At 41.9% G+C, this 57,671-nt stretch carries 42 protein-coding genes (1 of these 42 running past the window's edge); 31 read left to right on the forward strand and 11 right to left on the reverse strand.

What is annotated here, in order from left to right; all coding sequences use genetic code 11:
• From H6G05_RS11510 to H6G05_RS11555, 10 genes are all read left to right on the forward strand, one after another.
• A partial coding sequence (locus tag H6G05_RS11510; protein WP_190578317.1) for an N-6 DNA methylase occupies positions 1 to 1,032 on the forward strand: 1,032 nt, incomplete at its 5' end.
• A gap of 2 nt (positions 1,033 to 1,034) precedes the next feature.
• Positions 1,035 to 1,262 (forward strand): DUF433 domain-containing protein, encoded by a 228-nt coding sequence (locus H6G05_RS11515; protein WP_190578318.1) that lies wholly within the window; start codon positions 1,035 to 1,037, stop codon positions 1,260 to 1,262.
• Entirely contained in the window at positions 1,259 to 1,633 is a 375-nt protein-coding gene (locus tag H6G05_RS11520) for a DUF5615 family PIN-like protein (protein ID WP_190578319.1), read from the forward strand. Before H6G05_RS11515 ends, H6G05_RS11520 begins: the two co-directional genes overlap by 4 nt.
• A 5-nt stretch (positions 1,634 to 1,638) precedes the next feature.
• The gene (locus tag H6G05_RS11525) at positions 1,639 to 2,973 is read left to right on the forward strand and encodes a type ISP restriction/modification enzyme (protein WP_190578320.1); all 1,335 of its coding nucleotides are present in this window, start codon (positions 1,639 to 1,641) and stop codon (positions 2,971 to 2,973) included.
• 94 nt (positions 2,974 to 3,067) lie between these two features.
• Positions 3,068 to 3,598 (forward strand): hypothetical protein, encoded by a 531-nt coding sequence (locus H6G05_RS11530; RefSeq protein WP_242025434.1) that lies wholly within the window; start codon positions 3,068 to 3,070, stop codon positions 3,596 to 3,598.
• Between the two features lie 318 nt (positions 3,599 to 3,916).
• Entirely contained in the window at positions 3,917 to 4,840 is a 924-nt protein-coding gene (locus tag H6G05_RS11535; protein ID WP_242025436.1) for an ABC transporter substrate-binding protein, read from the forward strand.
• A 237-nt stretch (positions 4,841 to 5,077) separates the two neighbouring features.
• Entirely contained in the window at positions 5,078 to 7,210 is a 2,133-nt protein-coding gene (locus H6G05_RS11540; RefSeq protein ID WP_190578321.1) for a TonB-dependent receptor plug domain-containing protein, read from the forward strand.
• A gap of 390 nt (positions 7,211 to 7,600) precedes the next feature.
• On the forward strand, positions 7,601 to 8,257 hold the full coding sequence (locus tag H6G05_RS11545; RefSeq protein ID WP_190578322.1) for a MotA/TolQ/ExbB proton channel family protein: 657 nt from the start codon (positions 7,601 to 7,603) through the stop codon (positions 8,255 to 8,257).
• On the forward strand, positions 8,250 to 8,678 hold the full coding sequence (locus tag H6G05_RS11550) for an ExbD/TolR family protein (protein WP_190578323.1): 429 nt from the start codon (positions 8,250 to 8,252) through the stop codon (positions 8,676 to 8,678). The genes H6G05_RS11545 and H6G05_RS11550 overlap by 8 nt, the downstream gene beginning before the upstream one ends.
• A gap of 29 nt (positions 8,679 to 8,707) precedes the next feature.
• A complete protein-coding gene (locus H6G05_RS11555) occupies positions 8,708 to 9,931 on the forward strand; it encodes an energy transducer TonB family protein (protein WP_190578324.1) in 1,224 nt (407 codons plus the stop codon).
• Between the two features lie 140 nt (positions 9,932 to 10,071).
• Here H6G05_RS11555 and H6G05_RS11560 read toward each other — a convergent pair whose 3' ends face one another.
• Positions 10,072 to 12,132, reverse strand: a complete 2,061-nt coding sequence (locus H6G05_RS11560) for a M48 family metalloprotease (RefSeq protein ID WP_190578325.1) — start codon at positions 12,130 to 12,132, stop codon at positions 10,072 to 10,074.
• A 360-nt stretch (positions 12,133 to 12,492) separates the two neighbouring features.
• Between H6G05_RS11560 and H6G05_RS11565 the strand changes: the two genes are divergently transcribed.
• Positions 12,493 to 12,699 (forward strand): hypothetical protein, encoded by a 207-nt coding sequence (locus H6G05_RS11565; RefSeq protein WP_190578326.1) that lies wholly within the window; start codon positions 12,493 to 12,495, stop codon positions 12,697 to 12,699.
• A 36-nt stretch (positions 12,700 to 12,735) separates the two neighbouring features.
• On the opposite strand, the gene H6G05_RS11570 is transcribed toward H6G05_RS11565, so the two are convergent.
• A complete protein-coding gene (locus H6G05_RS11570; protein WP_242025438.1) occupies positions 12,736 to 14,493 on the reverse strand; it encodes a SulP family inorganic anion transporter in 1,758 nt (585 codons plus the stop codon).
• Positions 14,494 to 14,674: 181 nt separating this feature from the next.
• Between H6G05_RS11570 and H6G05_RS11575 the strand changes: the two genes are divergently transcribed.
• Together H6G05_RS11575 and H6G05_RS11580 are read left to right on the forward strand one after the other, a co-directional pair.
• Positions 14,675 to 15,799, forward strand: coding sequence for a phosphotransferase enzyme family protein (locus H6G05_RS11575; RefSeq protein ID WP_190578327.1), 1,125 nt, complete (start codon positions 14,675 to 14,677; stop codon positions 15,797 to 15,799).
• 39 nt (positions 15,800 to 15,838) lie between these two features.
• Positions 15,839 to 16,468: a DUF7003 family protein gene (locus H6G05_RS11580; protein WP_190578328.1), complete on the forward strand. Its 630-nt coding sequence runs from the start codon at positions 15,839 to 15,841 to the stop codon at positions 16,466 to 16,468.
• Between the two features lie 37 nt (positions 16,469 to 16,505).
• Here the strand turns inward: H6G05_RS11580 and H6G05_RS11585 are convergent, their stop codons facing one another.
• Positions 16,506 to 18,197, reverse strand: coding sequence for an ABC1 kinase family protein (locus H6G05_RS11585; protein ID WP_190578329.1), 1,692 nt, complete (start codon positions 18,195 to 18,197; stop codon positions 16,506 to 16,508).
• A gap of 330 nt (positions 18,198 to 18,527) precedes the next feature.
• On the opposite strand from H6G05_RS11585, the gene H6G05_RS11590 reads away from it, so the two are divergent.
• The 5 genes from H6G05_RS11590 (at position 18,528) to ychF (ending at position 27,045) form a co-directional block, all read left to right on the forward strand.
• The gene (locus H6G05_RS11590) at positions 18,528 to 19,211 is read left to right on the forward strand and encodes a hypothetical protein (RefSeq protein ID WP_242025441.1); all 684 of its coding nucleotides are present in this window, start codon (positions 18,528 to 18,530) and stop codon (positions 19,209 to 19,211) included.
• 352 nt (positions 19,212 to 19,563) lie between these two features.
• Positions 19,564 to 22,449, forward strand: a complete 2,886-nt coding sequence (locus H6G05_RS11595; protein ID WP_190578330.1) for a BON domain-containing protein — start codon at positions 19,564 to 19,566, stop codon at positions 22,447 to 22,449.
• A complete protein-coding gene (locus tag H6G05_RS11600) occupies positions 22,450 to 23,007 on the forward strand; it encodes a Rab family GTPase (RefSeq protein WP_190578331.1) in 558 nt (185 codons plus the stop codon).
• Between the two features lie 98 nt (positions 23,008 to 23,105).
• Positions 23,106 to 25,637, forward strand: a complete 2,532-nt coding sequence (locus H6G05_RS11605) for a PAS domain-containing hybrid sensor histidine kinase/response regulator (protein ID WP_190578332.1) — start codon at positions 23,106 to 23,108, stop codon at positions 25,635 to 25,637.
• A gap of 316 nt (positions 25,638 to 25,953) precedes the next feature.
• Positions 25,954 to 27,045, forward strand: a complete 1,092-nt coding sequence (gene ychF, locus H6G05_RS11610; RefSeq protein WP_190578333.1) for a redox-regulated ATPase YchF — start codon at positions 25,954 to 25,956, stop codon at positions 27,043 to 27,045.
• A 466-nt stretch (positions 27,046 to 27,511) separates the two neighbouring features.
• Here ychF and H6G05_RS11615 read toward each other — a convergent pair whose 3' ends face one another.
• The 5 genes from H6G05_RS11615 to H6G05_RS11635 all read right to left on the reverse strand — a co-directional run bounded on the left by H6G05_RS11615 (position 27,512) and on the right by H6G05_RS11635 (position 31,999).
• Positions 27,512 to 30,115, reverse strand: coding sequence for a chloride channel protein (locus H6G05_RS11615; protein ID WP_190578334.1), 2,604 nt, complete (start codon positions 30,113 to 30,115; stop codon positions 27,512 to 27,514).
• Positions 30,116 to 30,396: 281 nt separating this feature from the next.
• Positions 30,397 to 30,738 (reverse strand): GNAT family N-acetyltransferase, encoded by a 342-nt coding sequence (locus H6G05_RS11620; RefSeq protein ID WP_190578335.1) that lies wholly within the window; start codon positions 30,736 to 30,738, stop codon positions 30,397 to 30,399.
• A 104-nt stretch (positions 30,739 to 30,842) separates the two neighbouring features.
• Positions 30,843 to 30,992, reverse strand: a complete 150-nt coding sequence (locus H6G05_RS11625) for a hypothetical protein (RefSeq protein ID WP_190578336.1) — start codon at positions 30,990 to 30,992, stop codon at positions 30,843 to 30,845.
• A 28-nt stretch (positions 30,993 to 31,020) separates the two neighbouring features.
• Positions 31,021 to 31,443, reverse strand: coding sequence for a hypothetical protein (locus H6G05_RS11630; protein ID WP_190578337.1), 423 nt, complete (start codon positions 31,441 to 31,443; stop codon positions 31,021 to 31,023).
• A 145-nt stretch (positions 31,444 to 31,588) separates the two neighbouring features.
• Positions 31,589 to 31,999, reverse strand: coding sequence for a DUF4259 domain-containing protein (locus H6G05_RS11635; RefSeq protein ID WP_190578338.1), 411 nt, complete (start codon positions 31,997 to 31,999; stop codon positions 31,589 to 31,591).
• Between the two features lie 505 nt (positions 32,000 to 32,504).
• Between H6G05_RS11635 and H6G05_RS11640 the strand changes: the two genes are divergently transcribed.
• The 12 genes from H6G05_RS11640 to H6G05_RS11695 all read left to right on the forward strand — a co-directional run bounded on the left by H6G05_RS11640 (position 32,505) and on the right by H6G05_RS11695 (position 52,112).
• Positions 32,505 to 33,809 carry a serpin family protein gene (locus H6G05_RS11640; RefSeq protein WP_190578339.1) on the forward strand — a complete coding sequence of 435 codons (1,305 nt, stop codon included), beginning with the start codon at positions 32,505 to 32,507 and terminating at the stop codon, positions 33,807 to 33,809.
• Between the two features lie 87 nt (positions 33,810 to 33,896).
• Positions 33,897 to 36,005 (forward strand): NAD-dependent DNA ligase LigA, encoded by a 2,109-nt coding sequence (gene ligA / locus H6G05_RS11645; RefSeq protein WP_190578340.1) that lies wholly within the window; start codon positions 33,897 to 33,899, stop codon positions 36,003 to 36,005.
• A 147-nt stretch (positions 36,006 to 36,152) separates the two neighbouring features.
• Complete coding sequence (gene gorA / locus H6G05_RS11650; protein WP_190578341.1) at positions 36,153 to 37,523, forward strand: glutathione-disulfide reductase; 1,371 nt, start codon at positions 36,153 to 36,155, stop codon at positions 37,521 to 37,523.
• Positions 37,524 to 38,346: 823 nt separating this feature from the next.
• Positions 38,347 to 38,610 carry a hypothetical protein gene (locus H6G05_RS25170; protein WP_190578342.1) on the forward strand — a complete coding sequence of 88 codons (264 nt, stop codon included), beginning with the start codon at positions 38,347 to 38,349 and terminating at the stop codon, positions 38,608 to 38,610.
• 337 nt (positions 38,611 to 38,947) lie between these two features.
• On the forward strand, positions 38,948 to 40,312 hold the full coding sequence (gene accC / locus H6G05_RS11660) for an acetyl-CoA carboxylase biotin carboxylase subunit (protein ID WP_094528436.1): 1,365 nt from the start codon (positions 38,948 to 38,950) through the stop codon (positions 40,310 to 40,312).
• 527 nt (positions 40,313 to 40,839) lie between these two features.
• Positions 40,840 to 43,377, forward strand: coding sequence for an ATP-binding protein (locus H6G05_RS11665; RefSeq protein WP_190578343.1), 2,538 nt, complete (start codon positions 40,840 to 40,842; stop codon positions 43,375 to 43,377).
• Positions 43,378 to 43,388: 11 nt separating this feature from the next.
• The gene (locus H6G05_RS11670) at positions 43,389 to 43,868 is read left to right on the forward strand and encodes a response regulator (RefSeq protein ID WP_190578344.1); all 480 of its coding nucleotides are present in this window, start codon (positions 43,389 to 43,391) and stop codon (positions 43,866 to 43,868) included.
• Between the two features lie 279 nt (positions 43,869 to 44,147).
• On the forward strand, positions 44,148 to 45,590 hold the full coding sequence (locus tag H6G05_RS11675) for a trypsin-like peptidase domain-containing protein (RefSeq protein ID WP_190578345.1): 1,443 nt from the start codon (positions 44,148 to 44,150) through the stop codon (positions 45,588 to 45,590).
• Between the two features lie 282 nt (positions 45,591 to 45,872).
• Positions 45,873 to 48,542: a DUF3536 domain-containing protein gene (locus H6G05_RS11680; RefSeq protein ID WP_190578346.1), complete on the forward strand. Its 2,670-nt coding sequence runs from the start codon at positions 45,873 to 45,875 to the stop codon at positions 48,540 to 48,542.
• A gap of 108 nt (positions 48,543 to 48,650) precedes the next feature.
• Positions 48,651 to 49,505: a carboxylating nicotinate-nucleotide diphosphorylase gene (nadC, locus tag H6G05_RS11685; protein ID WP_190578347.1), complete on the forward strand. Its 855-nt coding sequence runs from the start codon at positions 48,651 to 48,653 to the stop codon at positions 49,503 to 49,505.
• A gap of 68 nt (positions 49,506 to 49,573) precedes the next feature.
• Positions 49,574 to 50,446 carry a bile acid:sodium symporter family protein gene (locus tag H6G05_RS11690; RefSeq protein ID WP_190578348.1) on the forward strand — a complete coding sequence of 291 codons (873 nt, stop codon included), beginning with the start codon at positions 49,574 to 49,576 and terminating at the stop codon, positions 50,444 to 50,446.
• A gap of 64 nt (positions 50,447 to 50,510) precedes the next feature.
• A complete protein-coding gene (locus H6G05_RS11695; protein WP_190578349.1) occupies positions 50,511 to 52,112 on the forward strand; it encodes an Hsp70 family protein in 1,602 nt (533 codons plus the stop codon).
• 57 nt (positions 52,113 to 52,169) lie between these two features.
• Here H6G05_RS11695 and H6G05_RS11700 read toward each other — a convergent pair whose 3' ends face one another.
• From H6G05_RS11700 to mnmE, 3 genes are all read right to left on the reverse strand, one after another.
• The gene (locus tag H6G05_RS11700) at positions 52,170 to 52,655 is read right to left on the reverse strand and encodes an MEKHLA domain-containing protein (protein ID WP_190578350.1); all 486 of its coding nucleotides are present in this window, start codon (positions 52,653 to 52,655) and stop codon (positions 52,170 to 52,172) included.
• A 154-nt stretch (positions 52,656 to 52,809) separates the two neighbouring features.
• Entirely contained in the window at positions 52,810 to 54,015 is a 1,206-nt protein-coding gene (gene trhO, locus H6G05_RS11705) for an oxygen-dependent tRNA uridine(34) hydroxylase TrhO (RefSeq protein ID WP_190578351.1), read from the reverse strand.
• A gap of 151 nt (positions 54,016 to 54,166) precedes the next feature.
• Positions 54,167 to 55,597, reverse strand: a complete 1,431-nt coding sequence (gene mnmE / locus H6G05_RS11710; protein WP_190578352.1) for a tRNA uridine-5-carboxymethylaminomethyl(34) synthesis GTPase MnmE — start codon at positions 55,595 to 55,597, stop codon at positions 54,167 to 54,169.
• A 566-nt stretch (positions 55,598 to 56,163) separates the two neighbouring features.
• Between mnmE and H6G05_RS11715 the strand changes: the two genes are divergently transcribed.
• On the forward strand, positions 56,164 to 57,671 hold the 5' end (the start) of the coding sequence (locus H6G05_RS11715; RefSeq protein WP_190578353.1) for a PAS domain S-box protein. 1,993 nt of this gene lie beyond the right edge of the window; only the first 1,508 of its 3,501 coding nucleotides appear in the window; it begins with the start codon at positions 56,164 to 56,166; its stop codon lies off the right edge, out of view.

Below are 57,671 nucleotides of genomic sequence, written 5' to 3' on the forward strand. Positions count from 1 at the left end.
ATTGAGAAGGTGATCAATGCGTTGACTTCTAAGCATTTCAGCCGCGCTCATTTTTTGAGTAGTTTGGATCGGTTTTATGGGGCGATCGAGGAGACGGCGGCAACGATTGATGATTTTTCGCAAAAGCAGAATTTTTTGAATACGGTCTATGAGAAGTTCTTTCAGGGCTTTTCGACGAAGGTGGCGGATACGCATGGGATTGTGTATACACCGCAGCCGATTGTAAATTTCATGGTGAAGAGTGTGGAGGAGATTTTGCAACGGGAGTTTGGGAAGTCTCTGGTGGATAAGGGTGTGCATATTCTCGATCCGTTTGTGGGTACGGGAAATTTCATCATGCGGGTGATGCGTGAGATTGCGGAAATCCAGAAGTCGGCTTTGCCTCACAAGTATGAGCATGAGTTGCATTGCAATGAGGTGATGTTGTTGCCCTATTACATTGCGTCGATGAATATTGAGCATGAGTATTTTGAACAGACTGGGAAGTATGAGGCGTTTGAGGGGATTTGTTTAGTTGATACGTTTGAACTTGCTGAAGCAAAGCAACTAAGTTTGGCGCTTTTCTCTACAGAAAATACGAAGCGTGTTGAGAGACAAAAGCAATCACCGATTTTTGTGATTATTGGGAATCCTCCCTACAATGCCTATCAATCAGAAGATTTGAATAATCGCAATCGCAAATATCCGACAATGGATAAGCGCGTGAGTGAGACTTACAGCAAGGATTCTAAAGCAACAAACAAAAATGCTCTTTCTGATCCTTACGTTAAAGCAATTCGATGGGCTTCTGATAGGATAGGAGATAAAGAAGGCATAGTTGCTTTTGTGACCAACAATAGCTTAATCAATGATCTTGCTTTTGATGGAGTTAGAAAAAATCTAGAAAATGATTTCGATCAGGTCTACATTTTTGATCTAGGAGGCAATGTAAGAAAAAACCCAAAATTATCTGGGACAAAGAATAATGTGTTTGGTATTCAGGTTGGTGTCAGTGTCAATATTTTTGTTAAACATCGTAAGGAGAATAATTAGCAATGAGATTTACAAGAATTACGGTCAATCCCAAGAAAATGGGTGGTGTACCTTGTATTCGAGAGCTTCGCATTCCAGTTGCTACTGTGGTTGGGATGTTTGCTGAAGGTATGCGGGATAACGAAATTTTAGAGGCATTACCTGATTTACAAACTGATGACATCCGTGAGGCTCTGCACTATGCTGCTCAAGCTATGCGTGAAAGAGAATTACCTTTATTAAGTGCATGAAATTTCTAATCGACAACCCTTTATCCCCAGCGATCGCATTTGGCTTGAGGCAGGCTGGTTTTGATGCTAGTCATGTCCGAGACTATGGTATGCAAGCATCTGAAGACATCGAGATTTTTGAATATGCAGCTAGAGAAGGACGCACGGTTATTTCCGCAGATACCGATTTTGGTACTTTGCTGGCTTTGAAGCAGGAATCTAAACCCTCAGTTATCTTGTTTCGCCGCAATAGCGATCGCCGACCTGAAACACAATTACAAATCTTGTTGGCAAATCTTCCTAGCCTTGAAGAAAGTATTGATGCAGGTAGCATTATCATTTTTGATCGCGATCGCATCCGTATTCGCTCTTTACCAATTAATGGAGATTAAGATTAATGGGAAAGGCAAAGATTTATTATGCAAGAGTTGATGAGTTCTGGACAAAAGAACAAAAACTACAACATTTAGAGTCGATTGATAGTTTCAAACATATTAAATGGGAATCTATTGAGCCTGACGCAAAGTATAACTGGCTTTTGGAAGGTTTACATTCTGAGTATGAAGATTTTATTCCGCTTGGAACAAAAGAAGCAAAATCGACTGATGGGATAGCGGCTTATGCAATTTTTAAGCTTTATAGTCGAGGGGCTGAAACTGCTAGAGATGAATGGGCTTACAATTTCAACATTCAAGAACTATCCAAAAACATACAGTCATTTATAAATTTCTATAACGAACAGGTTTACAAATGGGAAAATGAAAGAAAAGAAGGTGATAGCGTTGATTCTTTTGTTTCATACGACGAAACAAAAATTAAATGGAGTAGCCGATTAAAAGAATGTTTAGAATCTGGAGTAAAAGTAGATTTCAGCACAGGAAAAATTAGACAATCTATTTATCGTCCATTTACTCGCCAGAATTTATATTTTGACAATGTTTTAACTCATAGAAGAGGTCAATTCCACTTAATATTTCCAAACAAAAAGAGCGAAGAAGAAAATCAAGTTGTTTGTATCGTTACTGAAGCTCAAGTTCCATTTTCTGCTCAAATAGCAAATTGTATTCCTTGTCTTCATTATGGTGGTAGGCAAACTCAATGTTTTTCTTTTTATACTTATAGCGAAGATGGAACTAATCGCCAAGAAAACGTTACTGATTGGGCGTTAGAACAATTCCAAACCCATTATCAAGATCCCAAAATTACAAAATGGGACATCTTCCATTACACCTACGCCCTACTTCATCATCCCCACTATCGCCAACGCTACGCCGCCAACCTCAAACGCGAACTACCACGCATCCCCTTCACACCAGAGTTTCATCCTTTTGCCACAGCAGGAAAACGCCTCACCGAAATCCATATCAACTACGAACAACAACCCGAATATCGCCTCAAACATATTGAAAACAAAGACCTCCCAATTGATTGGCGAGTCGAAAAAATGCGCCTCAGCAAAGACAAAACCCAAATCAAATATAACGACTTCCTAACGCTTATAGGTATTCCCCCAGAAACCTTTGAATACAAACTAGGCAACCGTTCCGCTCTAGACTGGATCATCGATCAATACCAAGTCAGCACCGACAAACGAAGCGGTATCACCAACGATCCTAATCGCCTTGATGACGAGGAATACATCGTGAGATTGATTAAGCAAGTCATCACCGTTAGTTTGGAAACCGTTAAAATTGTCAAAGGACTACCAGATTTAGGATTACCAAACGATTAGGGATGATAAATATGCGACATCTACAGACCGATAAAATTACGAACGCATGGCGCGACAGAGATATATAAATTTTTAAATTTTGGAGCAATTAAAAATGAGTATTCAATTTCGACACATTACGCTGATGAACAATGAGAAGCCCATGACCTTTGAAGAAGCGATCGCCTATACAGAGAAACTTCTATCGCGCACCGATCTTGATGAGGCTCAACTGCAATCCGAAATTACCAACCTTGTCAAAACTTCCAATGGAGCCAGAGGCTTTTTCGTGTGCTTTTTGACAGGAGAATGGGAACTCTCCGACAATCCTAGCCCTGCGATCGTTCAAGCTTTACAAGCTGAACCTAATGCGATCGCGGAATTGCTAGTGAAAAATCTCGCTATGTCCACCGCTATGGCGATCGCCCATCGGCGCAATGGCAATGAGGAACAAGCACAAGGTTCCGATCGCGTGGCAAAACGCACGGCTCGGCTAATTGAGCAAGTCGATCTACTTGAAGTTCGTACCATTGCTAACCAAATGCAGGATTCAGCCACTACGAATAGTGGCGAGTATGCAGCGTTTCTTGAAAAATGGGGCTATGACGCTGAGCAGAAACAGGCGATCGCTAATGTTTTAAGTTAACTAAGAGATCCCCCTCAATCCCCCTTGTAAAGGGGGAAGAAGAAAATTATCCCCCCTACGGTGTACACACAAGTCTCTCTGTCTACGTTTTGATTTATCTAAGCCCCCTAAATCCCCCAATTCTGGGGGACTTTGAAAGAATTTTATTTTCTTGTTCCCCCAGAATTGGGGGCTAGGGGGCGATTAATTGTTGACTTGACTGGGTTTTATGACTTGTGTGTACACGGTAGCCTTTACAAGGGGGGATCTCCTTTACCCATAGACAATAATTTATAAATGGTTTTTCAAATACCTCAAAATTATCAATAGCTTATAATTATGATTTATCGAGTATTTCAATTTATGCGATCGCTAAGAAATTGGGTAATTATTTCCCTAATCACCATATTTACCATAGCTTGCAATCCCGCTATCCCTTCCCAATCTACGACTCCAACAACACCCGCACAATCCCCAACCGCAGAGGTTAAACCCGTTGGTGCTTCTAAAGTGGTTGCTTTAACTTCGCTTTCCGCCGATATTGTGCATCGCTTAGACAAAACGAAACTAGTCGGTATTCCTGGAAGTCGCTTGTTGAGAGAGAATGCTGAAATCTCCAAAATCACCCAAGTTAGCGAAGGACAAACCCCTCCAAATTTAGAGAAAATCATCGCTCTCAAGCCTGACTTAGTAATTGGCGCAACAGGGTTTCATGATCAGGTTCTTGCTAAATTGAAGGAGCTAGGGATCAAGACCATGACCTCTAGCATCACTAGTTGGCAGTCATTAGAAGAATTAACCAAGGCGATCGCCACCGAAATTCAAGCCGATCCCACAGCCCTAATTCAGTCCTATCAATCACTAATTTCTGCAAAGGCGACTACTCCCAAATCAACCCTCGTTCTCGTCAGTTCGCAACCCATTCTCGCACCCAATAAAAATAGTTGGGCAGGGGATTTACTAACCCAGTTCCAAATTAATAACGCGGCTGCCGAGTTACAAGGTCAAAGCCCTGTGCGTGGCTACATCACACTTTCGGCGGAGAAAGTTTTAGAAGCAAATCCTCAGGTTCTTATTCTCGTTGATGTGGGTGATGGCACAATTAATAAATTAAAGGAAACTCCCTTTTGGAATAAGCTTGATGCTGTGACCAGCGATAGCGTTTACACCTTCGACTACTTTGGACTAGTCAATCCTGGAAGTATTGACGCAATTTCTGAGGCTTGCAATAAGTTACAGGAGATCGTTAAAGGTAAGGCATAAGTCTTAGAGCTAGACGCAAATAAGTACCTATGCGAAATATTACTAAAGCCCGTAAAGTTACGCCCTATAGAGTGCAACTTTACGGGCTTTGCTTTGAAATTAATTCTTAGATCCTTATGTTTATTTGACACTCTGTCTTTTGACATTGGCTATGAAAAAGTCAAACAATATGCCTTTTACACTGCTGTCTAGTATTTCTAAGCCTAACGGCTAAACTTGTGAGGAGTTGAGATTAATATGAAGTCTGTAAGGTTACTACTTTTAGCACCTTGTTTCGCGATGCCCGTTTTTAGCTTTGTAGAAATTGCAAAGGCAAATCCAATTACAGAAAGTGGTGATTCTCATAAGATCTTGACCGTTGACGAATTGCGATCGCAAAGTTCCCGTAGTAGTTCAGATTTGTTGCCAGAAATAAGTAGAGAATATTCTCAGGATCAAAAGAATCAAAATGGACAAGCGATCGCTCAATCTCAAGAGCAATCTGACTTAAATGATGATCAAGAGGAAGAGGAGATAACGGTCACAGGGAAGTCTCCCAGCTTTGCTCCTTCATCTGCACCCACTTACATCGTACCCAAGTCAGAAATTGAGAAGCAAAATCCCAGCACCGCCTCTGAATTGTTACGGAGTTTGCCAGGATTTGCGATCAATGACTACGGCTTTGGGGCAGATATTCATACTGGTACTTTTTTGCGTGGATTTTCCATTAACCAATCAACATTCCAAATTAATGGTCGCTCCTTTGGGAGTAACGTTAGCACCTATCACGGTGCTACTGACCTCAATAGTATTCCCGTAGATGCGATCGAGCGTGTGGAATTAACAAGTGGAACTAGTGCCACACTTTATGGTTCTGAAGCCTTTGGTGGTGTGATTAATCTTATCACCAAAAAAGCGCCTCAACCACTCAAAGCTACTGCTGGGATTGAATTAGGTTCCTATGGTTATCAACGCTATCGTGTTGGATATGGAGGAACCTTGGATGGTGTTAATTTTCGTTTAGGTTATGAGCGCTTTTCAACAGATAATAATTATCCTGTACCTGTAGGAGCAGCTAACCGTAATCCTGTTGACGGTAAGCTCTTTAATGGAGATTCGCGGATTGACAATTTTTATGGAAATGTTGAAATCCCTCTAGATTTTCGCAATTCCTTGAGTGTTGATGCATATAAGACAGCAAGTCGGCGTGGGCTGCTTTACTTTGGGTTTCCGCTGCAACGCGATCGCCTCGATCATGATTTGTTGAATATTGGCGCAACCTTAACTAGTAAATTGAGTGAGGGCGATAATTCGATCTTAAAAACAACAATCGCTTTTAATCAAGATTTCTTTAATACCTATGGCCCAACAGGAGTAAGTGCTTTTCGTAGTGGTGCTTTAGACTCTCGCACTTTGAGTGGTCGCGTTGAACACCAGTGGCAACTAGCAACCAACAACAAGCTCACATGGGGATTTGATATTAAGTCTGACTCTATTCGTGGTGATGTACTTAGCTCTCTTCCTGCACTGGTTAGATTCAATGGCACTGTTAATCGCGATCGCTCTCTAGTTGCCCTCTTTGCTTTAAATGCTTGGAAAATTACCAATGATTTTCAATTGGAACTAGGTTTGCGTCAGAATTTCACTAGTGATTATGGAAGTTATCTCAATCCTACGGTCGGCACAAGGTGGAATATTACGCCCGAACTGGCTTTCCGTAATAGTTTTGCCGTACTTCAGCGAAATCCTGGACTAGATCAGCTTTTTGTATTTGATACTGTGCATAATTGGCTGTCAAATCCCAATCTCGTACCTGAACGTGGTGTAGCCTATACTGCTGGCTTAGACTTGAGTGTGACTGATTCAGTGCTGGCTCAGTTAACCTATTTCGGTAGCAATTTAAGCGATCGCCTTGGTATAGTCGCAGGACGTTGGGAAAATGTAGGACAAGTGAGTACCAATGGTATCGAGGCTGGACTGAAGTGGAAGCTCTCTCCAGAGTTTTCGACATTTATCAACTACACCTATACTGATGCCAAGATTAATAGTAGTAAAATCGCTTCTGAAGTGGGATTGCAACTGGCTACAGTTCCCTATTCTGTTGGCAAGCTGGGCGTTAGCTATGATTCTAATGGCTGGCAAGCAAATCTATTCTTTAACTATTCCAGTGGCTCGCGCCGCGCCGTTTTTGCCCAAGGGGTAGCAGGACAGTCAGCGACTGACTTTTCTCCTGCTTATCTCAGTCTAGATTTTAATGCAAGGGTTCCATTATATAAAAATGTATCCTTGACTTTAAATCTAGAAAACTTGACTGGTAATAGTTACGAAAAAACAAATCGCATCTATCAACCAGAGTTAACCTATCGAGTTGGTCTGCAAGCTAGTTTTTAGGTTTTCTAATTTCCTATAGTGTTTATCTGTGTGGTGAAGTATGGGTTTGTTTCCCCGCCTTCGGCGGGGAAACAAACCTTTGTACCTCGCTTGCTTGAAAAGCTGAGATGGGGGCTTGGAGACCAAGCCCCTACTTTTACAAATATGTAGGGATTTGGTCTCCAAATCCTTTTTTAAGATGATATAGAAACATGATGACAATCTTTGCTCTACGTAACATCACTCATTATAGAAAATATACAGCTTATTGATATATAATCTCAATAAGCTGTATGCTAATTCAGGAAGCACAACTAAACTTTCCTGAATTAAAAACTAAACCCAGTAAGGGTTTCAACAACCTGTGTTTTGGCATTACTAGAGTTTATCTAATCCAACCTTACATTTGCTATGTCTAAACTATTCGATACTCTTGTTGCAGGTGGGATTACGATTATCCCTCTCATGGTTTGTTCATTTTTAGTGATTGCCTTAGCAATTGAGCGCTCCATTTTTTGGTCGCAGGACAGAAAAAACCAGAAGCGAGTCGTGAGAACAGCACTACAAATTTATCAAGAAGATCCTGCTCAATCTGAAGAGTTTCTGCAACAGCATGGAGACCTAGCGATCGCCCGCATTTATTTAGAAGCTCTATCGATACCTAACGCTACACCCAATGAATTTGCCCTTGCCCTTGACGCAAGGACACAATCGGAATTACCTAATCTCAGGCGTTTCAATATTGTTTTTGAAGTCATTGTGGGGCTAGCTCCCTTACTAGGTTTACTTGGTACGGTAACTGGACTCATCACCTCATTTGGTTCGCTCACTTTAGGTGACATCGGTGGCTCTAAGTCTCTCAATGTCACTGGTGGCATTAGTGAAGCGCTTATTTCTACTGCGGTAGGATTGATTGTGGCGGTAATGGCTTTGATTGCTGCAACTATTTTTCGATCTCTTTATGCTCAACAGATTGCTTATTTTGATGAATGCTGCACTCAATTGGAATTACAACATTTGCGATCGCATCGTCAACAGGCTCATCAACAGGTAAATACCCATGTCTAGAAGACTACGCCGCCGCTATGAGGCTGAAATGGCAAATCAGCCTCTAGAAATCAAGAACCTTTTGCCGCTGATGGACGTAATTTTTGCACTGTTGACATTTTTTGTACTTTCTTCATTATTTCTCAATCGTACCGAAGGCTTACCCGTAGACTTACCCAAAGCTCAGTCTGGCGCAATGCAAAAAACACCCGCTCGCGCTACGATCAGTGTCAATGAGAAGACAGAGGTATTTCTTAATAAACAAAAAATCGGAATTGCCGAAGTCAGCGATCGCGTCAAACAATTGCTAGAACCAAACCAAGATCTAATTGTCGTCCTCAATGCTGATCGCACTGTCCAGCATGGCGATGTGGTTCAAATTATGGATCAACTGCGCCAAATTCCCCGCGTCAAAATGGCGATCGCTACAAAAAACAATTAATGATTACAGACTAACTAGGAGATCAATCTATGCATGAACCTAAACTTGTTGACGCTCTAGCGAAAAAAGAAAACAAAGCTTTAACATCCTTACTATTTATAGGCTTAGTCGGATCTACCTGTGTTCATGCAGCAGTTATGATTGTTCCAGTACCTACTCTATGGAAAACAACTAACAAAGAGCCAGATGACACTATCGAAATAGTGGTTGAGGCAAGCCAATCCACTGAAGAAAAAATCCCCGAAATTGCCACAGAACCAGAACCAATCACACCTGTAAATGAAGAAATCCCCCAGATTGAAACTGCTCCTATAGCGATCGCCCTTGCGCCCGAAACGATCACACCCATAAAAGAAGGTAAAGATGCTGCGGCTCCAGATGACTTGAAACCTTTGCTAACGAATGGAGCTAGCAACACAACAATCCAGCAGGGCGGGGGGACTATCATTGTTAAAAATGGGATTGGATCTGGTTTTGGTAACAACAAAATTCCGACAGGCTTTATTTTAGGTGGCAAAAAGAATGGTAATCCCGATGGCAAGAAGAATGGTGTCATTGGTGGAATTACGAATGGTAAACCAGATAGTAAAGGTACTCAAACTAATGCTTTACCGCCCGTTCCACCTGTAGAAACTAGAGCCGTAAAACTGGAATGCCTCAGTTGTCCTAAACCTCAATATCGTGGTAGAGAAGGAACTCCCAGAGTTACCTATGACATTACCCCAGATGGTCGAGTGACAAATGTGCGACTGCGTCAGTCTAGCGGCGATGAGCAGACTGATCGCGAAACGCTAGAAGCAATGAGTAGATGGCAATTTAATCCCCAAACTGTGCCTGAGGGTGGTCGAGTTAATGTAAAAGTGAGGGTCACCTTTGAAGAAGAAGGTTCTAAATTTCAACGCCAAAACGAGGAGCGTCGTCGTCAGGAGGCTGAGCAGCTAGCCGCTCAAGAGGTTGAACAAAGAAGATTAGCAGAAGATCGTCGTCAAAGGGAATTAGAAACTCCTAAACCTACGGCTGTGACTATTCCCGTGAATTCACAACCTGTGCGATCGCCAGAGCCACAGATAAATTCACCTGAACCAGTTACAACTCCAGTTCAGCCAATTGTTAATTCGCCAGCCCCAACTGTTACCGAACCAGTCGTACAACCCCTTACCGAACCAGTTGTGGATAATCCCCCTCCCATTACACCCTCACCTCCTTCTATTGAGGCTCCAATTACTCCAGAAAAATCTCCATCAGATCCATAGTGAGCGACTCATACCAAAACACAAGAATTGAGTGGCGGCGCTTCGCGCCGCCACTCAATTCTTGTGTTTTATGTCCTAAGCAAAGCTTACTTTGCTATAAGCATTCAAATTTACTAACAATTCCGCTAAATTAGAATAAGTTAGAACAATCTAGAAGTTAGGAGTAAAAGCGATAAACCTAGCAGAACTAGAATCGAACTACCGATATTGTTCCAGAATTGGTGATAGCTGGTGAGAGAAGCGCGTTGCTTGGGGCGATCCTCCATAATGGGTTGTAACGTCGATAGATCGATGATTGGAAACTTACCGCGCCGAAACCAGCCTGTCGCAATTACCGAGCGATCGCATAGCATTTCTAGATTTTTGATGGTATTAGAAGGATCGATAATCCATTGACGGAAGTTGGGAATATAGTTGATGAAGGCTAAGCCACCTTGATCTTCTAGGCGTAGCATATAACCAATATAGAACTCATCAGTACCATAGCCGAGCAACTCCCCAGGGATTTGAACAGGAGAGCCTTGGACATAACTGGCATAGGGATCGATCATTAGACTTACTAGATCAGTATCAGCCACTTTGCGAAAATCGGGATAGCGCAAACTGCCTTGCAGCATAAATCCTAAGCCTAAACCAATCATCGACAAACTCAATAATAACCATCGGTTATATAGTTGCGATAACAGCATGGCAGCAGTTACAGCGATCGCAACACCAACAACAGGCGAAATTTGGATTAACAAATCGCGCCAAAAGTTTTGATATAAAGCTTTTTTATTGAGCTTTTTCTCTTCCTTTAATAGTTCCGCAAAGTCATATTCTGTTAACAGACCCAATTGTTTGGAATATCCTGAAAGAAACTTCAAACGTTTCCCAACTAGGGGATGGGTGGAATGGATTTCTAGCCAACGCCGCCAAGGATTGAATAGTTCCCAGAGGAAAACTCGATAGGGATCTTGATCGGTTTGTCCGACATGGGCGATTTCCATTGCTAGCCCGATCGCTGTCATGGTTTGGCGATCGCATATTCCTAATGCTCTCGTAGACTCTAAAAGACGATTAGTGGGCATGGCAGGCTGATTAAAAGGCAGCATTTGCCTCGCCATTTTGGGTAGCGCACGAGCCAGAGCATTAGGATTGCCTGTTACTTCTGAAGCAAAGCGATCGCTGACAATCGTACTGACATGGGAGATCCAAACCAACAAATAATTACTGAGAGAATAGAGAACATTGGCAAAGGTTGCTGTGATTTGCCAGATTTGTTTAGCACTTTTAGCGCGATAACTTTGACGGCTCAATAACACATAAATATAATAAAGAACTTGAACGGGAGCGGAAACAAAGGTCAAAACTGCAAAGCTTTTGTTCCGAATCCTTCCAAGTTGATAGGCATAAACCGCAGCAATTTCATCATCATCTAGACAAGCGAATAACCCGCGACTAACGACAATTCGCGTTGAGTTGGAGATTACTCCATAGGTAAAAGCCACAGGTGCATCGTCTTCAATCCATCCCAATCGCGGCACAAATATATTGTACTTTTCACAAAAATTCTCAATGATTTCAACTGCTTCAGGACTCTTTTCATCCAAATCCGCCAAGGTAATCCATTGAATGCGGTGATATTGTTTTTGAGTGATGTCGATAATCCAAGGTGACATAAAAAACAGCAAAACGCTGAATACCACTGACACGATCGCCGTTGTGGTTACCCAAGCTTCTGAAAAGTAATCGGTAAAAATTCGCGAAATTCCATAGCTGATTAAAAATTGTACGCCGATGATCGCCACGATTGTTAGCACGATCGCCGCAATCAGGAAATATGTATAGCGAGAGGAAAGCGATAGGGTAACGTCTTTTTTGCGATAGCGACGAGGATCGGACTTGATTACCGAAGCGACATCTTCATTCCGCCTGATGCGATCATCAGTTGGCGCATCAAGGGCAGCACGAAGGGTAATTAAGGATTTTTGCGCCCATTTTTGCAATTGTGGATCAGAAGATGTTGCTAATTGTTCACAAATAGCGATCGCTTTATCAGCTCGACCTGTTTTTTTGTACGCCGAAACTAGCCAAATTTGCGCTTGCACATAGTCTTTGGAGGTCAAATCATTACTATCTTGACTATATTCAGTCAAGATAGCGATCGCCTCAGTATAGTGCTTTCGCAGCAACGCTTCTTTGCCAGCTTTTAGTGACATCGTTTCGCCTCAATCTCACAACGTTAGAACTTATTTTGACACTTACCGCACCAAATATAACCATGTTTGAGTTAGTTAAGACAAATCAAAACCCCAAAGGGAATGACAGAGCTTCTCGCTGTCATTCCCTTTGGGGTTTGAGTACAAAGTTCTAGTGATGAATAGGTTGCGCTGGTCTATTCATACCTTTAGGTATAGGTGAGTGTAAAACGCTTGCATATACACTAGTGTGATAACAATGGCTATATTAAAAGTAGCTATATTTACAGAATTTAATATTGGGATCGCCAAAATTGTCCATAACAACTGGTAGCTCATACCAATGTTGAATGTTCTGGTTAACATAACAGGAGGAGAACCATGTCTAATATCCCAACTGGCGGTCAAATGCTTTGGAAGCTTGAAGATGGTGAACGTGTCTTACATTTACGCCACAATGCAGCAGAACAATGGCGACACTATGAAGATTTCCCTGAATATGCGATGCAAGACCCCGTAGGATTTTCCAAAGGTATCGCCACTTTTGTCACATTACTAAAAAGAGATTGGGTAGCTATTAAGTCCTAATAAAAGAGAATGCGGTGCGATGCACCGCATTCTCTTTTATTCATCCCAATCATGCCATTCGACTTTATTTACTTCCAAATACATATCCACAGCCTGTCCAATGGTGGGAAAGAAGTCATCTTTGCCAATCTTGGTAAAGAGTCCGTAACGTTTGAGGCGATCTTTGGTGGGACCTTTCATCTCTGCGAAGCATAATTCGATGTGTGCTTCGCAGAGAGTTTTATCAAGTTCAGCGATCGCATCCGCAGCCGTAAGATCGATATCAGTGACAGGTTCTGCGGCTACCAATACCCACTTAGTTGTCGTTGGTGCGGTCATAACTGCCTGCCACACCTGTTCACAAAAGGTTTCAGCATTAGCAAAAAACAGCGGTGCATCCCACCGAAAGATTACTAATCCTGGAATATGTCTAGCTTCGGGATGACGCGAGACATCGTGATAGCCTTTGATACCATCAATACGACCAAGTACTGCATAGTGTGGTCGCCAAGCACTCCAAACAAAGGCTATCAACGCTAAAACGACAGCGCCAAAGATGCCTTGAATCACACCGAGGATTGCGACACCACAAAAGCAAACAATTGATAGAAAAAATTCAAATCGTCGTAACTGATATAGGCGTAAAGTTCCCCTAATCTCAAAAATGGCTATACCAGCAGAAATTACCACAGCGCTGAGAGCTGCTTGCGGTAAATCTCGTAATAACATCGGGGCAAACCATAAAACTATGGCAAGACAAATTGCTCCCACGACTCCTGTAATCTGAGTTTTTGAGCCTGCGGCTTCGGCTACAGGTGTACGCGAAGCACTACTACTAACGGAAAATCCTTGAAATAATCCTGCGGCAATATTAGCAATACCCAAGGCAATTAATTCTTGATTGCGATCAACTTTATAACCACCCCGTATGGCAAAAGTCCGTGATAACACACTCAGATCGGCATAGGATACTAAGGCGATCGCCAAAGCACTGGAAAACAGAGTATCAAATTTGATCGGTGCAATGTTGGGAACCTGAAACATGGGTAATCCCTGTGGCAAGACTCCGACTACAGATATGCCTGATCGCTGTGCAAGGTCGAATAAAGAACTAACTATCGTTGCTACAACCACTACTATCAAGACCCCTGAGATTTTGGGAGCTATTCTCTTGAGAACTAGAATCATCAGTAAACAAGATAAGCCGATCGCTAGTGCTGTCGTGTTGGTTTTGCCCTCTTGGACACCTTGCACAAATCCAATCAGGGCTTCCCAAATCGTATTGCCAGATACTGAAAATCCAAATATCTTCGGTAATTGACCAATTAAAATGGTCACAGCAATTCCATTCAGATATCCATAGCGGATTGGTTTAGAAAGTAGTTCGGTAATAAAGCCAAATCTTGCTAGCCCTGCAACAATGCAGATAATTCCCGAAAGAATTGCTAACACTCCTGCGATAGCGATCGCCTGTAGAGGATCGCCATTAGACAGTGGGAGTACTGTCGCCGAAATAAGCGGAATTAGCGCAGAGTCAGGACCTAATACCAAAATCCGACTAGGTCCAAAAATGGCATAGGCAATTAGTGGCACAATCGTGGCATATAGCCCATAGATCGCAGGTAAGCCTGCGGCTTCAGAATAGCCCATACCTGCGGGAATAAGGATTGCGGTCAGTACCAATCCTGCAACTATATCTTGGAGTAACCAAGGGAGTTGATAATTCTTTAACACAGCGATAATGGGCATCCATCGGGCTAACCCATGAGGACGCGCAGCAAGAGGAGATGGAATATTCGGTGGGGGCTTTGTCAACAAATCACCTCAATATAAGGATTCTGCAATTTAAGATTTTTGATGGCGCGGCGAAGCCACGCCACCAAAAATCTGGTTCTTTATTTTACGGCGCAGCCCTAAGTTTTTAGATAGACTTTCCAGATTACCCAAAAAATGACACTATGCTTAGCCAAAGAATTGTTGATATTACCTAAAACTTATGGCTCAAAATATCCAAATAGATAAATTTGCTAAATCGCAAATTATGGCGATCGCCCAGCAGTTCTCTCCTCAAAAACAAATTACTGACATTAAACCCTTTGGCAGTGGCAATATTAATGATACTTTTTTAGTCTCTTTGCAAGCAGCAGCAGATCAATCTTTTATCTTGCAACGTATCAATACCAAAGTATTTCATGATCCAAAGTTAGTCATGCAAAATATGCGGGGTTATACAAATCATGTACGCGATCGCCTGCAAAATCACCCACTAGAGCGACGATGGGATATCCCGAAAATATTACCAACGCAGCAAGGGCAAGACTATTGGCAGACTGAAAGTGGAGAATTTTGGCGATCGCTTAGTTTTATTGCAGGTTCTCAATCCTTTGATGTTATGGAAAATATGGAACAAGCGCGAGAAGTTGGCTATGCTTTAGGAACGTTCCATCATTTGACTAGTGATTTAGCACCAGAGAGATTAGCAGATACTTTGGAGGGTTTTCATATTACGCCGCGCTATCTTCGCCAGTATCAGGAAGTTCTTTCGAGGGCACATTTTAAGCGATCACCTGAAGTCGATTATTGTTTGAAATTTGTAAGCGATCGCCATAGTTTAGCGCATATTTTAGAAGATGTAAAAGCGGCAGGGAAATTACCTTTGCGAACGATGCATGGCGATCCCAAGGTGAATAATATTTTATTTGATCGGCAGACGCAACTGGCGGTGAGTGTCGTCGATTTGGATACGGTGAAATCTGGTTTAGTGCATTACGATATTGGTGATTGTTTGCGATCGGGTTGTAATCCTGCGGGTGAAGAGACTGAACAATGGCAAGATGTTCAGTTTGATACGGAACTCTGTCAAGGGATTTTGCAGGGATATCTCTCAACTGCGCGATCTTTTCTCACAGAGTATGATTATGCCTATATTTATGATGCGGTTCGGGTAATTACCTTTGAGTTAGGATTACGCTTTTTTACCGATTACTTAGCAGGCAATATCTATTTTCATGTCAAATATCCTGAACATAATCTATTGCGATCGCTTGTCCAGTTTCGATTAGTGGAGAGCATAGAATCTCAACAGACAGTTATCAATAAAATTATCAAAGATATAAGATAGAGACATTGCAAAGCAATGTATTCATCGCTGCAAACATATATGGAATCATCACAACAAATCCTAGAATTTCTCGATCGCCGTTTTGATGCGATCGATATGCCTTGTTTTGGCAATGTGAATATTGACTATATTTCTTCCAGATTATTAGCATTTCGGGATGACAGTCGTTGGTTAATTCTGTTTAACTCAATTACTTGGTGTCCTGCGGGCGAAGGATTGACGACGATATTGGAGTGCGTTGGCAATTGCGTTCAGGGAAGACAAGGATTTGATAGTGATCGCTACCTAATTACAGGACAAATTCAATACGATGAAATGTCCAATGACTATTATGTAACTGTCCGTGGGAAGACCATTCCTTTGTCAGAGTTGCAGATTATTTCGCGACCAGATTTGTTTTCTGAGCATGAGCCGAATATTGCGATCGCGCTATTAGAAAACTACCGTGAAGAGCTATTGGCTAATCAGGAAGAATATGGAGTGTTTATTCCCGAAGGATTGACTGAAATTTTACGCCTTGATGAGTGGCATCATCCAGATTGGGATTGTCCACCTAGTCAGACTGAGAGTTTTCCTCTCATTGCTGAAGTTCTATATACTGGTAAGCCTGATTTGTACAAACCACCATCAAAGCCCAATACTGACTGGAGTTTTTGGTTCCCAAAGTAACAAACGAATGACGGCACTTTGCGCCGCCATTCGTTTGTTATTGTTCAGCAATATTATCAATTTTTTCACGGATTGATAGCTGGACGAGAGCGCGAATTAGCGAAAATCCAGAGAAGAAAGCACCTGTAAAGGCGGCGATCGCCCAGCCAGAGTAAGCAGTAGTACCAACTAATAGCACGGCTCCAACTAAAGCCAAGAAGCCCGTTAAACAAGCATAGATTAAAGCTTTAACAGCAATGTTAATTCTTTTGAGAGTGCGATCGCTTTCAGAAGACTTGACTTGAATCATCAACTCGCCACGCTCAATTCTCTCTTCCAATCTTTCTAATAAAATTTCCATGCGACTGGGCTTATTGAGTTGATAGACCAGAAAATCTTTAGCTTGTTGAGCCAAAGCTCCTAAAGTATTGCCCCGACCTTTAGTGAGAACGATGCTTTTCACAAAGGGCTGGGCGGCGGTGGTAAAGTTGTATTCTGGATCGAGAATTCTGGCGATACCGTCAAGGGTAGTGAGAGACTTGAGGAGATAGGTCATTTGGGGAGGCAAACGGAATGGCTGCTTCTCAAAGATGGCTACTACTTCACCTTTAATTTGCTCAAACTCATAGATATTCACAGGTCTTTCGGTGAAACGATCTAACACAAATTTTAACATGCGTTTAATCGGACTCATATCCGCGATCGGTTCGATAAAACCCATGCTCAGCAAGCTATCAACAACTTCATTGGTATCTTTGCGTAGTACTGCAAAGAAGGTCTTCACCATTTGATCCTTTGCCATAGTTTTGACTTCAGCCATCATGCCGTAGTCATAGAAAATCAAACTTCCACTGGGGCTAACGGCTAAATTCCCAGGGTGGGGATCAGCATGAAAGAATCCATCTTGGAGCAGTTGTTTGAGATAACAACAGATTCCTAATTGATTAATTTCTTTAGGATTCAATCCACAGGCTTCGAGGGCTTGGCGATCGTCTATTTTGATGCTAGGAACATATTCTAAGGTCAAAACTACTGAGGTGGAATAGTCCCAATAAATTTTAGGGACAACAATGCGCGGATAGCCTTCAAAATTTTTGCGAAAGCGATCGGCGTTGATGCCTTCGATCGCATAATCAATTTCTTGATAAAGAATAGTAAAAAATTCTTGATAAATTCCTTCTAAGTTATATTTACGCGTCCAAGCAAAATAGCGTCGAAATACTTTGAGAAGTTTACCAACCGCAAGTAAATCAAGATCGAATAGTTTTTTTAACCCAGGACGTTGGACTTTGACAACAACTTCTTCGCCACTATATAAAGTAGCTCGATGTACTTGTCCAAGGCTAGCGGCGGCAAGAGGAATTTCGTCAAAGTCACGATAGATCGCATACAGAGATTTTCCGAGTTCGAGTTCGATAATGTCTCTGGCTTCTTTGGCGCTGAAGGCTGGCACTTTGTCCTGAAGTTGTGCCAAGGTACTAATATATTCAGGTGGTAACAAATCCACACGAGTGGATAAGGATTGACCGATTTTGATAAATGTTGGACCTAGTTCGAGCATATTGCGAACTAGCCATTCCGCCCTTTTGCTGCGAGTCCGTGATGTATTGTCTTGCCAGAATTTATCCCACCATATAAAAAACAGGAATGTAAACGCAGCTAAGAATACTTCGCGTTGACGGGCTAGTGAAGAACTTTTGCTTCTTTGCCAGCGTAGCTTTTTGTATGGTAATTGGGCGATCGCAGACATATTTTGCCAGTAATAACAAAGCTAACTAGCAGTGCTGTGTTTATATTACCCAAATTAATAACAATTCTGCGAAGTAACGCGAATTATAGCCATAACCAAAAGACAGCAAAAATGGCAAGACTTTGCTATGGTTATGTTTAGTGGCGATCGCCCAAAACATTATGCATATCAAAGTTTTTACATTGGTATAGACAATGTAAAAATTGCAAACCAAAATTATTATGGGTTTTACGGTTTGCAAGTTGTCTATAGCAATTTGCAAAGCTTACTATGTAGAGCCTTGAGACCAAAAACTTCGTACCTGTTCAAATCATTCCTAGAGGTAACCTAATGGGTGAAATCACCAGAGATGAAATTCGCGAACGCTTAGGCAATATTGATCAAATTCGCGATATCATTTTCGGCGCACATTTGCGCGAATACACTAGTCGGCTAGATAAAGCTGAGTCGGATATCTCGGCAATTCAGCAAGATGTACGCGATCGCCTTAGCGACTTGAAAACAGTGTTAGCCAGTGAGTTACGGGCGGCGGTTGAGTCTATTGATAAGCGACTAAAAACGATTAGCGCCTCTACTCAAGAGGAAGCTGCTGACTTACGTCAACAATTTGATCGCATTAATCGCAAGTTTACCAGTAGTATTGAAACCCTTGATGAGAATGTTGAAGCGCAACGGGTAGCGCTGCGGGAAGAAATTGCCCAAACTAGAGATAATTTACAAAATGATACTCGTGAATTGCGATCGCTAGTTTTAGAGGAGCTAGACCGTCATTTCTCAATTTTGCGGGAAGACAAGCTTTCTAAAGATGATATGGCTGAGCTGCTATTTGAGTTAGGTATGCGACTTAAGGGTTCTGAGTTTGTACCTGAACTGCGTGAAGCGGCTGAAGAAAAGGTGGAAGAGAAGTATGAACGGGTGAGTATCCTCGATTCTGAGCCAAAAGTCTCAACTAGTGCGGAGTCAACTAGCCCTGCAACTAGAACTACATCACGCACTTCTAAAGCCAAGCCATAAATTCCTTAAAAAGTAACCACAAGTACGAAACGAGGGGCTGAAGCCTCTCGTTTTGTAACCAAAATAAATGAAGGCGGCGCTTCGCGCCGCCTTCATTTATTTTGGTTTTATGTTCTAAGCAAAACTTTCATTGCTATATAGCAATCCTAAATGCTTTGTGGAAGCGCACCCCTTCGGGGTGCGCTTCCACAAACCCAAAAATCTACAAATGATTTAGGACTGCTATATAGCGTTTATCAGTCTAGTGAAGTACGGGTTTGTTTCCCCGCCGAAGGCGGGGAAACAAACCTATGTACCTCGCTTGATTGAAAAGCGCTATAGTACAAAAATACTGTCATTATGCAAAAGTAGTATGTCAGAGCAAAAAGAAGAGCAACAGGGTAACTTCCAGAATAAAGCGCTCAGTGATGTTGAGAAGTTTTTACTCCTGCTCTCTGAGCTAAATATTATTGACTCTGAAAAACCTAATACTCCTCAAAACCAGCAACGCATAGATGATTCAAGTCTGTTAAATATTGATCATAAAGATGATAAATATATAGATATTAAGTCTAGTAAATCTAGCTCCAGACGATTGGAAATCGAGCAGGACTCATCGGCTCAGGCGAAACCTAAATATTTAGATAGGAAATCTATAGATATAGAGCGATCGCCAAATGGACAGAACTCATTGGCTAAGCCCATTCAACAATCTTCAGATGAAGATTTTGCAGATATAGTGCGATCGCCTTCCGTATACCCTTTCCCTAGTCTGTTAGATGAGCTGCCATTTTTAAGAGACATTCAGCCTGCTAATTTTCATGATGTTGATCGGAATCATGATTCTGATCAACATCATGAAAATTTAAATCTCTCTAATCATAATGACAATGTAATCTTAGAAAAAATTGAATCCTCAACAACGGAAGAAGTAGAGACGGTAAATCTTATCCAAGAGCTTCTTTTTGGTAGTGAAAACAACCAAGTTTCGTCTCCAAAGATTTCTCAAATAGCATCACTCCAAAACCCTCAGAAAAAATCTCAATCCACTACTCAATTATCTTCTCAAGCGACTTCTCAGACCCCATCTCCATCTGCTACTCCTCCCAAATCTCAATCACATTCACAAAACAATAATTTAGAAGAATTATCAGAGGAGGATGATAAAGCAATTCATATGTTACAGGATATTCTGGTTGTTCCAGAGCTAGAAGACTTACGAAACTTCAAAATTGCGGTTGAGCAAAAGCTGGGAATAGTCGAAAGTCAGGTTAATAATCCTGCAATCATGAACAAAATTGAAGGGTTGGAAAGTTTATTGCAAAATGCTTCTCGCCGACTTTCAGTAATGGATGATGAACAGAGCAATATTCCAATGGAGATTGATAAGGTTAGCGATCGCGTTGCTCAGTTAGAAAATCAACTTAATCAACCCGCAGAATTAGTCCAGCTTTTGCTGCCAATTATTGCTGAGTTGCTCAGTCTCAAAGCCGATCAAGCTAGAGAAGAGATGTGTCAGGCGATTACGCCAATTATTGCTGAGGTGATCTTTGAGCGATCGCAACTAGATCGAGTGTCAATGAGCCATGCGATCGCCGATCTTTTACCCAATGCGATTAGTGAACAAATTCGTAGTAACCCTGAGCAAATTGCTAAAGCACTTGGGCCAGAGGTTGGAGCAGCAATTCGCGAGCAAATTCGGATTGATCGAGATGAAATCGTTGATGCACTTGCGCCAGAAATGGGAGCTGCAATTAAGCAACAGATCGTGTTAGAACGTGATGCTATGGTTGATGCCCTGTATCCTGTAATTGGGAATACGATCTCTAAATATTTTGCGGAGGCAATTCGTTCGATTAATGAAAAGGTTGAACAGACTTTTAGTGTGGAAGGGCTACAACGTAAATTTCGCGCCCGCATGAAAGGTGTATCGGAAGCCGAGTTGATTCTTAAAGAGTCAGTTCCCTTTGAAATCCAGGCCATATTTTTGATCCATAACCTTTCAGGACTAGTAATAATCGACATCCAAAAAAGTGATCTCGATTCTTTAGTAGAGCCAATTGACTCAGACATGCTAGCGGGGATGCTGACCGCAATTCGGAGCTTTGCTAATGAATGTATATCGCGATCGGAAAGTACTACGGAACTTGATGCGATTAACTATAGTGGTTCTAAGATTTTGCTGGAAGTGGCAGGATATTGTTATCTTGCAGTAATCATTCAAGGAGAGCCTGACGCGGCTTTGGTAAATAAAATTCGTGATGTTTTTGGTCGAGTTGTACAAGTCTATGGCGATCGCTTCAAAGCATTTGATGGTGATCCCAGTATCATTCCAATAGAAGTAGAAATTCAACTCAAAACATTAATAGAAGCCGAGTCAACCAAATCTTCTAAACAGTTACCAAAAGCATTGATTTTGACTGGTTTAGCTATACTTGCCCTAATTTTTGTGCCAATCGGAATTTATCAATATCAATCGAATCGAGATCGTCAACTTGAAACTAGGGTTTTAGAAGCATTTGCCAGTACTCCCGAACTGGCTGTTTATCGCCTGAATGTCACTGTCGATGGCGATCGCTTGAAGTTAGGAGGCAAATTGCCAAATCAACGCTTGCGCGATCGCGCATTGCAAGTGGCGATCGCTGCCTCAAAAGCAGACATAGCGGACGGCAAGATTAACAATAATATCTATACGGTCAACATCCCGCCCGACCCAGAACTTGTAGCGATCGAAGTCCAACGACTTACGAAAGCACTCAACTATACCCAAGGCGTAAACATTCAAAGCCAAATTAAAGATGGACAAGTAACAATTACAGGACAGATTGAGCAGCCCAGAATGATCCCTAAAATCACCCAAGCATTCACTAAAATCGCAGGAATTTCGACTGTTAGCAATGCGGCTACGATTCTGACCCCAAAGCTATCAACACGCATCTACTTTCCACTGTTGGTGACAGTACTAGAACCAACTGATACTGAAAAATTAATAGAAATTCAAGCTTTTCTGGATCTTTACCCAGATTACAATCTTAAGATTTTGGTAAAGAATGATAACATTGGAGATCGTGCTATCAACTATCAACTAGGGATGAAACGCGCACAAACTGTTCGAGACGCTCTATTGCAAAGAGGTGTAAATGCTAAACGCTTACATATTTCTGGAATAATAGATATATCCGTACAGCAGCCCTCTGAGCAAATGTTACGGTGGGTTGAGTTTCAACCAATTTTAAAGCCCATGTCCGTATCTAATTAAATGCATTCTCCTACCAAAGTAATTTCTCAAAAAATATGTCTGATTGGTGATTTTGGTGTTGGTAAAACTAGCCTAATTCGCCAATTTGTTGACCGTCAATTTAGCGATAAATATTTGTCAACGGTTGGTGTAAAAATCTCTCGAAAATTAGTATCTATTAATGAAACCAGCGTAAATGATTCTCCAATAGAATTAAAACAATTACAGTTAATTATTTGGGATATTGAAGGCAGTACTCGTTTTAAGGCGATCGCACCTAGTTATTTGCAAGGTGCAAAGGGAGCAATCATCGTTGGCGATGTCACCAGAAATACAAGTATGCAAAATCTCAAAGCTCATGTACAGCTTTTTCAATCTATTAATCCTCAATCAAACTTAATCATCGCCTTAAACAAAGTTGATCTAATTGAAAGTCATGAAAGGGAAAGTCTATTGAAATCTATCCCTGCTGATTTTGCTAACCTCAATATATCTACAAATATTACATCCGCTAAAACTGGTGAAGGTGTTGATGAAACATTCCAAAAATTGGCGTTTCAGATGCTAATGCTAGAATAAAGACTCTATGACTAAAATCAAAGTATTAGAAAGCTACAAGTGAAAATATCCTAAACAAATAATCATTCGGCATTCTATTTATCACATCATTAACTGCTATGAAACAGTCAAAACTTCTAAAAAAACTTCTCACTGCTTCAGAGCGATCATTTATTACGATTGATCGCCAGTTTATGATTACTGATACTTCCTATGGAGCCGAGAGATATTCGGAATATCCTTACGAATCATTGCTAAACAAAGATATTCGCAATGCATTTCCAGAAACAATTGGATTAGAAGACTCTTTTAATAATATTTGGCACAACCAACTTACTAGTTTTGAGATCAAAGGGGTATATCGTTCACTCAATCCTCAAAAACCTCTCTATTTTAATTTCTACATTATTGGAACTAATGAATTAGAAGACGAAGACAAAAACATCATTATCTGCATTGAAGATGCCACAGATATGATGATAATGACTCAAACATTAATGCAAAGAGCCAATGAATCTGATTTACTTGCTCATGCTCTATTGAAGTCAAAGGAATATATTGACAAAATTATTTCTGCGATGGCTGATGCTTTAATCGTCACTAATTATCAAGGTAAAATTAAAACTGTCAATCCTGCTGCCATCAACTTATTTGGTTATTCTCAAGATGAACTAGTAAATAAGTCGATCGCTTCGTTATTTAAAAATCCTAATCAGCTAAATTTAATTCATCAACAATATCTAGAAAACCAGTCAAATAATGAACAATCTTTAGATAGCGATCGCTATTTTTCAAATATTGAAATATTATGTCTATCGAAAAATAATGAAGAGATTTTAATCTCTTTCTCTTGCTCAACCATCCAAAATCATCAAATTGAGTACAGTACGCAATCTAGCCATGATTTTGTTTATGTAGGTCGTAATATTACAGAACTGAAACGTAAAGAACAAGAATTGTTAGCTGCTAGACAATTTGCTGAGCAATCAGCAAAAGCTAAGACCATTTTCTTAGCAAATATGAGTCATGAAATTCGGACTCCCATGAATGGGGTTTTGGGAATGACAGACCTATTACTTGCAACTCCCCTAGATGTTCGTCAGCAAGACTTTGTAGAAAACATTCGGCTAAGTGGTAATTTATTGCTTAGTTTGATTAATCGCATTTTGGATTTATCAAAGTTAGAAGAAGGGCAGTTAGAGTTAGAAAGTCTACCCATTGACTTGGAGAAATGTATAGAAGAAATTCTTGAGCTTTTTGCATTACAAGCCCATAATCAGGGTCTGGAAATCAATGCTTGTTTTGAGGAAGGCTTACCAACTTCATTAATAGCAGACACAGTTAGATTTAGACAAATTATGATGAATCTAATTGGTAATGCAATTAAATTTACTACTGAAGGCGAGATAGTGGTACGGGTGGAACGCGATCGCACTTTTGAGCAAGCTAACTCTTTAGCAAATAAGGATTCGCCCCAATCTCAAGTCTATTTGCGATTCTCAGTGATCGATACGGGTATTGGTATTGATCCCGAAAATCAGGATAAGCTCTTTAAACCTTTTTCTCAAGTTGATACTTCTACCAATCGCCGTTTTGGCGGTACTGGCTTAGGACTCGCAATCTGTCGTCAGTTAGTGGAGCTAATGCAAGGTGAGATCGGTGTATCTAGCCCTCTCGAAAATGGCAAAGGAACTTGTTTTTGGGTGAGGCTTCCTTTAACTCTTCAATCAGTTCCAAATCCAGCATCTTTAGATTATAATTCACACCCATTAAGTAAGCGAAGTATTTTAGTAGTTGACGCAAACCGACATACTCGCCATGCAATACGTTATTACCTCACTAAATTTGGAGCAGAAGTCTATGAGGTATCCCATATGGTTGACGCGCTCAACTATATGGATGCGAGTCACAAAGTTGATGTTGCCATTATAGATTGGAGACTGACTGATTTTAATGGCTCTAAGTTAGTGCAGCAAATTCATGAAAAAGAAGGATTTGCTGATTTACCAATCATGGCAATGTTGACAGCCGATAGGCAAGGTGAAACAGAAATAATCATGCGTCAAGGCTTCTGTGGGTATATAACGAAACCCTTTAAGGAGCAGCGACTACTTAAAGCTGTGTTTTCATCTCTGGGAATTGAGATTCCAGTCTTATCCAATGATTCTTCTACGAGTGCCGTTGTTCCTCGTCTTCGAGATAGCTCTAAGCCAAATATTGGTTTAGAAGAGTTGAAAAAATCAAAAATTCTATTAGCAGAAGATAATATTGTCAATCAGAAAGTGACAATGACGTATTTATCACAATTAGGATGTCAAGCAGACCTAGCTGAGAATGGGGAGCAGGTACTAGAGTTAATGCGAAGTAAAGACTACGACATTATCTTGATGGATTGTCAAATGCCTTTGTTGGATGGATATGACACAACTCAAGCCATCCGTCGAATCGAGTCTAATGCTCAGATATCTAGACATGTAGTGATCATTGCGATGACTGCTAATGCTTTTACAGAGGATCGCGATCGCTGCTTAGCGATAGGAATGGATGATTTTCTGAGTAAGCCGATCCGTCGGCAACAACTTAAGGAGACTCTTGAGGATTGGATTATCAAACAAAAACTTAAGGAGAATCTTAGGAGTTGGATCATATAGCAACGCGAGTTATGCAGCGCTTTGCGTCAAACCCAAACCAAGAGATTTTTTGAAAGTGTTGCTTCGCAACACTTTCAAAAAATCTCTTGGTTCGCTCAATAATTGCTGTAAAACCCAAAAGATGAGTAGCAGCGCTTCGCGCTGCTACTCATCTTTGCAAATCCAAGCCCGTAAAGTTGCGCCTCTATGGGGCGCAACTTTACGGGCTTGAATAATGATGCTTGGAGCTAAATTTTAGTAAAAGTCTCACTTGGTGAGACTTTTGTGACAAAATTTATAAGCACAAGTCAAAAAAGTTTTCGTTTAGATAGCCATCATGCTCAAAGCTGGGATTGTCGGACTACCCAATGTGGGGAAGTCTACGTTATTTAATGCTCTAGTTGCCAACGCCAAGGCGGAAGCAGCCAACTTTCCCTTTTGTACGATTGAACCCAACGTTGGCTCGGTGTCCGTCCCTGACGATCGCCTAAATACCCTCGCCGAAGTCGGTAAATCCGCGCAAACCATCCCCACTCGAGTCGAATTTGTCGATATTGCAGGATTGGTCAGAGGCGCAAGCAAGGGCGAAGGGTTAGGAAATCAGTTCCTAGGAAATATTCGTGTCTGCGATGCGATCGTTCATGTCGTGCGTTGTTTTGAAAATGACGACATCATCCATGTTGAAGCCTCAATCGATCCAGCCCGTGACATTGAAATTATTACCCTCGAACTAGCTCTATCTGACCTATCTCAAGTCGATCGCCGCATTGATCGTACTCGCAAGGCAGCCCGTGCCGATGCTGATGCCAAAATCGAATTAGCGGCTCTTGAAAAAGTTCGCGAGACCTTAGACGCTGGTAAGCCTGCACGTCTTGCTAATCTCAACGACGAAGAAAAAGAAGCAATTTCGGTGTTGCAGTTGCTGACCCTCAAGCCGACAATTTACGCAGCAAATGTCTCTGAAGATGATCTCGCGACTGGCAATGCTTTTGTCGATAAAGTCAAGGCGATCGCGGCGGCGGAGAATGCTGAAGTAACTATTGTCTCGGCTCAGGTTGAAGCTGAACTTTTAGAATTGCCAGATGATGAACGTCAAGACTTTCTAGAATCCCTTGGAGTTAAAGAAGGCGGTTTAAAATCTCTAATCCGTGCCACCTATCACCTTTTAGGTTTACGCACTTACTTCACTGTTGGACCAAAGGAAGCCCGCGCTTGGACAATTCATGCGGGGATGAAAGCACCCCAAGCCGCAGGCGTAATTCACTCTGATTTCGAGAAAGCCTTTATTCGTGCCGAAACAGTTGCTTTTAAGGATCTTGTGGAGTGCGGCTCGATGAGTGCGGCTCGTGCTAAGGGGTTGCTCCGCAGTGAAGGTAAGGAATATGTGGTGCAAGAAGGTGATGTAATTTTATTCCTGACTAGCGCCTAGGTTCAAAATATTGCGAAGCAATATTTATAGCAAGTAATGGCGGCGCAAAGCGCAGCTATTACTTGCTATGAAACAAAAAGACCTAGCCATTGGCTAGGTCTTTTTGTTTCGGAATATTTTAGGATCTTTAGGTCACAGTCAACTGCTGGAAGGATCTCAGGTTTACTAGGAAATTAGGCTAGAGAACTAGAGATAATTAACTAAATACCTTACAGAACAGCTCCAGCACACAGCTCGGAAACCTGAAGACCCACACGTTTACCGTTACTACTATCTGATTGCATGGGCATCACCTCCTGTTGTCTAAATGTTTATTATCAAGTGTGATTTGGCTTGAAACCAAAGGTTTATTCAGCCTGTGATGTAATATAACTGACAAATCAAAATTTGACAATAGCAATCTTGAAGCAACTTTCAGAGAAGTAAGGGCAATTCATGAATTGCCCCTACTTCTCTGAAAGTTTTGCTATAGTGCTTTGCGGAAAATAATAATTGTTCTATTACTATTTTTAGCGATCGCTTCAGGAATATTCCCATGCATAACCTGCTGTAAAATCCCTTCACGACTTGCCCCTAACATAATCACATCACTTCTCTCTTGATTTGCCAGATCGAGAATTGCATCAGCAATCGATTTAGAACATATAGGAATTGTGCCAACGGAAAAATGGAGCGACTTATATAAAGAATTGGCATATTTTTCTAAGTGACTCGTTTTATGTTTTTCGTCAGTAGGAGAAAAGATTTGGCAGAGACAAACTTCTGGATAAGGAGAAAGTGACATCAAACTTGGGAGCAGTAGCAATGCATTCTCGGTGTTTGGTCCCCCAGAAATCGGAATTAGCCAACGATTGAAGGAAATATTGGGCTTCTTAAATTCTTGATTAAATGGATTAACCTTTTGAAGGCGATCGCTAAATTTGACTAGCATTACATCACAATTTGCTTGCTTCACTACCGTATCTACGGTGTCACCAAATATGCGATCGGGAGATTTTGATTTGCCATGCCAACCGATTAATAACAAATCAATCTTACGATCGCTAGCTACCTCTAAAATTGTCTGACCAGCATCATGGGCTACACGCACTTGGGTATGCAGTGATATTTGCCTAATCTTGGCAGCATCGGTAATCTGTTGAAATAGTTCCAAACTAGAATTCAAATCAACCGTAGTAGTTGAGGGAGCAAGATGCGGTGAGATGGAAATGATATGCAGACATTCGATTTCATAGTTGTGTTTTTCGGCGATCGCTAGAGCAATTTCAATCAAATATATCGCGGTTTGAGGATTGCTCAAAGGTAGCAATAGTCTGCCTTTGCCTGTAGCTGTTCCTCGTTGTTGGTAGACAAGATAGGATGGTTTAGATATTTGGGAACTGACTCCGCGCAATCGCTTTGCTTGAGCGCGTAAAATATCGCTGCGGGTGATGATGCCAACAAGCTTATCGCGGTCAATGACAGGTAATCGCGAAAGTTTGTAATAGGAAAGCAAATATAGAACTTGAGTAAGGCGCTCTTCAGGACTAACTGTGATTGGTTGAGGGGTCATAATTTGGCTAATCGTCATATCTCCCGACACCTTGCTTTCTTGGGCTTTCACCAAATCCATTTGGGTGATAATACCAACTAGATGTTCTTGGGAGACTACAGGAAAGCCTCGATGGCGCGATCGCGCAAAAGCCTGCATCGCCTCATCGATCAGCATTTCACTGTTTAGGGTTTCGACCTGTCGCTGCATCACATCAACGGCTCTCAGTCCATCCCATAATCCATCAGTAACGGCTTCTGCTTCAAGATGAATGCCTTTTAGTTCCAATAAATGTGTGTACAAAGAACCAGGGGCATATTTTTCTGTACAAAGATAAGCAACTACGCTGGTAATCATCAATGGCAGAATAATATTAAAATCTCGTGTGATTTCAAAGACAATCACAAAAGCGGTAATGGGAACTTTTGCAACCGCTCCAAAAAAAGCGCCCATTCCCGATAGTGCATAGGTCGCGAGAGTTCCTGTACCCAGCAGTGAATGTTCTAAGTTCCCCACTAAAGATCCAAGGGCTGAGCCTAAGATCAGGCTAGGTACGAATAATCCGCCAGAAGTCTCGGCACTACAAGCAATAAGAGTGAGGATAAACCTTACGGCAAAAGTCCCTGCTGTTAGTTGCCATTCAGATTGCCCCATGGCAAGAAACATCTGTAACCCTGTACTGTCGCGAAAGTCGCTAGGTAACATAGCGATCGCCATACCAGAAAAACATCCTGCGATCGCAATTCGCCATGCTAATCCGACTTTAAAAAAGCTCCGATTCCATTTCGTAACCGCAAGGACACTGTGATTAAAGAATGCGGCAAACCATCCAACCAGTAGCCCTAGCAATAGTAAAAAAGGAATCTCTTGGGCGGAAAATTGAATTGTAGGGATCACTGAGACAAGGCTCTGCCCTGACAACATTAAAGAAACAACTCCGCCGATAAAAGAAGCCAGAATCGCAGTTCCTAAAGTCAAGCTAGAAACATCATGGAGCAATTCTTCAATTACAAATAACACACCTGCGATCGGGGCGTTAAATCCTGCGGCAAGTCCTGCGGCTGCTCCTGCGGCGATCAGTTGGCGTTGATATTCGGGAGAAGTGGGAATCCATTGACTCACCTGTCCTGCGATCGCAGCTCCAATCTGTACGGTTGGTCCCTGACGACCAAGTGCTAATCCTGAACCCAGCGCCAAAATTGTACTGGCAACTTTAACAATGGCAACACGCAAATTTAGAGCGATCGGTACATAACCAAGGGCTGCCTTCACTTGGGGGATGCCACTGCCTGAAGCCTCAGTTGCAAATTGTTCAATTAAAAATCCTGAAAGATATCCACCAGTCAAGCCAATGATCGGCAATGCGAACCATGCGGGTAAGTCGTTAGCAATCTGTAGCCGCCAACCACCGAGCCAACCAATCCCCTGTTTCAACATGACGGCGGCTAAGCCTGACAATACCCCAATCAAACAAGCTTCAAAAATGGCTAGCCGTTTTGGTTTTAACCATTTATGCAGCGATAATATGCCTGAAGCCATAAAGAGTTACTGAGTCTTGCGATAAAAACTCATTACATTGAATATTTAAGTAGTTTAGCCGACAATGAGTAGGCGATCGCTATAAAAAGCTTTGGCGCACGCGCAGCGTGCGCCAAAGCTTTTTAGGGGGTTAAGGTTTCTTTATTTCCGCTCACTTCTCGTTTAATCTGATTGGGGAAATTAGGGACTAATAGAGATTGAGCTAACTCCCCTTGTTCATTATAAAATCTTAGTAGTCGTAACACATCATTTAGAGAAGCTGAATATGGAGTACATTTCACTTAAACTATAAACTTATAGACCATATTAAAAGAAATACCACCAACTCGATTCACAACTTCGCTGCCTTCGACTTTCGCGAAGCCCAATCGTTGATATAAATTCACCACTGGATTATCTGACCGCACACTCAGACATATTGCAGGAAATAAACCTTCAGCCGATCGCAAAACTTGCTTTAGCAAAGTAGTACCAACGCCATTACCTCGATATTCAGGCAACACAGCCATCGCTAACTCTGGAATATCGGAAGCAATGTACCCAAATCCTGCATCTTCTTCTGAGCCTAAACGTAGCCAAGCCGAGGCGATCGCCTTTTCTCCCACTAAGGCAACAAATCCCATATCCCCTATCCTTCCCCATCCATCTACATAGCGAGTAATACCAAAGCACAAAATGGCTACGCCATTTTGTGCTTTTAAAACCCTTACTGGGTTTGGTTTTTAATTCATAAAAGTGTTGCCACACTTTCGTGAATTGGTATAAGTATTGGCTGACGTTGCACAGACTCAAGTGAAGGTTCATGAGCCGCATACATGAGCATTGTCCAAAGAATCGGCTCATCAGCAACTGTCAAATCTCGAATTCTATAATCCATATCTAACTTCAAACCCAAACCCATTGATTTACATAACGACACAGAAATGGAATAAATCGCCCTCTGTCTCAATCTTCTCAACCTTTGCGATACAATCATCCAGATCCTCAAGTAAATCTTCTGAGAGATACTCTTTACCCTGCTCCAAAAGACTTTCGCGCTCAGACTCGTTACTTGCCACATATTCACGCACAGCTCTCAGCATTGGTAAAGCTGCCGATGGATTGAACCATGATGCTTTATCTCTCAATACTTCCTCATCAGGGAAATCATCTTCTTCAAACATATTGGCTTCAAAGTCTGTCCAATCAAGAAATTCAGAAATCTTCGTTAAACCTATTTGATCACATACAAGGTCGAGTTTCTCCACAGCATAAAACAATGCCGAATGATCCCAGTCATCGGTTTCTGTAGTCTTGCCCTTACTTAATACCCAGATTGTAGTTCCCATTGAGCTTCTCCCAATTAACTAAATGACTAAATATAGCTGTCGTCATTCTTGTTAGGACATAAAACCCAAATAGTGTGAAGCGCCGCCTCACACTATTTGGGTGTTGATTTGTCCCGATACAGATGGCTATAGCTATAATAAAACTTCATAACTTGACGCGATGCTTTAATTCAGCGATAGAGGCTAACCAAGCGACATAGTCTTCAGTGTCTTGCCATAGCTCATGCAATTCTGAATTTTCAGCAAGAATGCATTTGATCGCTAAATGAGCTTTCTGGACTAAATCCGTTGAGGGCTGGATTTGGTTAGCTTCAACCCAATTGTCAAGCCTCTCGGAATAGGCGCTACGCTCGCCCCAATTGCCTTGCAATCGGGCAATCACCTCGATCGCGGCGATCGCTTCAGTTGCTTCAGTTGCCTCTACACCATCATCCCCAGAATTCAGCACTGCATTTAGAGCGTCTTCAACTGGTGAAAGGTCTTTAGCTTTTTCAAGTTCATAAGTCCAGTCACAAGCATCATCATTTCCAAAGGAATCAACAGCCCAAGTTCCCATAGCTCTCTCTTAAAAAAAGTCATACATTAGTCTGAATAAAGGCAAATTACCGCAGATTTCTACTCTAAGTCAATCGCAAACCACAGCGCTTTGCACTTAAGCCAAGAGATTTTTTGAAAGTTTTGCTTCGCAAAACTTTCAAAAAATCTCTTGTGGTTCATTTGATCAGTAATTGCTGTAAGTCAATCGCGATCGCCCTGATCGCATCACATGAAGTTATACCAAAACACAAAATGGCTACGCCATTTTGTGTTTTTAAAACCCTTACAGGGTTTGGCTTTTAATTCACAGAAGTGTAGTCACACTTTTGTGAATGGGTATTAGGGCTTACGCAAAATACCGAGATGTAGGGGGCAATTCATGAATTGTCCCTACGATAAAATGAGGATTTTAAGGCATTTTTGCTTAAGTCCTATAAGTTACAGAAAATGTAACGACGATAGGCGATCGCAAATTATGTCCTAAGCTAAAAAAGTAGAAATCTTGAGGTTTAGAAATCAGTATTATGAAAACTTGTTATCTTGCCACAATTATCAGCCTTTTAGCTTTAGCCCTAATGGGATGTGCAGCGCCAAACAATTCTAATCCTCAAGTTTCACTAATTAGCACAGTCAGCCCAGCCCCCACTGTCGCGACCTCTCCAAAACCAACTATCAATGATCGTGCTAATCGCAAAGTGAAACTTGATGAGCGCTTAGTTAAAGCAAATAGCAGTTTCGGCTTTAATCTATTTGATCGCATTACGAACCAAGACACTAATAAAAATATATTTATCTCTCCTGTGAGTGTGGCGATCGCCCTATCGATGACCTATAACGGTGCAAGTGGAGAAACTCAACAGGCGATCGCCAAGGCTTTAGAACTAGAGGGTATCAAAATCGATGAGGTCAATGACTTCAACCGAAATATTCAACAATTACTAACCAATGGCGATACCAATGTTGAGTTAAATATTGCGAACTCGCTTTGGGCAAGAAAGGATATTGCTTTGGAAGCTACTTTTTTGAATAAGGTCAAGGAGTTCTATCAAGCCGAAATTACTAATCTTAATTTTGACGAGCCTAATTCTGTAAATACAATTAATACTTGGGTAAAGCAAAATACCAAGGAAAAAATTGAGAAAATCGTTGATCGCATCGCTCCCGATAGTTTACTCTTTTTGATTAATGCCGTTTACTTCAAAGGTAAATGGGAAGCTCCCTTTGAGAAAGCACTTACTAAACCCCAGCCTTTTACTCTAAGCGATGGGAAAAAGATTCAACATCCTGCCATGTCGCGATCTGGCGAGTATCGCTACTACGATGCACCAACTTTTCAAGCGATTAGTCTTCCCTACGGTTCTGGGCGCTTCAGTATGGAGGTGTTCTTACCAAAATCTAAATCGAATCTCGTAGAGTTTCAGAAACAACTGACAGCAAAAAATTGGCAAGAATGGTCAACAAAATTTATTCGCAGAGAAGGCTTGATTCAATTGCCACGCTTTAAAATGGAATATGAGACTAGTCTCAAAAATGCTTTACAAAACATGGGTATGGCGATCGCATTCAATCCCGACAAGGCAGATTTTCGTGATCTGACAGCCGTTAAAGCTTTTATCAGTGATGTTAAACATAAAACCTTTGTTGAAGTTAACGAAGAAGGCACAGAAGCGGCGGCTGTTACTTCAGTCGAGATGCGTGCAACCTCAGCCATCCCCAATGAAGAGCCTCCATTTAAGATGATCGTCGATCGCCCATTTTTCTTCGCAATTAGCGATCGGCAAACTGGCACAATCATCTTCATGGGCGCAATTCAAAATCCATCTAAATAATGAAATGCGGCGCTTCGCGCCGCATTTCATTATTTAGATGTTGGCGGCTATAATTAAACAGATCAAGTTTTGTAATACAGCAATATTGTGACTGAAATCTCTCCCAATCTTGAAGTTCAAGCAAGATTATTAGAACTACGCAAACTCCTACAACGCGCTAGTTATGAATACTATGTCCTCGACGCTCCAAATATGGAGGACTCAGTTTATGATGCACTCTATCACGAGTTACAAAACCTTGAATCTCAATATCCAGAACTAATTACGCTTGACAGCCCCACCCAGCGTGTAGGCGAAAAACCAACAACACAATTTATTTCAGTTCAACATCATATTCCTCTTTATAGTTTAGAGAATGCTTTTACTACCAATGATGTGGAAGCATGGCAAGAACGCTGTCAAAAGGGATTAGCTAGTAATGCAGAGGAAGTAAGTGGCTCTTCTCGACAGTCTAATAATTTTTTAGATAGTGTTTGTGAACTAAAAATTGATGGATCAGCGATCGCCTTAACCTATGAACATGGGATCTTAGTACGTGGGGCAACCAGAGGTGATGGCACATCAGGTGAAGATATCACCCCAAATATTAAAACGATCCGTTCCATTCCCTTACGGTTAAATTTAGAGAATCCCCCCGATCGCTTAGAAATTCGTGGAGAAGCATTTTTGCCGATCGCCGTTTTTGATGAGATTAACCTAGAGCGATCGCAACAGGGAGAAGCTCTATTCGCGAATCCTCGCAATGCTGCCGCAGGTACATTACGCCAACTTGATTCCCGCATTGTTGCCAAACGCCGCCTTGATTTCTTCGCTTATACAATCCATCTCCCCTCGCCCTCTGGGAGAGGGGCTGGGGGTGAGGGAATTTCGCAAAATCTACCTGATATTTCCTCTCAATGGCAAGCACTCGAATTTTTACAAACCATAGGCTTTCGCGTAAATCCGAATAAACGACTCTGCAAATCGATTCAGGAATTACAAGACTATTATGATTTTTGGGCAACGGAGCGGCACAAACTTCCCTATATGACCGATGGCATGGTGATGAAACTGAATGCGTTCTCTCAACAGGAACAACTTGGCTTTACACAAAAAACTCCACGTTGGGCGATCGCATGGAAGTATCCCGCCGAAGAAATGCCCACCATTATTGAATCAGTTACCGTCCAAGTGGGGCGCACAGGTACTCTCACACCCGTCGCCGAATTACGTCCCGTATTACTAGCTGGGACAACTGTTTCACGGGCAACTCTGCACAATAGCGATCGCCTCGCCGAACTGGATTTGCATGTTGGCGATACCGCGATCGTAAGGAAAGCGGGAGAGATTATTCCTGAAGTGGTGCGCGTAATGCCTGAACTTCGTCCCAATGGGGCAACTCGTTTTGTGATGCCTACCCATTGCCCTGAATGCAGTCAACCCGTTTTCAAACCAGAGAATGAAGCGGCGACCCGTTGCATTAATCTCCAATGTCCTGCGATCGTACGCGGTGCGATTGAGCATTGGGTCAGCCGTGATGCACTAGACATTAATGGCATCGGTGAAAAATTAGTCAGGCAACTAGTAACCGAAAATCATATAACTTCCGTTGCTGATCTTTACGAACTGACTAGCGATCGCTTACAAACCCTTGATCGTATGGGGCAAAAGTCTGCTGATAAGATCGTTGCCGCGATCGCCCAATCTAAAACCAGACCTTGGGCGCGAGTGCTATACGGACTAGGGATCAGACATGTGGGCAGCGTTAACGCTCAAAATATTGCCGATAATTTTCCTAACATCGAACTATTAGCTAGATCTACTCCCGAAGCGATCGCTTCTATTTTTGGTATAGGTGAAGAAATTGCCCAATCCATTTATGAATGGTTTCGCCAAGAGACAAATCAGAACTTGATCCAGCGTCTGCAATCAGCAGGTTTACAGTTTGTCGGCGAGAAGAAAGACGATCAGGCGATCGCAATAAATCCTAATATTGCAGGTAAAACTTTTGTGGTCACAGGTACATTGCCCACACTGAAACGCGATGAAGCCAAAGCTCTAATTCAATCCGCAGGTGGCAAGGTCACTGATTCTGTTAGCAAAAAAACGCATTATCTTGTCGTTGGTGCAGAAGCTGGCTCAAAGTTAGAAAAAGCTCAATCTTTAGGCGTGCAATGTCTTTCAGAGGAAGAACTATTAAATTTAATTGGCACGTAAGAAATTATTCAAGAATTAGTTTCTGCAATCAAAAATCCTAAGAGATCCCCCTCAATCCCCCTTAAAAAGGGGGAAGAATTTAATTCTCCCCCCTTTTTAAGGGGGGCTGGGGGGGATCTATACTTACAAAAAAGACAAGAAAAATTTATGACAAATTTTGATTACGACCTATTTGTGATTGGGGCAGGTAGCGGTGGACTCGCAGCCTCAAAACGGGCTGCGGCACTTGGCGCAAAAGTAGCGATCGCGGAAGGGGATTTAGTAGGGGGGACTTGTGTAATTAGGGGATGTGTACCTAAAAAGCTAATGGTATATGCATCACATTTTTCGCATTTCTCTCAAGAAGCATCTGGCTATGGCTGGGAAATTCCCGCAGGTAAGCTGGACTGGAATAAGCTCCGTGATGCTATTCAATCCGAAGTATCACGCTTAAATAAACTACATATAAGCTTCTTAGAAAAAAGTAATGTCGAGCTAATTTCAGGATTTGCCAAATTTGTGGACGCGCATACGGTGGCTGTAGGAGATCGCCAATTCACTGCCGAACGCATCCTGATCGCTGTTGGTGGTGAAGCTTCTAAACCAGACTTAGCAGGTATGGAACATGCCATCACCTCCAAGGAAATGTTTTTAATGCCCAAATTTCCACAGCGCTTTGCGGTGATTGGTGGAGGGTACATCGGTACGGAATTTGCAGGAATTATGCGTGGGTTGGGAGCCGATGTCACCCAAATAATTCGCGATCGCTATGTCTTACGTGGTTTTGATCATGATGTCCGCATCAATGTCCAAGAAAGTATGGTCAATCATGGGATTAAATTTCATACTTGCATTAACAGTGATTCTCTAACTATTTCTAAAAACGCTTCTAAAGATGAAAGTGAACTCACGATTTCATTTAAGGATGGTGATGGGAACTTGCAGCAAATCAATGCTGATACAGTTCTAGCCGCAACAGGTCGTCAACCAAATCTTTCACCTTTAAGCTTAGACAAAGCGAATATCGAAGTTGTGAAGGGGGCAATCGCTGTCAAAGAAGATAGCAGCACCAATCAACCCCATATCTATGCGATCGGCGACTGTACTAATCGCGTCAACTTAACACCCGTGGCGATCGCTGAAGGTCGCGCCTTTGCCGAAACAGTTTACGGACATACGCCCAGATTTATCAGTCATAACAACATTCCTTCTGCCGTATTCTCACAACCCGAAGCCGCTACCGTTGGCTTATCTGAAGAAAAAGCACGGGAATTATATGGCGATCGGATCAAAGTTTATAAAACCAAATTTCGCCCCATGTTTTATAGCCTTGCGGGAGGAGACACCAAAACGATGATGAAACTAATCGTTGTTGGTGAAGAAGAGCGGGTTTTGGGGTTACAAATGGTAGGTAAAGATGCTGCCGAGATCATTCAAGGCATGTCGTTAGTCGTAACTATGGGGGGATGTAAAAAAGATCTTGATAACACTATGGCAATGCACCCCACGGCAGCCGAAGAATTTATGACGATGCGGTAGTTGTATAGCTGTCGCCAAAATAAAACCCAATAATCGAGTGGCGGTGAGAAGCGCCGCTACTCGATTATTTAACGTCAGTTCGACGAAAGCGAAAAATGGTAAGAATCGCTAAGCGATTCTTACCATTTTTCGCCATTTGCGGCGTGCGAAGCACGCCGCAAATGGCTATATCGAACTCACGTTTATTTAGCGCAAAGCCCAGTAATTCAATTTTGGAGAACTCACTAAACCTATATATCTAGGGTCAATTCATGAATTGCCCCTAGATTTAAATTAAATAAAACGTCTATATTGTGAAGATATATTTAAAGATATTGAGACTACTTTAAATATATTTATATTTATTTAACCTAGAGAATCTTGTAAAGATTTATAAGGATTATGTATTGATAATTGATCTTTAATTATTTTTTAATCATCAATCAATCCCTTACAGCCAAGCAAGGTCTAGTAATTAGTTCTTGTTGTTTTTAAAGCGGGGATCGCTTATCTGGCAATGATCCCCATTTTTTATGCTTATAATCAAAGCAAGTTTGAAATTGATTATAAAAGTTTAACTCACACTTACTTTTTTAAATCTAAATCCTCAAATTTATTTAAATATTTCTAACTATTCCCTTAGAAATACTTTTAACAAGCCAAATTAAATTTTAACTTCAAATAAAATCAAGCCTTTCTTGTGATGAACCCATTACAAACGCTGAATAATTGAGAAATATAATGTACTGATTCTAAGCCTGTTATATTTCTCAATTATTCATTTATCTCAAAATTTTATTGATACTTATTTTAAATCTACCTATATTTTAAGGACTTAACCAAAATGATTGAATCTATACGCTGCCCCAATTGCGGTGCGATCGCTGAACGTCACCACCTCTCATATCTTGCCCAAGTTAAAACCCAATGCGAAGACTGTGACTATCTATTGGTAATGTGTACTCGCAGTGGACATGTCCTAGAGTCCTATGCTCCAGGATTACCATCAGAGCCTCGACCAATGCAACCTATTGCTGCTCGCATCACTTCTTTTACCCAAACTCACAGCAATAATTCTCGTAAAGATGTTGCTGCTTTAACAATTTAAGTTGCCATGTGAGGAAATTGGGATTTAGATGCAACCACTTACATACAGAAAAATAGCTCTCTCAGATTTGATTCACGAGTTAATCAAATCTGAGAGAGCTAAAATTTGTGCAGGTGGAATTTACAGAATGACCCAATACGCTGGTCAAACAAACATAATCACAAACTTAATCAACATAGCTACCCAAAAAAAGTTAAAATTCAAAAGCTCTAAGTCATCGTCTACTAACAAAAGCGTAAATCAATGACTGCAAGCTCAATCGGGATTTGCAACCTACCAAAACAGAGCAACCAATCACCGATTACCAAACACCAAACACCAATTACCGTTCTGAAACATGGCTCCAATCGCCAAACTCCTGATTGCCAATCGAGGTGAAATTGCCCTCCGAATTATTCGGACTTGCGAAGAACTCGGAATTCCGACAGTTGCTGTTTATTCTGATGTCGATCGCAATTCTTTGCATGTACAACTAGCCCATGAAGCTGTCTGCATTGGCGATTCCCCTAGCAGCAAAAGCTATCTAAATATTCCCAATATTATTTCGGCAGCGCTTACCCATAATGCTACTGCCATCCATCCTGGCTATGGTTTTCTCTCAGAAAATGCTAGATTTGCCGAAATTTGTGCCGATCATAACTTGATGTTCGTGGGGCCAAGCCCCCACTCGATCCGCTCAATGGGTGACAAGTCCACCGCCAAAAAGACGATGCAAAAGGCAGGTGTACCAACTATTCCTGGTAGTGAAGGCTTAATTGAGTCGGAAGAGCAGGCGATTAAAATTGCCCATGAGATTGGCTATCCCGTAATGATCAAGGCAACCGCAGGCGGCGGCGGTCGGGGGATGCGTCTAGTTACAAATCCTGATGACTTACTGCGTCTGTTACGTGCGGCTCAAGGTGAGGCTGAGGCGGCTTTTGGCAATGGTGGGGTCTATATGGAGAAAGTGATTGAGGAGCCACGCCACATTGAGGTGCAGATCTTGGCAGATATGCATGGTCATGTGGTGCATTTGGGTGAAAGAGACTGCTCGATCCAACGTCGTCACCAAAAATTATTAGAAGAAGCGCCCAGCAGTGCGGTCAATCCGAAATTACGCGAAAGAATGGGGGATGCGGCGGTAAAGGCTGCTAAAGCAATTAACTATCTCGGTGTGGGGACAGTTGAATTTTTGCTGGATAAATACGGCAAGTTTTACTTCATGGAGATGAATACTCGCATCCAAGTTGAGCATCCTGTCACCGAGATGATCACAGGTATTGACTTGATTGCTGAGCAGTTACGAGTTGCTCAAGGCGAGAAGTTGAGATTTCAACAAAAGGACATTGAGATTCGCGGTCATGCGATCGAATGTCGGATCAATGCTGAAGATCCCGATCATAATTTCCGTCCCAATCCCGGCAAGATCAGTGGCTATTTACCGCCTGGGGGACCTGGTGTTCGCATGGATTCCCATGTTTATACGGATTATGTGATTCCACCCTATTACGATTCGCTGATTGCGAAGTTGATTGTCTGGGGTAGCGATCGCAATGCGGCGATTTTACGGATGAAGCGAGCGTTACGCGAATGTGCGATTACAGGTGTACCAACGACGATTCCTTTTCATCAGAAGGTTTTAGATGATGAGGAATTTAGATTGGGGCATGTGTACACTAACTATGTGCCATTGCTACAAGCGAGACTGGCGGAACGAGAATAAAGAAAAGCACCCCGACGGGGTGCTTTTCTTTTATTGCTTTGAATTAAAAAGATGAATGGCGGTGCTTCGCGCCGCCATTCATCTTTTTGATTTTGTCCTGACACAATCGACGGCAGCTATAATACCAAATCACAAAATGGCGTAGCCATTTTGTGATTTTAAAACCCTTACTGGGTTTGGTTTTTAATTCCCGAAAGTGTAGCCACACTTTCGGGAATTGGTATAAATTGCGATCGCTTAAATTTGAAATGTTCAAAATGCTATCCTTTTGTTGTAATCCTTTAATCCTTTTAGAGATTCAAATTTGTCTAAAGTCCAGTCCTAAGTACAGCGCTTTGCGATTAGTTAAACCCCAGAGAAATTTTTGGAAGCGTCCCTCCGCACCTCTTCCAAAAATTTCTCTGATATTGCATTTCATTATTGAATTGGCGTGATCTAGGGGCTGCTTCACTGCCCACACAAAACAGTTGTTTAGTTAATTTTGTTTCGTTATTTGGTTTAGGACACTATATTCAATGGCTTAAGTAATGGGCTTCACCAAAGTATTAGGGTCAAAAGTGCGATCACATAGTCAGCTTGTGGGTTTAGTTCTGCTGCTAACAATGGGATTTGTCGGTAACTATTACCGATGGACATTATTTTTTGATATTGACTTTATATTCGGTTCGATCGCCGTTTTGATTGTTGTTTGTTTGTACGGTACAAGATGGGGAACTTTTGCAGGATTTATTGCAGGGCTATGTACCTATGTGATCTGGAAGCATCCTTATACTGTGATTACATTTACTCTCGAAGCTCTATTTGTAGGAGGGATATTTCATCGGCAACAAAATCATCGCCAAAAGCCAAATAACCAAAATAATATTGTTCTGATTGATGCCTTGTTTTGGCTAGTGCTAGGAATGCCTCTAGTCTGGTTCTTTTATGCAATTTTGTTGCGGGTTGATCAGACTCAAGCGCTGATTATTTTGATTAAGCAGCCTGTTAATGCCATTTTTAACGCCTTAGTCTCAAGCCTCTTACTAACACATTTTCCAATTTATCGTTGGGTAAAACGTCCACATGCTCTCAATAGCCTCTCATTGGCTCAGACATTATTTAATCTTTTACTTGCTTTTGTCTCAGCTCCAACTCTGGTTTTGATCGTACTAGCTAGCCATCAAGTCGTTGACGATATAAAAAATGCAGTAAGTTTAGATTTGAATGATGCTTCTCGTTATCTCACGGTAGAGGTGCGAGTTTGGTACGATCGCCGCCTTGTGGCTGTCAGTCAACTTGCTGAATTGGCTAAAGTTAGCGATGTGCAGAGTATCTCATTTCAGCAAAGTGTTAAATTTATTAGTGGGGCTTTTCCTGATTTTCGCCATGTCCATGTTTTAGATATTAATGGCAAAACCGTTTTAGATTTGGACAATACGGAAATCAAATCAGAACTTAGTTTTGATCAAGCGGCTTATTTTCAGAAATTGCAGCGATCGCCACAACCATTTCTTTCCCCTGTACTGACTAAGATAGATGCTCAGCATTTACCCCATCCTATAGTTCTATTGGGAATACCCATATTGCAAGATGGTAGTCTTATAGGCGCAATTTTTAATGAGATTGATTTACAAGGGATTACGCGACTTCTAGAGTTGAATGTCGGAGAAGAATCCTTAAATATCTCCATTGTCGATCAACACAAAACGATCGCAGCTAGTACTCATCCCCAATTAATTGGCACTCAAAAATTTGATTGGCGCGAAAATGGCGATGTTAAAGATTTAGGTCGCCAATCTTATCACTGGTTGCCGAATAGTGGCAGTCGTCTCGTGATGGTGCAATGGCAAAACTCTGTCTTTGTTAAAGAGGTGATGATTCGTGCTGATATTCCATGGACGTTGATCATTCAAATTGCCGCAACGCCCCTTGTACGGCAGATTGAACAAGTACATATCCAAAATATGGCTTTGATGTTACTAATATCTGGAATAGGGCTTTTTTTTGCAGCCTTGGTCAGTCATCAGGTAGTTAAACCTTTGATGCAGTTAGCCGAAGTTACGACTAACTTACCTGATAAATTGCTAGAAAAAGAACCCATCCCATGGATTCGTAGCTATATTACCGAGTTGTCATTGTTAGTCAATAATTTTCAGATAATGTCTAAGAGTTTGCAGCAAAAGTTTAGTGAAATCCGTCAAGCAAATGAACTCTTAGAAGAGCGGGTGCAAGAACGTACTAAAGCTCTTCAGCAAACTAATGAAGAGTTAGAAATGGAGATTCAAGAACGACATCAGGTTGAACAAGAGCGCGATCGCCTCATCGAAAACCTACTACTATCGGAAACAAAGGTACGTCAACTCAATGCGGATCTCGAAGAACGAGTAGTCCAACGGACGAAACAATTAGAAATGGCAAATCAGGAATTAGAGTCTTTTTCCTATTCGGTTTCCCATGATTTACGCACTCCGCTTAGAGCGATCGATGGGTTTTCGAGAATGTTGCAAGAGGATTATGGTCAGATTTTTGATCGTGAAGCCCATCGTTATCTCAAGATTGTGCGTGACAATGCCCAGCGCATGGGAAGTCTAATTGACGATCTACTTAATCTTGCACGCCTCAATCGTAAAGAAATATCCAAGCAAACTATTTTTCCCAAAGATCTCGTCAATCATCTGCTCAATGATCTACGTCCTAGTTGGGGCAATCGTGAGGTTGAATTTGCGATCGCGGATTTACCGCCTCATCAAGGCGATCTGTCTCTATTTACACAAGTCTGGATCAATCTCCTGAGTAATGCCATCAAATACACTAGCAAAACTGAGCAAGCTTACATTGAGATCGGTTTTATGGTCATAAATTCGGAAATAGTGTACTTTATTCGAGATAATGGAGCTGGGTTTGATATGCAATATGCCAGTAAATTATTTGGAGTGTTTCATCGGATGCACCTCGATAATGAGTTTGAAGGCACTGGCATCGGACTAGCGATCGTGCAACGGATCATTCAAAGACATGGTGGTCGGATCTGGGCTGAAGCAGCTATTAATCAAGGGGCAACCTTTTATTTCACAATTCCCGATTAATGTACTAATCAATGACAGAACAACTTCACGAGCAGTTTTATGAGCAGTTTGCTGATCAAAAAGTTTTTATCTTGTTAGTTGAAGACAATCCTGCTGATGCGGAATTAGCAATTCGAGCTTTACGTCGGGGACGGATTAGCAATGAAATACATCTATTAAAAGATGGTGCAGAAGCACTAGATTTTATTTTCTGCCGAGGTGACTATGCTCATCGCACAATCACTGATTACCCTAAAATGATTTTGCTGGATTTAAAGCTTCCCAAAGTCAGTGGATTAGAAGTTTTACAACAACTTAAATCCGATCCGCGCACGCAAATGATTCCTGTCGTAGTACTAACTTCCTCGGCGCAAGATAGCGATGTACTGGAAAGCTATAAACTCGGTGTAAATAGTTATATTGTGAAACCCGTAGATTTTGAGCAATTTAACAAAGCTGTCGAACAACTAGGTTTTTACTGGGTTTTAATTAATCGCTCTCCCTATGCTTAGGAATGGCGACAGCTATAAGTAAATGAGCAAAGTAAATTACCCAAACCCATAAAGTTGCGCCCCGCAGGGGCGCAACTTTATGGGTTTGGGTTTGTAATTAATTATGCCCATTTACTTATAAGTACGAATTAAAGCAACATTCGGGAACCAAAATACTTCTAATATTGACAGAACTTATGCAGTAGCCCTGCGTTCAAGTTCTTGGTTTATTTGCTTACGGTAAAATTAAAGAATTAGTTTTTTGTGGCGCGGCAAAGCCGCGCCACAAAAAACTAGCTGATGATCGTGACTGAGGATAGTTTTGTGAAAAAAGGATTAATTAAATTTTTGGCAACTAGCCTAATACTATGCGGTGGTATCAGTACGATCGCTACTGTTCCTTTGATCGCACCGTCACCTGTACAAGCCCAAGACGAAGATACAAATATTCGTGTCTATAAACAAGCTAGCCCTGCCGTCGTCTCAATTCAGTCACGGAGTGGTAATGGCAGTGGCTCAATCATTGATCCCAAAGGTTTAGTTTTAACTAATGCCCATGTGGTACGTGGTGCAACTACAGTAAATGTAATCCTCAGTGATAAGCGTCAATTTCGCGGGGTAGTGATTGCTAGTAGTCGCAATCCTGATCTGGCGGTGATCAGACTGGATGGCGTAACCACAAATCTACCGACAATTCAGATTGCATCTTCCAGTGGCATTCAAGTGGGGCAAAGGGCTTTTGCGATCGGCAATCCCTTCGGGCGATTTGCGGGGACTTTGACGACAGGGATCATTAGTCGCATTGACAGCGATCGCAAATTATTACAAACCGATGCTGCTCTAAATCCCGGAAATTCAGGGGGACCTTTGCTAAATAGCCGTGCCGAACTGGTGGGTGTAAATACAGCGATTTTTACAACGAGTTCCGCTAATAGTGGCATTGGTTTAGCGATCGAAGCTGATACGGTTAAGCAATTTATTGCCGCAGTTCGCCAAGGAGCGATCGCCAATAATCCTACGCCTGCGATCGCGGCTACCAATGTCCTTACTCTAGATGGCAATGTAATCTCTGCGGTTTTGACGGCTTCAGACAGAACCTTACCCGATGGCAGCTATTTCAAAGCCTATCAATTTCAAGGTCAAGCAGGACAATCCGTAGTGATTGAGATGCGTGCTAATGCGATCGATCCCTATCTAGTCCTATTTGATGCTGCGGGGCGTAAAGTTGCTGAAGATGATGATGGCGGTGGTGGTAAAAATGCTCGTCTTGCCGTTACTTTACCAACTACGGGTAAATATACTCTCTATGCCAACTCCTATGAAGTAGGACAAACAGGCTCCTTTACGATCGCGGGGATGATCGCAGGTAGGGTAAGCAATAACTTTACTTCTCAATCCTCAATTGAACCAAGCGATCGGCGGATCATCTTGCAAAAAAATGGAGTTCTGGGAACGCAGAGTCGAGTTTTTGCTAGAGATGGCAGTCGGTTTGATGCTTTTAGTTTTAATGGTCGAGCAGGGCAAGTAGTCCAAATTGAACTTGTCAGTTCCGATTTTCATCCCTATTTAGTCTTATTCTCACCCGACAGCAGGGTATTGCAAGAAAACAACGGTTTACCGAGCCGTAAGAATGCATCAATGACGCTTGAATTGCCAATTACAGGAACCTACCGCACGATTGTCAATGCTTTTGATCGCACAGGCAAAGGTGCATACAAACTTATCGTCAAAACGGTTGATTAACTCACCTTACGCAGAAAAAAGATCTGCCCTCATCCCCCAGCCCCTTCTCCCGCAGGAGAAGGGGAGAAATATCTATTAATTCTTGTTCCCCTCTCCTGCGGGAGAGGGGCTAGGGGTGAGGGTCTTATAGATTTTTCGCATAACATGAGTAATTAAATCTAAAGGTGCTGCGGTGCTGCACCTTTAGATTTAACTTCTAAAACTTTTCTATAATCCCTTGCGAACCACCGAGAAAATCTGCCAAGATGTAGTAAATGTCGTTTGCTTTAAGGGAAGATTTGCGTGACTGTTGCTGTTTCTGTTTCTTCGCCTAATGTCCAGATTCCGACCGATTCGGGAATTTATATTACGATCCACGGTCACTTTTATCAGCCTCCGCGTGAAAATCCTTACCTGAATGCGATCGAGCGGCAAGAAAGCGCAGCTCCTTTCCATGACTGGAATGCGCGGATTCATCATGAATGTTATCGACCCAATGCCTTCTCACGGATCGAGCGTTATGATGGCAAGATCGTGAAGATTGTCAATAACTATGAGTACATGAGTTTCAACATGGGACCAACATTGCTCTCATGGATGGAATTTCACGATCGCGATACCTATCAAGCCATTTTAGATGCCGATAAACGCAGTGCCGATCGCCTTAATGGTCATGGTAATGCGATCGCCCAAGTCTATAACCACATCATCATGCCCTTGGCAAATTGGCGTGACAAATTGACGCAGATTCGGTGGGGCAAGGAAGATTTCAAGGCAAGGTTCGGGCGCGAAACTGAAGGGATGTGGCTTGCCGAGACAGCCGTTGACTATGAAACCCTAGAAGCTCTGGTTTTAGAAGGGATCAAGTTTATTATTCTTGCGCCATCACAGGCTCAGCGTTGTCGTCCCATGCCCACAAAAGACAATCCCAATCCTGCATGGGAAGAGGTGGGTGGAGCGCAAATTGATCCCAACCGTCCCTATCGTTGCTATTTACGTCGCCATAATTCCAGTAGCAGTAATGTGTCGGAACTGGGGCAGTTCCATTTACCTGCGGATACGGATGCTTATATCGATGTATTTTTCTATGATGGTCCCATTTCTCGCGATATGGGATTTGGGGATCTTCTAGGAAGTTCTCATAATTTTGCTAAGCGTCTCAGTCAAGCAGTGCGTGGGGATCACCGTCCGCATCAGCTTGTTTCTGTGGCAACCGATGGGGAAACCTTTGGACATCATAAACACTTTACAGAAAAAACTCTTTCCTATGCCTTCGTCGAAGAATTTCCCAGACGAGGTTGGAATGTTACTAATTACGCGCATTATTTAAGTCTATTTCCGCCACAGTGGGAAGCAGAACTAAAATCCGTAACTGCTTGGAGTTGCGCCCACGGTGTCGATCGCTGGCAAGGCGGTTGTGCCTGTGGCGGTGAAGGCACTAACTATCAACTACTATGGCGGCGACCACTCAGGGATAGTCTCAACTGGTTGCGTGATCGCATGGCAGCCGTATATGTGGATATCGGGCGCAAATATTTTAATGATCCTTGGGAAGCCCGCGATCGCTATATTGATGTGCTGAAATATTCATTACGCGATGGACTGGAAGAACATTCACCCGTTTTAGAGAAGTTTTTTGAAGAACAATGTGGCAATAAGGTATCGACATCTGCCCAGAAGATAGACGCTTTGCGACTGTTAGAAATGCAACGCCATGCCTTACTCATGTTTACCAGTTGCGGTTGGTTCTTTGAAGAATTATCACGTCCTGAAACTGTGCAGATTTTACGCTATGCCGCTAGGGCGATCGAACTAGCCGCAGATGTTGCAGGGGTCTTGCTTGAGGATGAATTTATTCATCGCATGGCAAAAGCCCCCAGTAATCTGCCTGAATTTAAAGATGGCGAAGGTGTATTTCGGCATCAAGTGGCGACTAATCGAATTACCCTCGCTCAAGTGGCGGCTCAATATGCCCTGAGTTCAACTTTTGGCAATTATGCGCGATCGCAACAAATTTATTGCTACCAGATCCAACAGCAGGATTATCAACTGCAACGAATTGGCTCCATGTCCTTAGCGATCGGGCAAATTCAACTAGTTTCAGGAATTACCCAAGAATCTGTAAATTATATTTTTGCAGTGCTGCACCTCGGTGGTGATGACTTCCATTGCTGTATCCAACCCTTTACAGGAAGGCGCGAATATGAGGAGATCAAGGCAACCTTGTTTAAGGTTCTCAAACAAGCGAATACGGCAGCGGTAATTCTGGCGATGGCTAGTAACTTTAGTGGTGAGCAGTTTAATTTGCATCATCTCTTTGCCGAGGAACGTCATCGGATTTTGCGTATGCTTGCTGACGAGACGTTAACTAGACTCGATCAACTATACGAGCAAGTTTATCGCGATAATTATGGAATTCTGATCTCCTTCCGTCGAGATGATTTGCCAGTGCCGCGTGAACTGCAAGTTGCTGCGGATATTGTCTTAAATAACCGTCTCACAGAGGAACTCAAGCGCTTAGAAACAGGTGCATCACTTCCGAACGTTGGATTAGATGCAGTGGCGATCGAGGCAATCAATCTAGGTTGTAAGTTTACCCATGAGGAAGATGCCAAAATTCTTGAAAATTATATTTTGAGACAAATCCAGCAACTTTCTCAACTTCAGGAAATTGACGAAAAGTCGCTCTTTAACTATCTCAATCAGATTGAGCAGTCTTTAGCGATTAGCGATCGCCTAAATCTCAAGCTAAATCTCAATCTCTCTCAAGAGGCCTTTCTCAACTATCTATCATCATGGATTGCCCCTAAATGTGTACTTGCGAGACAGATTCTCGATTTGGAATCTGTCCAGAAGCAACCAATTCACATTGAGGTAAATCTTTGTGAAAGCATTTCTAATTTGGAGCTACATCAATTAATTGATACTGCCAGCAAGTTAGGAATTGCCACTGAAGCTTGGCTTCATGACTAAATCACAACTGTAGGGGCAATTCATGAATTCCTAAACTGTAGGGGCAATTCATGAATTGCCCCTACAGTTTAGAAACCTTTTCTCAATCATTTAACAAATACCTAGATAATGCTCCCTCCTTTTATTGTTTTAGATCCGATTCTTGAAAACTGGTTACGTGAAGATATTGGACGAGGCGATCGCAGTACCAGTGGGTTATTCCCAAATGGTTATGCTCCCCTTGGCAAAGCAGTATGGATTGCGAAAGCAGATGGAGTAACTGCGGGTTTACCAGTTGCCGCCAGAGTATTTCAATTGTTGGATCAATCAGTAAATTTTGTGGCGATCGCGCAGGATGGGAAGCCCGTAAAATCTGGAGACTTGATTGCAGAAATTAATGGTAGTCTCGCTACATTGCTCATGGGTGAACGGGTTGCGCTAAATCTAGTCATGCGATTATCGGGAATTGCTAGTGTGACTGCGGAATATGTCAAGGCAATTTCTGGTACGAAAGCTCGTCTAGTCGATACTCGTAAAACTATTCCTGGGATGAGATTATTAGAAAAATATGCCACATTTATCGGTGGGGCGATCAATCATCGCTATGGCTTAGATGATGCGGTGATGCTCAAGGATAATCACATTGCGGCGGCGGGAGGTATCACCGAAGCAGTGCAACGTGTGCGAGAAAACATTCCCTTTACAACATCGATTGAAGTGGAAACTGAGTCAATTAATCAAGTCAAAGAAGCAATGCAGCTAAATTTGGATGTGATTATGCTGGACAATATGCCATTGTCGATGATGAGTGAGGCGATCGCTTTAATTCGTCAGCATAGCCCCCAATCTAAAACCGAAGCTTCGGGCAATATTACCCTCGATACGATCACTCAGGTTGCAGAGCTAGGCGTAGATTATATTTCCACTTCGGCAATGGTGACGCGATCGCATTGGCTCGATATTAGTATGCGAATTAGCTCCTAAATAATAAAGTGCGGCGCTTCGTGCCGCACTTTATTACCCTAAACACAATACCCATTTCACAACAAAAGATGCAAGAAAGTATTTTTACAACTTTAATCTTACCCATTGCTTTAGCCTTAATCATGCTGGGGATGGGGCTATCGCTAAAGTTTGAGGATTTCCAACGGATCACCAAATATCCTAAGGCTGTGGCAGTGGGATTATTTAGTCAAATCATTCTGTTACCAATCATCGGCTTTGTAATTACCAAAATTGTGCCAATGCCACCAGCGATCGCAGTGGGACTGATGATCATTGCTATTTCTCCTGGTGGTGTGTCATCAAACATGATTACTTACCTCGCATGTGGAGATGTCGCACTGTCGGTGACACTGACGGTATTCAGTAGCATTATCACCATATTTACGATTCCGATACTTGCAAATCTGGCTCTAAATCATTTTCTCGGACAGAGTGCTGCGATCGCCTTGCCAATTGGAACGACAATGGGACAGATCTTTTTAATTACAATTATTCCCACTGCGATAGGAATGTATATACAGTATAAGTTTCCTGAGCTTGCCCGTAGTTTAGAAAAGGTTACTAGTCGCCTAGCGATCGGCTTTCTTGCTTTAATTATTCTGATTCTAGTTATTCGTGAGTGGAGTCGCTTACCTGAGTTTATTTTGCAAGCTGGAGCAGGGGTGGTTTTGCTGAATATATTCTCAATGACAGCAGGTTTTGTGATCAGTAAATTGCTAAAGCTTAGTCCACCGCAGCAAATTTGTGTAGCGATCGAAGTTGGTATTCAAAATGGAACTTTAGCGATCGCGATTACAGCAGGAATGTTGGGCAATCAAGATATGGCAATTCCTGCGGCTATTTATAGTCTGTTTATGTATATGACTGGATTTGGGGCAATTCTCTATGGCAAGAGCTTATCGAAAACTGCCTCAGTTTGATAATAATTATTTTGCCATCGTGGTAATTAATTCAGTTACTACAATGAGTTGAGGAACTAAGATTATGGAATATGCGATTGATTTTGGAACGAGTAATACTGTTGTTGCGAGAATTAATGAGAATGGAGAGATTGAAACTGTCAAGTTAGATGCTTATAGTAGTTTTATTGCTGACAATCCACCATTAATTCCTAGTTTTGTATATGTACAGGATGCTATCAAAGAGCAGGTACTAATTGGGCAGGAAGTGAGCGATCGCGGTTTAGACAACAAAAGCATCAAAGGTGAGCCGCGATTTTTTAAAGCTTTTAAACGAGCGATTGGTTCTAACGTGTCGATGTTTGTGCCAGAAATTGATGGGCGCGAAATAGAATTTGAACTAGTGGGAGAATGGTTCTTAAAGAGAATTATTGCTTGCTTGCCTGATGCTGACTCACTGATTTTTACCGTTCCTGTCGATAGCTTTGAGTCCTATCGAAACTGGTTAGGCAAAGTTTGCGAGAAGTTAACCGTTGATCAAGTCCGCATCCTTGATGAACCAACGGCGGCAGCTTTGGGTTATGGGCTTAATGGTGGTGGTGAAACTCTGTTAGTGGTGGATTTTGGTGGTGGAACTTTAGATTTATCCTTAGTGAAATTATCATCAGGACAATCTCAATCTGCGGTCAATCAACCTAAATCACCTCTAGGCTTTTTACTGAAATGGGGCGATCGCACGATCAAAAATACATCTACATCCAATAATCAAAGTTCACAAACAGCAAAGGTTTTCGCGAAAACAGGTCAAAATCTCGGCGGGATTGATATCGATAACTGGATTGTTGATTATTTCCATAAAGAGCTAGGATTACCCAAAAACTCTATCGTAACGCGCTTGGCTGAACGCATTAAAATCTCTCTTTCGAGCAGCGAATCAGTAACGGAAGTTTATTTTAATGATCAAACCTTTGAATCTTATGAATTGACTTTGACGCGATCGCAGTTAAATCAAATCCTTGAACAACAGAAATTTTTTGCTAATCTCGATCAAGCTCTTGATCGTATTCGTCAACAAGCAACACGCCAAAATATTGACCTAGACAAGGTTGATGCAGTTCTTCTTGTCGGTGGCACATCCCAAATTCCTGCGGTGAAAGAATGGGCATTAAAACATTTCCCATCGGAAAAAGTAAAAGCCAATAAACCCTTTGAGGCGATCGCTCATGGAGCAGTTTCCCAAGGCTGGGAATTGCAGGACTTTCTCTATCACAGCTATGGTGTGCGCTATTGGGATAAAAGATACAAAAAACATAACTGGCATACCATTGTTAAATCTGGTGCAATCTATCCCCTAGAAAAGCCAGTAGAACTTACACTCGGCGCGTCTATTGCCGATCAGCCTAGCATTGAGCTAGTCATTGGTGAGTTAGGTGAAACCAATGTGGAAGTATATTTTGAAGATGAGAGGCTGGTAACCCGTGTTTTAGATGGCAAACAAGTTGCTGTGCAGATCCTTAATGAAAATAGCAAAGCGATCGCTCAACTCGATCCGCTTGGTCAAACGGGTAGCGATCGCATTAAAGTCCTCTTTCAAGTAGATCAAAAGCGAACATTGCGAATTACAGTGCAAGACTTGTTAACGAAGCAGAACCTATTAGACGATGTAGCTGTAGTACAACTCGTATGATCCTGTATATTGCGGGTGCGTCGCGCCCGCAATATACGACTATTTTGTATTTTGGTATTAGGCGATCGCTTCCCAGTTAGAAAAAGTTGCTGCTTGTCCCCACAATTTGTCGTTTTTGTCCACTACGTTCCAGATAATTGCTTGATTGATATAAAAGCGATCGCCTGTACTTGCAATCCGAATCCCGCGATAATCACTGATATATCCTTGAGATTTTGCCTGCGCTAATAGTTGTTCTCTTTCGCTACGTTCCATTGGCTCAGCCGTATATCTTGATGGCGTTGAAGTGAAAGTCTGCCAATCCATTTTCCATAGTTCTAATGCTTTTTGATTGCCGTAGTTGAGAATTGGATCGGCTTGAGTGCCATGGGAAACAACTACAAAATTTGCATTAAATAATAAATTAGCAATTTCTTCTGGTGTTTGGCGATCGGTCACTGGCATTAAAGGTTTGCCAGTCCAATAGTGAAAGCTATACAGCAATAGTTGAATATGTTGTAATAGTTCTTTTTGTAACCAAGGTTGAGATTTATCTATATTCATAGGTATTTTTAAATTGGATGAATCAAATACTGCCTTCCAACCGAAGAATCAATGGTGCGGTGCTTCGCGCCGCACCATTGATTCTTTTTAATGTTAGGACTTACGCTGTAGCCCTTTGAGACGGGATAAATAGAGTCAGCGCTTTGCGCCGAATCTATTCTTTTGGGTTTTGAATCGCAGAACCATTCGTGGTAATGCGATCGTCAAAGACAAAACATTCGCCTTCCCAAAGACTTTCTTCGGGAGGAATTTCTGCTAGATATTTGAGAATGCCACCCTTGAGATGGTAGACCTCATCAAAGCCTTGAGCCAACATATAGGCACTAGCCTTTTCGCAACGGATACCACCTGTGCAGAACATGGCGATTTTTTGCTGCTTGCGATCGCTCAAATTCTCCTCGACATACTTAGGAAACTCATGGAAGAAATCTAAATTGGGATCAATTGCTCCTTTAAAAGTACCAAACTCCACCTCATAAATATTGCGCGTATCAATAACCAATACATCAGGATCGCTAATTAATTGGTTCCAATCTTGAGGATTTACATAGGTTCCCACTTCTTTGCTAGGATCAATATCAGAAACTCCAAACTTTACAAGTTCTTTTTTAAGTCTTACCCTGAGCTTGTTATAGGGCATGACATCACAATAGCTTTCTTTATGCTCTAGCCCTTGCAAACGTGAGTCAGATCGTAAGTAGCTTAAGAGCGCATCGATTCCCTCTCGACTACCCGCAATCGTGGAGTTAATTCCTTCCTGTGCTAATAAAATCACCCCTTTTAGTTCATGACTATTACAAAAATCTGTAATCACAGGACGCATGGATACATAATCAGCAAGATCAGCAAAATGATAAAACGTAGCGACAACAAAAGGTTCGGGCTTCTCTAAATACTTAGCAAGCGACTTTTCCATAACAAAATTGGTCAGCTTTTCACCACGACAAGTTACCTGCTGTTCTGTAACTACAGAAAATCCCCGACTTTTAAAAAAGGCTCTCGCCGTAATACTTACTTCTACAAATAAACGTTCTATTTTTAATTCTAGAGCTTTTGCCTCGATCGCTTGATATAACCGCGTTCCTACACCGCAGCGCTGATAGTCCTTATGGCAAAAGAAACAATCAATATGACCATTAGTTTCGAGTTGAGCAAAACCAATGATTTCGCCTTCTTCTTCCGCAACATAGGTAAAGTTGCTAGTGCAGTCTTCTGTCCAATTGGTGAAATATAAATCATCTGGAGCCCAAGCCTGTACCTGTGCAGGCGAATAGTCGCGAATATTTACCTCGCGGATAGTGTCATGAAACAACTTGGCGATCTGGTCGCTGTCTTGTTTTTGAAATAATCGAATTAGCATAGTTTTAACATTTATAGAATGGGTAGCGTTTCGCGCTACCCATCTCTACTCTAGATCAAACGAACCATAAGAAATTTTTTGAAAATGTTGCTTTGCAATATTTTCAAAAAATTTCTTGGTTTGGTTTTGAGCGCAAAGCGCTGTAGGTTGTTTATTTGCCAATGCAAAATCTACTGAAGATTTGATCTAGAACTGATTCCGTAACCTCTTCGCCTGTAATCTCACCGATAGCACTAATGGCATCTCGTAAATCAATTGTCCAGAAATCAAGCGGTAACTGATCGGCGATCGCAATTTGCACATTAGCTAAGGATTGCACCACCCTTAACAAACAAGCTTTCTGACGCTGATTAATGGCAACCTCTATATTTGCCGCAGCGATCGCATCTTGGTGGATACATTTTAAAATCGCCGCTTCGAGATCCTCGATTCCCTGTTGTTGAGAAGCCGCAGTTTTGACAATGGGAATACCCTCACCCCCCAGCCCCCTCTCCCGCAGGAGAGGGGGAGTAAAGATATAATCTTGCTCCCCTCTCCCTATGGGAGAGGGGCTGGGGGTGAGGGCAAGATCAATCTTATTCATCACCAAAATTACAGGGCGATCGCGTACAGTTTCATAGATTTCCGAATCCTTCTCAATCCAGCCCACACTTGCATCAATTACCATCAATACTAAATCCGCTGACTGAGCAGCTTGGCGCGATCGCTCCACACCGATCTTTTCCACTACATCCTCGGTTTCCCTAATCCCTGCGGTATCGAGAACTTGAATGGGAATACCACCCACCACCAATTGCGAATCAACGACATCGCGAGTTGTCCCTGGCAAATCCGTAACGATCGCCCGATCGCTACGGCTCCATGCATTTAATAAACTCGATTTACCGACATTAGGACGACCGACAATCGCCACTTTTAAACCCGTTCGCAATAGTTCCCCGCGATCGGCTGTGGCTAAAATTTGTTGCGATTCTTGAGAAACCGTCTTAACTTCTGCTTTGACCCATTCCACATCAAGGGGTGGCAAATCATCTTCAAAATCAATCCGCGCTTCGATTTCAGTTAAGACATTTAAGCATTTACCACGCAAATATTTTAAAGATTGTGCTAGCTTGCCACGAAGAGAAGCGATCGCCGATTGGGCTGCTTGTGCTGATTTAGCACCAACGAGATCATTAATACTTTCAGCTTGCGTAAGATCAATTCGACCATTGAGAAAAGCCCTTAAACTAAATTCCCCTGCTTCTGCTAGTCTTGCACCCTGCTCTAAACAAAGATTTAACACCTGCTGCACTGCCATAATTCCCCCATGACAATGAAACTCTACGACATCTTCGCGGGTAAAAGAACGAGGCGCTTTCATCAATAACAATAGGCTCTCATCGACAATAGTTTTCGAGACTGGATGCTTCACGTAGCCATAAAGAATACGATGACTTTCCCAAACTTGTTTCCCGCCTGCATGGAAAAGCTGTTGCGCGATCGCCATTGCCTGCTCTCCAGACAATCTCACAATGCCCACACTCCCCTGCTGCGGTGAAATTGCCGTGGCAATGGCAGCGATCGTGTCAGATAGACTCATACCGTTACTCTCAAAAACTGAATAAATGACTTATAGCGCTTTTCAAGCAAACGAGGTACATGGTTTTGTTTCCCCACCGAAGGCGGGGAAACAAAACCATACTTCAACTGATAAACGCTATATAGCAATTTGGATCAAACACCTCCAGAGATTTTTTGAAAGTGTCGCTAAGCAACACTTTCAAAAAATCTCTGGGCTTGGGGTTGAACACCCCGCGCTTTATGATTGCTATAGAAAATAATCTTATGATTGTTATAGAATAGAAAAGACAAGACTGTAAAAAAACGCTAAAAACTAATTTTGTGATGTTAAGGGGATATATGCCACAAGAGAATTTTTTAAGATAACCATATAGATTTTAGGGCTTTTAAGTCAAAACAACTGAAAACCCTTAAATTGACTAAATTACAAAGTTTTTTGGGAATATCACTCGACAAATTTATATTATTTTCTTGTCTATTATTAGATTAATTTCGTATCTGGGTCTTCTTTAAATTATGCCTAAACCTACTAATGGAGATTTGCCAGCTTACCCAGAAAGACACAGAAATTCTTTAAATAAGGGGATGACAAAAACAGCAAAAAGTACAGTCCAAGAAACATTGAAATTGCACCAAGCAATTTTAGATAGTGCCAACTACTCAATTATTGCGACAACCATTGATGGAACAATTTGTGCTTTCAATACCACGGCTGAGCGTTGGCTAGGCTATGCAGCATCAGAAATAATTGGCATTTGCTCTCCTGAGCGCTTTCATGATTTGTCTGAGGTTCAACAGCGGGCGATCGCCTTAACAGAGGAGTTAGGAAAACCCATCCCTGTAGGCTTTGAGGTATTTGTTGCCAAGGCGAAATTAGGGCAAATCGAAGAAATCGAATGGACATATATCCGTAAAGATGGATCGCGATTTCCTGTAATGCTTTCCATTTCAGCACTGCGAAATGACGACAATCAGATTTCAGGCTTTTTAGGTATTGCTACCGATTTGTCAAGCCGAAAGTTTGCCGAGTCTAAGTTACAAACTACTTTACACGAGTTAGAATTTCAAAAATTTGCTCTTGACCAAGCCGCGATTGTTGCTGTTACTGATTTAAATGGAGCGATCACCTATGCCAATAGTAAATTTTGTGAAATTTCTGGCTATAGCCAAAATGAATTAATAGGAAAAAACCATCGATTTATTAATTCCGAGTATCATTCACCAGAATTTTTTGCCAACCTGTGGGATACCATCTCCAGCGGTAAGGTTTGGCGTGGCGAAGTTCGCAATAGGGCTAAAGACGGCTCATTTTATTGGACTGACAGTACGATCATCCCCCTACTAGATGATTGTGGTAAGCCGATGCAATATCTAGCAATTCGCTTTGATATTTCCGATCGCAAAAAATTTGAAGAAACGCTGCGTCTCCAAGAACGGGCGATCGCTTCTAGCCACAATGGTATCGTCATTACTGACTTTCGTCGCCCCAATAATCCGATTGTCTACATAAATTCTGCATTTGAGAAAATAACTGGTTACGAAGCTAGCGAAGTGATGGGTAAAAATTGTCGTTTTTTGCAAGGAAGCGATGTATTTCAACCTGAAAAAGATATTCTCAGAAATGCAACTTTGAAAGGAGAATCTTGCAGTGTTGTCATCAGAAACTATCGCAAAGATGGCTCTTTATTTTGGAATGAGTTAAATATTTCGCCAATATTTGATGATATTGGTAGAGTAACTCACTTTATTGGTATCCAAACAGATATCACAGCGAGAAAAGAGGCTGAGAAAGATTTAAAAAGGCAAATGCGTCTTACGGTATTACTTAACCGCATAACTGATGAAATTCGCCAAAGTCTGGATATAAAAAGCATTTTTCAAACGGCGGCTCATCAGATTCAGTTGGCTTTTCATGCTAGTCGTTGTCTGATTTATAAGCTGGATTATCAAAACCAAGATTCAGCATTACAATCTCAAATTTCTCTAATGTCAGAACAATTAGCTGAAAGAGTCTTTTCAGTAAAAGATATTGAATTGCCGCTGTTAGATAGTGATTTCGGAAAAAGAATTTCTAGTCAAGATCAAGCGATCGC

This window comes from Phormidium tenue FACHB-1050 (genome assembly GCF_014696925.1).
Classification (GTDB): Bacteria; Cyanobacteriota; Cyanobacteriia; order Pseudanabaenales; family Pseudanabaenaceae; genus Pseudanabaena.

Bases quoted from the DNA above. Each gene is read 5' to 3' on its own strand.
- H6G05_RS11515 (WP_190578318.1), top strand. From the start codon at position 1,035: ATGAGATTTACAAGAATTACGGTCAATCCCAAGAAAATGGGTGGTGTA.
- H6G05_RS11520 (WP_190578319.1), top strand. From the start codon at position 1,259: ATGAAATTTCTAATCGACAACCCTTTATCCCCAGCGATCGCATTTGGC.
- H6G05_RS11525 (WP_190578320.1), top strand. From the start codon at position 1,639: ATGGGAAAGGCAAAGATTTATTATGCAAGAGTTGATGAGTTCTGGACA.
- H6G05_RS11530 (WP_242025434.1), top strand. From the start codon at position 3,068: ATGAGTATTCAATTTCGACACATTACGCTGATGAACAATGAGAAGCCC.
- H6G05_RS11535 (WP_242025436.1), top strand. From the start codon at position 3,917: ATGATTTATCGAGTATTTCAATTTATGCGATCGCTAAGAAATTGGGTA.
- H6G05_RS11540 (WP_190578321.1), top strand. From the start codon at position 5,078: ATGAAGTCTGTAAGGTTACTACTTTTAGCACCTTGTTTCGCGATGCCC.
- H6G05_RS11545 (WP_190578322.1), top strand. From the start codon at position 7,601: ATGTCTAAACTATTCGATACTCTTGTTGCAGGTGGGATTACGATTATC.
- H6G05_RS11550 (WP_190578323.1), top strand. From the start codon at position 8,250: ATGTCTAGAAGACTACGCCGCCGCTATGAGGCTGAAATGGCAAATCAG.
- H6G05_RS11555 (WP_190578324.1), top strand. From the start codon at position 8,708: ATGCATGAACCTAAACTTGTTGACGCTCTAGCGAAAAAAGAAAACAAA.
- H6G05_RS11560 (WP_190578325.1), bottom strand. From the start codon at position 12,132: ATGTCACTAAAAGCTGGCAAAGAAGCGTTGCTGCGAAAGCACTATACT.
- H6G05_RS11565 (WP_190578326.1), top strand. From the start codon at position 12,493: ATGTCTAATATCCCAACTGGCGGTCAAATGCTTTGGAAGCTTGAAGAT.
- H6G05_RS11575 (WP_190578327.1), top strand. From the start codon at position 14,675: ATGGCTCAAAATATCCAAATAGATAAATTTGCTAAATCGCAAATTATG.
- H6G05_RS11580 (WP_190578328.1), top strand. From the start codon at position 15,839: ATGGAATCATCACAACAAATCCTAGAATTTCTCGATCGCCGTTTTGAT.
- H6G05_RS11585 (WP_190578329.1), bottom strand. From the start codon at position 18,197: ATGTCTGCGATCGCCCAATTACCATACAAAAAGCTACGCTGGCAAAGA.
- H6G05_RS11590 (WP_242025441.1), top strand. From the start codon at position 18,528: ATGGGTGAAATCACCAGAGATGAAATTCGCGAACGCTTAGGCAATATT.
- H6G05_RS11595 (WP_190578330.1), top strand. From the start codon at position 19,564: ATGTCAGAGCAAAAAGAAGAGCAACAGGGTAACTTCCAGAATAAAGCG.
- H6G05_RS11600 (WP_190578331.1), top strand. From the start codon at position 22,450: ATGCATTCTCCTACCAAAGTAATTTCTCAAAAAATATGTCTGATTGGT.
- H6G05_RS11605 (WP_190578332.1), top strand. From the start codon at position 23,106: ATGAAACAGTCAAAACTTCTAAAAAAACTTCTCACTGCTTCAGAGCGA.
- ychF (WP_190578333.1), top strand. From the start codon at position 25,954: ATGCTCAAAGCTGGGATTGTCGGACTACCCAATGTGGGGAAGTCTACG.
- H6G05_RS11615 (WP_190578334.1), bottom strand. From the start codon at position 30,115: ATGGCTTCAGGCATATTATCGCTGCATAAATGGTTAAAACCAAAACGG.
- H6G05_RS11620 (WP_190578335.1), bottom strand. From the start codon at position 30,738: ATGGGATTTGTTGCCTTAGTGGGAGAAAAGGCGATCGCCTCGGCTTGG.
- H6G05_RS11625 (WP_190578336.1), bottom strand. From the start codon at position 30,992: ATGGATTATAGAATTCGAGATTTGACAGTTGCTGATGAGCCGATTCTT.
- H6G05_RS11630 (WP_190578337.1), bottom strand. From the start codon at position 31,443: ATGGGAACTACAATCTGGGTATTAAGTAAGGGCAAGACTACAGAAACC.
- H6G05_RS11635 (WP_190578338.1), bottom strand. From the start codon at position 31,999: ATGGGAACTTGGGCTGTTGATTCCTTTGGAAATGATGATGCTTGTGAC.
- H6G05_RS11640 (WP_190578339.1), top strand. From the start codon at position 32,505: ATGAAAACTTGTTATCTTGCCACAATTATCAGCCTTTTAGCTTTAGCC.
- gorA (WP_190578341.1), top strand. From the start codon at position 36,153: ATGACAAATTTTGATTACGACCTATTTGTGATTGGGGCAGGTAGCGGT.
- H6G05_RS25170 (WP_190578342.1), top strand. From the start codon at position 38,347: ATGATTGAATCTATACGCTGCCCCAATTGCGGTGCGATCGCTGAACGT.
- accC (WP_094528436.1), top strand. From the start codon at position 38,948: ATGGCTCCAATCGCCAAACTCCTGATTGCCAATCGAGGTGAAATTGCC.
- H6G05_RS11665 (WP_190578343.1), top strand. From the start codon at position 40,840: ATGGGCTTCACCAAAGTATTAGGGTCAAAAGTGCGATCACATAGTCAG.
- H6G05_RS11670 (WP_190578344.1), top strand. From the start codon at position 43,389: ATGACAGAACAACTTCACGAGCAGTTTTATGAGCAGTTTGCTGATCAA.
- H6G05_RS11675 (WP_190578345.1), top strand. From the start codon at position 44,148: ATGATCGTGACTGAGGATAGTTTTGTGAAAAAAGGATTAATTAAATTT.
- nadC (WP_190578347.1), top strand. From the start codon at position 48,651: ATGCTCCCTCCTTTTATTGTTTTAGATCCGATTCTTGAAAACTGGTTA.
- H6G05_RS11690 (WP_190578348.1), top strand. From the start codon at position 49,574: ATGCAAGAAAGTATTTTTACAACTTTAATCTTACCCATTGCTTTAGCC.
- H6G05_RS11695 (WP_190578349.1), top strand. From the start codon at position 50,511: ATGGAATATGCGATTGATTTTGGAACGAGTAATACTGTTGTTGCGAGA.
- H6G05_RS11700 (WP_190578350.1), bottom strand. From the start codon at position 52,655: ATGAATATAGATAAATCTCAACCTTGGTTACAAAAAGAACTATTACAA.
- trhO (WP_190578351.1), bottom strand. From the start codon at position 54,015: ATGCTAATTCGATTATTTCAAAAACAAGACAGCGACCAGATCGCCAAG.
- mnmE (WP_190578352.1), bottom strand. From the start codon at position 55,597: ATGAGTCTATCTGACACGATCGCTGCCATTGCCACGGCAATTTCACCG.